The organism is Flectobacillus sp. BAB-3569, assembly GCF_002270355.1.
In the GTDB taxonomy this organism is placed as follows: Bacteria; Bacteroidota; Bacteroidia; order Cytophagales; family Spirosomataceae; genus Flectobacillus; species Flectobacillus roseus.
Genome location: NZ_NJFZ01000012.1, coordinates 173,015 through 230,685 on the forward strand (window position 1 = coordinate 173,015; position 57,671 = coordinate 230,685).

A 57,671-nucleotide genomic window follows, 5' to 3' on the forward strand; every position below is an offset into this window, starting at 1 on the left:
ACGCATGTTTGCTGGAGATAACTCCAGCAACGGCAAAAATCCTAAGATTTTAGAATCGGTGATTGGGCCGAATGAAATTCATTTGACCGAAAGTAAAGACCATCATGGCAACTGGTTGGAAAGTATTATTTCACGAAAAGATCCTATTGCTCCAGCCGAAATCGGTCACCGCTCATGTAGTGCTTGTTTATTGCATCATGCGGCTATGAAGCTCAAACGTCGTTTGTATTGGGATCCTAAAAATGAGAAATTCCTGAATGACCCAGAGGCAAATACTTTGTTGTCGAGACCTCAAAGGGCAGCCTATGCAGTTCGATAATGTAAAGACTCAATGCTTGCGTCTCACACACCAAGCTGATTGTTTTCAATATAACTTATTCTTGAGGTAATCTACCGCATTTGTTGCTGACGCATGGTTGCTGGAGATAACTCCAGCAACGGCGTAAACGGCATAAATGATAATCATTTATATAAAATTTTCAAAAATGAAGAAAAGATACTTGTTAGCTGCCGTGTTGATGGCGGGATTTTCTCAAACTTTTGCTCAAAGGAATGAGCAAATCAAATTAATTACCCTCGACCCCGGACATTTCCATGCGGCTTTGGTTCAAAAAAATATGTTTCCTAACGTAAGCGCCGAAGTGAAAGTCTATGCGCCTCAGGGGAAAGACATAGATATGCACTTGGCTCGTATCAACGGCTACAATACTCGTGCGCAGAACCCTACAGCTTGGAAGGAAATTCTGTATACTTCACCTGATTTTTTTGAGAAAATGGTTTCAGAAAAGGCAGGAAACGTAGTAGTAATGGCTGGAAATAACAAAAAGAAAACCGAATATATCAAAAAAGCTATTGATGCAGGATTTAATGTTCTCGCGGATAAGCCAATGGTCATTGAGCCTAAAAACTTTGATATGCTGAAGACTGCCTTCGAATCAGCAAAGAAAAAGGGTGTCTTGCTCTACGACATTATGACCGAACGCTCCGAGATTACTACGATGCTTCAAAGGGAATTTTCAATGGATGCTTCGGTTTTTGGTACACTACAAAAAGGAACACCTGAAAATCCTGCTGTAACTAAGGAAAGTGTTCACCATTTTTGGAAATATGTTTCTGGAAGTGTGCTCACTCGTCCAGCTTGGTTTATGGATGTAGCACAGCAAGGTGAAGGTATCGTAGATGTCAATACGCACTTGGTAGATTTGATTCAATGGGAATGTTTTCCAGAACAAGTTATAGATTATAAAAAAGACATCAAGCTCACTTCTGCAAAAAGATGGTCAACAGACATGACATTGACACAGTTTAAGGAAATTACTCAGTTGGAGCAGTTTCCTCAATACTTACAAAAGGATGTAAATGGTGATGTTTTGAAGGTATATTCTAATGGAGAAATTAATTATACCATTAAAGGAGTGCATGCAAAGGCCTCTGTGATTTGGGCCTATAAAGCTCCTGAGGGCGGTGGCGATACGCATTACTCTATTATGCGTGGAACCAAAGCCAATCTTGTTATTCGTCAAGGAGCAGAGCAAAAATACCAACCTGTTTTATCTATCGAACCACTCAAAAACTCAACAGACTTTGAGCAAAAGCTTGTTTTGGCAGTTGCTAAAATTGCACAGAAATTTCCCGGTATAGAAGTCCAAAAAAACGCAAAGGGTTGGGATGTAATTGTTCCTGATAAGTACAAAGACGGGCATGAAGCTCACTTTGGTTTGGTGGCGCAACGCTACATGCAATACCTGAAAGATGGAAAGTTGCCTATTTGGGAGGTTCCTAATATGTTGGCAAAATATTACACAACAACAGAGGCTTTGAAGCTTGCTCAAAAAACAAAATAGTTTTAGTGAAAACTCCCCTAAATAATTCAGTCAATGCAAAATAATAGAAGAGAATTTATAAGAAATACCTTCGGTACCGCTGCTGGAATTGTACTAGCTAATCAGGCTGCAACTGCCTTAAATACTTCAAGCGCAGAATCAATGAATGCCGAACCTAGGATTAAGTTTGCCGTAATTGGTATGAACCATGGGCATATCTACGGTCAAGTCGAGGCTGTTATTCGTGGAGGAGGTCAATTGGTTGCGTTTTATGCCAAAGAAGCTGATTTGTTGGCTGCATTTGCCAAACGTTATCCCAATGTCAAGCAAGCAAGTTCCGAGGCGGAGATATTGAATGATAAGTCTATTCATTTGGTATTAAGCTCTGCTATTGCCAATGAGCGTGCGCCTTTGGGTATACGTGTGATGAAGTCAGGTAAAGATTTTATGTCTGACAAACCTGGTATTACTACCCTTGAGCAATTAGCTGAAGTTCGTAAAGTCCAAAAAGAAACCAAACGAATTTATTCAATTTTGTTTAGTGAACGCTTGGAGAATAAGGCTACTGTTAAAGCTGGTGAATTAGTAAAAGCAGGCGCGATTGGCCGAGTGATTCAAACCATTGGTATGGGGCCACACCGTATTAGCTTGTCTTCTCGTCCTGCTTGGTTCTTCAACAAGGAGCAATTTGGAGGAATTCTTTGTGATATTGCTTCTCACCAATTTGACCAATTTTTGTTTTTTACTGGGTCTACCAAAGCTGAAATTGTAACTTCACAAGTTGGCAATGTGAACCATCCACAATATCCAAACTTTGAGGATTTTGGTGATGTTATGATGCGTGGTGATAAAGGTACTGGGTATATTCGGGTAGACTGGTTTTCTCCAGATGGCTTAAAAACATGGGGCGACGGTCGCTTGACTATTTTAGGTACTGAAGGGTATATCGAAATTCGTAAAAATATAGATATTGCAGGTAAAGAAGGTGCTAATCATTTGTTTCTTGTAAATCAAAAAGAAACAGTACATATCGACTGTAATGATGTGGAATTACCATATGGTCGTCTTTTGGTAGATGACGTGGTGAATCGCACTGAAACTGCCATGTCTCAAGAGCATTGTTTTTTAGCCACCGAATTAGCGATTAAAGCTCAAAAATATGCCAAGCAATTGAGTATTTAGTTAGAATAAGGTCGGTTTAAAGGCACAAAGTGGTTAAGGGTTTATGTATGAAAAACCTCAATCATTTTGTGCCTTTTTTAGTTTTTGAGACTACGCCATTGACTTTGAAGCATTGGTAACTCATGGAAAACTGATTCGACCTTAGTATTCTATTCACTTATTCCTAGTTTTTTAAACCAAATTGTGAATTGTATTTTTCGGATATTTAATAAAATTGTTTAAATATCTTTTCATACGCTTATCTTTGCATTAATACATCTCAAATCATTCTTCTGCTTCAGAAATTACACCTTTATTAAAGATAATATCAGCCTCTTCCATACAACTTGTTGAAATACTAATATAAATTTTCAAAGAATATTTAAAATCAATTAGGGATTTTGTCCTGTTGTTTGACTATACAGTAATATACCCTGAATCAAATCTATGAAATATCAAAAGTTAACGGATGAGCAGTTGGTGGTGCTAATCATGGAGGATAATAAATATGCCTTTGAGGAGGTTTATCATCGTTATTGGTACAAACTTTTTGGTGTGGCCTATCACGAAATAGGCACAAGGGAAGAGGCCGAAGAGCTAGTCCACGATTTATTCGAAAGTCTTTGGAATCGCCGTCATCAACTCAACATTAGGATGTTGAGTGCCTACCTTGTTGTGTCTATCAAACATCTGAGTACAAATTTTATAAAGTCCCAAATTACCAATAGAAAATATCAGGAGTATCTCATTTTTAGTGAGTTGCGACAATCCCATGCCACAGAGGAGGTTGTACATTTTACCGAGCTATCAGAGGCCGTAGAAGAGGCCATGAAAAAACTTCCAGAAAAAACTTGTGAGGTTTTTAGAATGAGTCGGTTCGAGAACCAATCTGTTAAGGACATCGCAGTGAAACTAAACCTCTCTGAAAAAGCGGTAGAATATCATATTACCAAATCTCTTAAACTCCTAAGAGAAAATTTGAAAGCCTACCATCAATCATAAACTATGTTGAAATGTAAACACCTAGCGTGATTATCTAATTAGCCTTTTACGAACATGAATCAATTTGAATTTGACCAATTACTCGAAAAATATCTGAACGGGGAATGTACCCCCGAGGAGATTGCTTTTGTTGAGCAATGGTCTGAAAATATGCTTTCCATGGCAACCTCACCGCTGAGTGTGAGCGAGCAACAACTAATGGAAACACAACTTTGGGAAAAAATCCAACAAACTGTAGGCATTAAACCTTTTCGATGGAAGCCTTGGGCTTTGGCCGCGAGTATTGTGCTCCTGATAGGTCTAGGAATAAAATGGTACACTTGGCAGGATAGCCCCGAACATCTTATCCGTGAGTCAATTGCCTCAAGCAATTGGGGCGTTATAGACTTAACCAATCATTCTACCAAAGTCCAAAAATTAACCTTGGAGGATGGGAGTGAAGTTCAATTAAACCCTAATTCCACGATATCCTACCCTGAACATTTTGGACAAAAAACCAGAACTGTATACCTCAAAGGGGAAGCGTTTTTTTCTATCAAAAGAAATCCAGCCAAGCCATTTGTGGTACATACAGGTGAGTTGGTTACTGAAGTTCTTGGGACGAGTTTTACCATTAAATCCTACGAGAATGCCAAAGCAATAGAGGTTTTGGTTCGCACAGGTAAAGTGTCTGTCTATGAGCGAACTAAGGCAGAAAATACTAGAAAAAATGGGGTGATTCTAACTCCAAATCAAAAAGTGATTTTTGAAAAAGAATCCAAAAAAATTATTCCAAGTCTAGTCGAAGAGCCCGTTGTGATAGTGCCTCCCGTACAACCAACCCAACTCATTTTTGAAGATGCTCAGCTTTCACAGGTGCTGCAACGCCTAAAGGAAAGTTACATGATTGATTTTGAGATAGAAAGTGATGCTTTTGAACATTGTGTTTTTACAGGAGATATCAACGACCTTTCACTTCATACGCAATTAAATCTCGTTTGTAAGGCTGTGAATGCCAGCTATGAACAACGAGGAACCGTTATTTTTCTTTACGGCTCAGGTTGTAAATAAAAAAACCTACAGTGCGCGAACACCGTAGGTGCATTTCCTGCTCGAACTGCAATTCGAGTACCCACTGCAATGGGTATCAGGGGATGTTTTTATCCAGTTACAGTTAAAAACAATTAAAATTATGAAAAAAACGTACTATTTAAAAAGATTCTCTCCGAAGCAATGCGAATCACTTTGACCCAGCTATTGCTGTCGTTTGTGTTTTGTGGGATAACCCTAGCAAACGATGCTTTTTCTCAAGAGGTACTCAACAAGAGTATTTCTCTGAAACCAGAAACAATCACAGTTAAAAGAGCTTTAACGCAAATCGAAAGACTTGCTGACGTAAAATTTATTTACAGTCCAAATTTGATTCAATCAGAGAGAAAAGTAAACCTTTCTTTCGACAATAACCGTTTGTCAACGATTCTTAATGAATTTTTGACTCCTTTAAATATTTCTTATGAAGTCGTTGGTAACAGAATCGTACTTAGTAAAAAGGAAATAGAAATTGTTCCTCAAGCGACTAATACGAAAGAACTCCCAAACGTAATAAACGCCGATATAAACGTAACAGGACAAGTAACTGACGAAAAAGGTCAGCCTTTGACTGGGGTATCGGTGTTGGTAAAAGGTAGTACAAGAGGAACTACATCAGATGGATCTGGTAATTTTAAAATTGCAGTGCCAGATAACGATGCGGTATTAGTTTTTTCATTTGTTGGGTATAAAAAGCAAGAAGTGAGTGTGGCTGGTCGAAGCAAAATCATGCTTTCTCTACAACCTGAAAACCAAAACTTAGAAGAGGTTGTGGTTGTAGGTTATGGTACACAGTCTCGTAAAAACTTGGTTTCTGCGGTAACTACCATTAAGCCTGAAGACCTAAACAAAGGGGCTATTTCAGATGTTGGACAGTTGCTCCAAGGTAAAGTGCCAGGCTTAAATATTACTCGTAGTGGCGATCCAAACCGTTCTGCGGCTATTATTTTACGTGGTGCCTCCACACTTCGTGACGGAGCGCAATCACCACTTTTTGTAATTGATGGTGTGCCTGGTGCAGATATTTCACTCATTGCTCCAGATGATATCGCTACTATGGATGTATTGAAAGATGCCGCTGCAACGGCTATTTATGGTAACCGTGCTTCAAATGGTGTGATTATGGTTACTACTAAGCGTGCCAATAAAGGACAAATGCAGGTGTCTTATGGAGCATATATGGCAGTTGATAAAGTTTCGAATAAATATGAAATGATGGATGCCAATCAGTTGAAATCTTTTCTTTCTGCCAATGGACAGGCTTTAACTGCCGACGACGACAAGGGAGCTAATACCAACTGGCAAGATGCAGTACAACGTCGCGAAGCATTTTCCCAAAACCATAATTTATCTTTTGGTGGTGGAACAGAAAATACAGTCTATAATGCCAGTATCAACTATTTCAACCAACAAGGTATCATAAAATCTTCTGGATTGAGCCGTGTGGTTGCTCGTTTGTCGATTGAGCAAAAAGCAATGAATGATAAATTGAAATTCGGCTTGTCTGTAACCAACTCTATGAGTGACGCTGATTGGGTTCCGTATAGAAATACCGTGCTTGCACAAATGTTGACGTATTTACCGACTTCGCCAATTAAAAATCCTAATGGTACTTGGTTCGATAACTTCAACAAAAGTAGTTATTATAATCCTGTTTCATTAATTGAAAATGGTACTGAAAAATTGAAATACAAAAGTCTCATTGGTACATTCTTCACACAGGTGAAATTACCTTTCGGACTAACGTATGATTTGAAACTTTCTTATCAAAGTTTTCAAACCAACTATGGGGCATATTACAACAGTTATTATACACAATACTACAACAATATCAGAAGCACGCCAGAACCCCCAGGTAACCCATCTTTCATAAATTTGGTTGGTACAAATGGTTTTGCTACCCGCAACTCATACGAGAATCGTCAGAATCTACTAGAAACTTACTTGACTTGGGATAGACAATTCGGTGATCATTCCATCAACGCTGTTCTAGGTTATTCTTGGCAAGAAAGTATCAACGGAGATGGTTTTCAGGCAACAAGTACCAACTTCCCAGTAGATGCAGTCAGTTATAACAATCTTGGTATGGGTAACCCATACGCTATCCCTTCTTTCCGTGTAAACTACGGAGGCGATAACTATCAACAGGTGCGTTTGATTTCTGATTTTGCTCGTTTGAACTATAATTTCAAAAACAAATATTTGTTACAGGCTTCTGTTCGTCGTGATGGTTCGTCTGTTTTTGGAACCAATAAACGTTGGGGGTATTTCCCATCAGTTGGTTTGGCTTGGCGTGTAGACAATGAGTCGTTTATGGAAAATCAGAAGATTTTTGATGAACTCAAATTGCGTGTAAGTTATGGGGTAACAGGTAACTCTTTGGGTTTCAGTCCTTATACTACCAAATTGATTTATGGAAATGTTGGTACATTTTACTACAACGGAACACAACAATCTGCCATTGGTGCTTTACAAAATGAAAATCCTGATTTAGGTTGGGAAAAAACAGCTACAGCCAATATAGGAGTTGATTTTGCTGTGGTAAAAGGAAAAGTGAGCGGTAGTTTGGAGGTTTATGACAAAACTACTTCTGACCTAATCTGGACTTATCCAGTGAGTACAGTGTTGTATCCTAATGGTTCATTGACTGCCAATGTAGGTAAAATGAGCAACAAAGGTGCAGAGTTAACGGTAAATGTAGCTGCTGTTAGAACAAAACATTTTTCATGGAATACAACTTTGAACTTGGCACATAACCGCAACAAAATTGAAAGCCTGTCAAACTCTACCCTCAAAACAGATTCTGTAAAGATTGTACAGCCAGATGGCGGAGGTCAAACAGGTGAAACAGTACAAGTTATCGTGGCTGGTATGCCTATCGGTCAGTTTTATACGTACGAATACGCTGGAAAAAATGCCAATGGTATTTCACAATACTACAAAGCAAACGGCGAGTTGACAACCCGTCCTGAGATTGGTAAAGACTACCGTATGCTCGGAAACGCTCAACCAAAATTGTTGTTAGGATGGACAAACTCGTTTACCTACAAAAATTTTGATTTGAATGTATTCTTCCGTTCGGTGATTGGGAATAAAATCATGAACGTAACCCGTGCAGATTTGTTTAGACCAAGCACTGCTCGCTTTACCAATATTCCTGTAGAAGTAGCAGGTGAATCGGCTGCTGATTTCAACTCATACCGCTATTCATCAAGATTTATTGAAGATGGTTCTTATTTGAGATTGGATAATGCCACTTTAGCCTATACTTTCAAAAATTTAGGAAAAAATTTCAAAAGAGTGAGAGTGTATGGCTCTGTAAATAACCTGTTTGTCATTACTGGTTATAAAGGAATTGACCCTGAAATCAACCAAGGTGGTCTTGCGCCAGGTGTAGATGCCAATAATTTTTATCCTAAAACTAGAACCTTCTTAATTGGTGTAAATGCGTCTTTTTAAAAGAAAATCCCCTGTTTTACTTTTAAAATTTACACAGTAAAAGTTTTAGGTTCAATTCAAATTTTGAAAACGATGAAAAGATTTTTAAATATATTTATTCTATTTTTTGGTGCAATCGGGCTGTATTCCTGCCATGATTTGGATGTACCAGTAACTACTCAGCTAACCCCTGACGTATTTCCTCAAACTACCGCTCAGTTTGTTCAGGCTGCAGGGCCAACCTACAATAGTTTTCGTCAAAGCTTTGCTGTAGAGTATTGGTTTTTACAGTCTTTGAGTACCGATGAGGCCATTTTACCAGCTCGTGGTGGTAACTGGTATGATGGTGGCAGATATGAACAACACCATAAACATACGTGGAATCGTGACAATGCGCACGTTCAAGGGGCTTGGAACTGGTTAACCTCAACCATTTCAATCAGTAACCAAAATATATTCTTGATTTCTAAGGCTGCCGAATCTGACGCCAAAAAGACGTCAATCGCCGAATTGAGAACGATGCGTGCGATGTGCTATTTTATGATGATGGATTTGTGGGGCAATGTACCTGTTACCACACAGTTTGGCGATACCACAACAGCCAAAACTACGGCGCGTGCAGATGTGTTTAAGTTCATTGAAAAAGAGCTGAATGAAAGTATCCCAACGTTGAGCGAAACTGTTGGACAAGAAACCTATGGTCGCCCAACTAAGTTTACGGCGTATGCGATTTTGGCAAAAATGTATTTGAATGCTGAGGTTTACACTGGTACAGCTCGCTGGAACGACGCCATTGCGGCTTGTGATAAAATCATCAGCTCTGGAAAGTTTGCACTAGAGTCAGACTACAGAAAAATGTTTTTTATCAATAACGGTCCGCAAATTAAAGAATTTATTTATGCCATTCCTTATGATGCTTCTGCTCCGAATGGTTACATGTTCTATGCGCGTTATGCCTTGCCAAGATCCTTGAGAGCGAAATATAGTCTGCCTTTTACGCCTAGTGCTGCTTGTAGTACTTTACCTGAGTTTTATGCGTATTTCAACGATTCAAAAGACGTAAGAAATCAGCAATGGATTACAGGAAAACAATTTGACTATAAAGGTAATCCAGTAATGGTGAGCACGACAAAACAAGGTTTTGACGAAGACTACAAAGGTGCTGATGCTTCTGCTACGCTAAATTATCAGGTGGAAATTACACCAAATGTAGTAATTAAAAATGCGGCAAGTTTCGACCTTGGCAATGACGAAAAAGCTTGGAATATGGGTTATAGAAATAACAAATTTTACTGTGACTCAACTTCCGCTACTCGTAATCAAAATAATGATGTTCCAATTTTCAGATATGCTGATGTACTATTGATGAAGGCAGAGGCAATTTTAAGAGGAGGAACTGCCACCAATGGACAGACTGCTTTAAGTTTGGTGAATGAGGTTCGCGCAAAACGTACTACTTCTCCTGCTTGGACATCTGTGAGTTTACAAACTTTATACGAAGAGCGTGCTCGTGAGTTTACTTGGGAGACATGGCACCGCAATGACATGATTCGTTTTGGAAAATATGAGGATAAATGGGGTGTGAAAACAGATAGTGATATTCGTAAACGTCTCTTCCCGATTCCAACAAATGCCTTGCAAGTCAACAGATTACTTACCCAAAATCCGGGGTATTAAGTAATCGAGCACAATTAGATTTAAGTTATGTGTTTAGGGACAAGGCAACAGGCACAAGGCAAAGAGTGTTAAAAAGTTTTTTATTCACGATAGATATGTTTTTGCCGAATGCCCAAAGCTGAAAGCCAAAGGCTCAAAAATTAAATTTTATTTTGCCCACCTACTTAAGTTAGTGGGCAAAATAGAATTTAATTTTTGTGCCCAAGGCATTCAGGTATCAGCTTTCGGCGGTGGGCTTTGTAAAAAAGCATGGCTGTGGTTAATAAAAACATTTTAACACTCTGTGCCTGTTGCCTTGTCCCTAAACACATAACTTAAATCTTATTCTGCTCGAATACTTAAGTTAGCACGCAAAATAATATTTAATTTTTGAACTTTCGTTTTTCAGCTCAGGGCATTCGAAAAAAGCGTATCTATCGTCACTAAAAAACATATTTAAACTCTTTGCCTAGTGCCTGTTGCCTTGTGCCTAAAACACAAAAATTAAATCTAATTCTGCACGATTACTTAAGTTAGTAGGCAAAATAGAATTTAATTTTTGAGCTTTCGGCTTTCGGCTCTGAGCATTCGGTAAAATATATCTATCGTTACTAAAAAACATTTTAACACTCTTTGCCTTGTGCCTGTTGCCTTGTCCCTAAAATGAAAATCTTAAATCTTATTTTGTACCAAACCTTAAGTTGGAGGACTGAATTTTGAGGTAGGATTGGAAAGGTAATATTTGATTTGGGATTTCTAATGTTTGAAGTAGAAGATAATATAGTAAAAAAAGGAAGTATCCCACCGCAATCCAACATCCACAATCCGAAATGGAAGGATTACAATTTAGCTCTAAAATATCAGTATAAATGCGAAATTAAATTTGATAAATTGGAGATGTAAAGTGTTGATAATGTGATTTTTATATTCATAATTCACCACTCACAATTCAGCACTAATACCTAGCATACACATTGCCAAAGTCAAAAACTTTGGCAATGTGTGTAATTGGGGATATGGATAGTCTGATTGAGTAGTTTTTAAAATAATTTGGTTTTACGTTAAAACAATAACGCACTCATAAGTAGCATATTTATGTTGAAAAAACGACTAGATTCTTTAGATGCCCTACGTGGTTTTGATATGTTTTGGATTATTGGTGGCGAGGCTTTTATCCATACATGGGCAAGCTATTCGAACTGGCCTCCAGCCGTTTGGATGTCCTCCCAGTTGCATCACAGTGATTGGAATGGCTTAACCTTTTACGATTGCATTTTCCCACTTTTTATTTTTATGGCAGGCTTTTCAATGCCTTTGAGTTTTGAAAGCCAGATTCAAAAATTAAGAGAACTTGCTGATCCCAATCCGCAATCTAAAATCCTAGGGCATTTGCTAAAGCGAACAGTCATTTTGATAATCCTCGGGGTTGTTGTGAATGGTTTTTTCAAATTTCAAGGCTATGAGAATACTAGAATTGCCAGTGTTCTTGCCCGAATTGCATTAGCTTGTTTGGGAGCTGGGATTTTGGTATTGTATACTTCTGTTCGTACCCAAATAGTTGCTTTTACAGGAATTTTATTAGGCTATTTCTTTGTCGTTAGATTTTATCCAGTTCCCGAATTTGGAGTATACAATTTTACAAAAGAAGGCAATGTTACTGCCTATTTTGATAGATTGTTTTTACCGGGGAAATTACATAGAAAAGTATATGATCCTGAGGGAATATTATCAACGATTCCTGCTATTTGTAATGCATTGATGGGAGCTTTTACCGCAAGATTTTTATTGAAAAATCCTCTAAATTTAACTACTAACCGACTTTTAGGGGCTTTAGTGCTGATAGGATTGGGTCTGGTGGCCTTAGCCGAGCTTTGGGGCTTGTTTTTTCCTATCAACAAAATCGTGTGGACTTCCTCTTTTGTGCTAATCACAGGTGGTATAAGTGTTTTACTGTTTGCTTTCTTTTATTGGTTTGTAGATATTTTGGGTTTTAAATCAGTAGTAAAACCTTTTATTTGGATTGGTACCAACTCCATTACGATATACTTGGCGGTTCATAATATCATTAATTTTGAGTCGACAGCACATTATTTTTTAGATGGAATCCTACAAAATGCAACAGTGGATGCCCAAAACTTCGGCATTGCAACAGGCGTTTTGTTTTTACAACTAGCGGGCTTGTATTTTTTGTATAGAAATAAATTATTTTTGAAAATATAGGTCATAAGTATTAATACTGAATTGTGAGTGGAGAATTGTGAATGTAATATTCTAATTATTGAAGCTATTTAAACTTTTCAAAAAACAGATTTTATGGAGTAGAAAAGATTGGATAAATAGTATATCGTAGGTGAAATTTTGCTGTAAATTTTTGATTATGAGCACCTTCAAATAACGAATATACTATTAACTAATAACGTCTTCTTAATTACCCAATTTTAATTAACATAACATGAAAAAAGTATCTCTAACGTTGTTGGTAAGCTTGTTTTGTATTTTTCAACTATCGGCGCAAATCGATTTAGGAGAGTCTAAAGCATTAATTAAAAGAATAATCCCGACCAGAGCCAATTCCTTTGAAGTGGGTTATCTTCCGCAAGAAAACGGAAAGGATGTTTTTGAAATCAGTTCGAAAAACGGCAAAATTATCCTTAAAGGAAGTACAGGCGTAAGTATCGCTTCGGCGTTTAATTACTATTTGAATGAATATTGTCATTGCCAAATCACATGGAATGGCTCCAACTTGGCATTACCAAATGTGTTGCCAACGCTCAAAACTCCCATTAAAAAGAACTCAGATTTTCTTTACAGATACTATCTCAACTATTGTACATTCAACTATAGTATGTCATGGTGGGATTGGAAACGTTGGGAAAAAGAAATTGACTGGATGGCGCTTCACGGCATCAATATGCCTTTAGCAATCACTGGCGAAGAATATACTTGGTACGAAGTCTACAAGGAAATGGGCTTTAGCGATGATGATTTGAAAGGGTTTTTCTCTGGTCCTGCATATTTTTCATGGTTTTGGATGGGAAATCTTGACGGCTGGGGTGGTCCATTGCCTTTGAGCTGGATGAAAAGCCATCATGAATTACAAAAGAAGATAATTCAGCGAGAAAGAGCCTTGGGAATGAAACCTGTTTTGCCTGCCTTCACAGGACACGTGCCTGAAGCCTTTAAAAAGCATTTCCCTAAAGCCAAACTCAAAGCTACTAACTGGACCAATGGTTTTGCTGATACCTATATTCTAGATGCTGAAGACCCACTTTTTGCTGAGCTAGGTAAAAAGTTCTTGCAAAAGCAAACGAAAATGTTTGGTACAGACCATTTTTACTCTGCTGATACTTTCAACGAAAACGAACCGCCTTCGGATGAACCGGCATTTTTATCAAAACTGAGTGCAAAAGTTTATGAAGGAATGCAGCAAGCCGATCCCAAAGCCGTATGGGTAATGCAAGCTTGGTTGTTTTATTCTGATAGAAAATTCTGGAAAGAACCACAGGTAAAGGCTCTTTTGGAAGCGGTGCCGAACGACAAGATGTTATTGCTAGATTTGGCAACCGAAATTGAACCTGTTTGGAAACGTACTCAAGCCTATTACGGTAAACCTTGGGTTTGGAATATGTTGCATAATTTTGGGGGCAATGTCAATCTTTTTGGTAGAATTGAAGGAGTTGCCAATGGCCCCATTCAAGCGCTGAATGACCCTAACAAAGGAAATTTACAAGGCTTGGGTTTAACCATGGAGGCAATTGAGCAAAACCCTGTATTATATGCCTTGACAATGCGCCATGCTTGGGATAGTTCGCCTTTGGATTTAGATCAATGGTTAGATGGGTATATCAGAAATCGTTATGGAAAAGTGACGCCAGAAAACCGTGAAGTTTGGCAAATTCTTAAAAAGACTGCCTACAATGGAACAACGATTCGAGATGGCGCTGAGTCTATTTTGACGGGTCGTCCAACCTTTGATTCAACAACTATTTGGACAAGAACCAAATTGAATTATCCTCCCAAAGAGCTATTGCCAGCATGGAAATTGATGATAAAGTCTATTACAACGAATGGTTCAAAAGAGGGTTTTCAGTATGATTTAGTTGATATTTCGAGACAGGTACTAGCAAATTATGCCTTGCCTTTACAGAAAAAATGGGTAACCGCTTACCGAAATAATGATTGGACTAACTTCCAAAAATATGCTCAGGAATATCTGGTTTTGATAGACGATATGGACGAATTATTGGGAACTCGTCAGGATTTTCTTTTGGGTAAATGGATTAAAGAAGCCCGTGCTTGTGGCTTTACCCCAGCTGAAAAAGACTTGTATGAGCAAAATGCCAGAGATTTAATCACGCTTTGGGGTGATGCCAATTCGCCACTACACGAATATTCAAATCGCCAATGGAATGGCTTGATGAAGGATTTTTACAAAGTTCGTTGGAAAAAATTCTTCGATGCCTTGACTACAGCGCATCAAAAAGGAGAGAAATATCAGCATGACGCATTCGAAAAGGAAATCAAACAATGGGAATGGTCATGGGTGACTTCACATAAGGATTTTATGGCTACGCCAAAAGGAAGTCCAAATCAAGTAGCTCAAAAACTGTTTGATAAATATTTCTCAAAAATCGAACAGGCTTACGAATAGATACATTATTCCCTTAAATCTTTTGGAGACGTTGCTTGCTACGTCTCTACTAATTTAATTCAATTGTGAAAAAAATCTTATTTATTTTATTAGTTTCAACCTCTCTGTTTGCTCAGAAAAAACCACTCGATTATGTCAATCCCTTGATTGGGTCGGCTCCTAGTACCACGCCGAGTGCCCAAAAACATAGCGAGGCTGGCTCAGAACTCAAAGGGCAAGTGGTGCCCATGATTGGTGTTCCTCAAGGACTAACCACATGGACACCTCAAACCAGAGCCACCGAACAAAAATGTATTCCTCCTTATTATTTTAACGACGGGAAAATTCAGGGCTTTCGTGCAAGTCACTGGATGAATGGGAGTTGTGTGCAAGATTATGGCACGATGACTCTTATGCCACAAGTAGGCGGAGTAGAGATCAATCCTTATAAAAGGGCAGAAAGTTACTCCAGAAAAACAGAAATCGTACGACCTGACTTGTATCAAGTTGATCTCGAAGGTTCAGGTATCAAAGTAGCCATGACGGCACTTTGTAGAAGTGGATTTTTTAAAATTAAATATCCTAATCAGCAAGCGAACTATCTTATTGTAGAACCCAATTCTGATGAAGGAGTCGGGTTTGTACAGGTTTTTCCAGAAAAAAGAGAAATTGTTGGCTACAATCCCGTTCATCGAATCTACCAAGGTTCTGGCCAGCCAGCAGGTTTTAGTGGTTATTTTGTCATACAATTTGATTCAGATGTTACTGATTTCGGAACATGGTTGAAAAATGTTATTACCCCCAAACAAGTGCTTGCTCAAGGAAAAGCAGTTGGTGAAAATGTAGGGGCTTTTGTCAAATTTGGCACAAAAGAGGTAAACATTCGTATTGGTACTTCTTTTACAAGCATTGAGGGTGCACGTAAAAATTTGAAGTCAGAAATTTCGCATTGGAGTTTTGATTTAGTAAGGCAAAGTGCTGCCAATCAATGGAATATGGCACTTGGTAAAATTCAGGTAAAAGGGTCAGAAAATGATAAAACTTTATTTTACTCAGCACTTTATCATGCTAAATTGACACCAAGAGTTTTCTCAGATTATGACGGGAAATACCCTCAATTTGCAGGTGGCAAAAAGATCGAAACGGCCAAAGGATTTACCTATTATGAAGATTATAACCTCTGGGATACTTATCGTGCTGTTCACCCGCTTCATACGATTTTAGAGCCAAAACGTACCGCAGACATGATGCAATCATTGATTGTTAAGGCCGAACAAGGTGGTTGGTTGCCTATCTTCCCATGCTGGAATCAATATACGGCTGCCATGATTGGTGACCATGCAATATCCACCATAGGAGATGCGTATATCAAAGGAATTAAAGGTTTTGACATCGAAAAAGGCTATCGCTATATGCGTAAAAATGCTTTTGAGCCTAATCATGACGCCAAAAGTTATGAGCAAGGTCAAGGAAGAAGAGCTTTAACAAGCTATCTCAAGTACAACTATATTCCATTAGAGGATTCTGTTTGGCAGGCATTTCATAAGCGCGAGCAGGTTTCACGTACGCTCGAATATGCGTATGATGATTTTGTTTTAGGAAAAGTGGCAGAAAAGTTGGGGAAAAAAGCAGATGCAGAAATACTTGCACAAAGGGCTAAAAACTACAAAAACGTCATCGACCCACAAACTGGCTGGGCAAGAGGAAGATATGCAAATGGTTCTTGGATTACGAAATTTGACCCATTTGCCCAACGTTCAAGTTTTATAACCGAGGGTTCTCCAGCCCAATATACCTTTTATGTGCCACATGATATTCAAGGATTAATAGCGCAAGTAGGAGGAAAGGAGCGATTTATTCAAAAGCTAGATACACTTTTCGAACAAGGTTATTATTGGCATGGCAACGAGCCGAATAATCAGATTGCCTACCTATATCCCTATGCGGGTCAGGCGGAAAAGACTCAAAAATGGTTACGCAAAATTATTAGAGAGGAATACGATACCAGTCCTGGAGGAATGAGTGGTAATGAAGATGGTGGACAAATGTCATCTTGGCTGGTTTTTAGCATGATGGGATTCTACCCAGTTTGCCCAGGAATTCCGAGCTATACCCTTGGTAGTCCGATGTTTGATGAAGTGAAAATTCAGACACCTTCAGGTAAGTATTTTACCATAAAAACCTATAATCAATCGGATAGTCACCCAATGATTGACAAAATGAAATTGAATGGTAAACCTTTTTCAGCCATTGAAATCGCACATCAAGATTTGTTAAAAGGTGGACTTTTAGAAGTTTGGATGAAATAGAATGATAAGTTTTGGCTAGAGTGTGAGCTGTTTTGGTAAAATGTTTACGCTCTAGTCATATTTCTCAATCTTTAATTTTTATTTTGATTTAGCTTTTCTATCTTCACGACATAAAATTTATGATGTTAAGTAACAGAATAGAATAAATTAATAATACGGCTACGATACACATTAAATATATCCTCCTGTTTATGAATCTATTCTAATAACAGATATACTGTTAACTAATAACATCCTTTTACATAAAGTAAATAGTTCGTGAAAAGTAAATATTCTACCTTGTTCGTGCTTGGAACACTGTTTCTGTGTGCCAAAATTTTCTACAAATACGCCAATATCTCGCAACTTCTCTGGCTTGTCAAACCAGTGGCTATTTGGATTTCATTGCTCACCAATGCTGAAATGTATTGGGATGATTCGTCTGGCTATGTGTTTCCCTCTCATGGTATCTGTATTGAAAAGTCCTGTTCTGGCTATAATATGCTGTTGATCTGCTTCAGTATGCTATCCTATTTAATTTTGCAGTTTAGGAAGAATATTTCAAAACTTTTTGCATGGATACTAGCCTGCATTCTGACTTATGTTGTATGTATAATTAGCAATTCTGTCAGGATTATTCTCTCCATTTTATTTTCAACTAAACTGCCCAGTCTTTGGATTCCTTATCGTGAAATGGTTCATCAAGGGATTGGTGTATTTACAAATATCCTATTCTTAATTATTACATTCCTATTTTTTCAATACCTATTCAAAACAACTACAGCTCATGAAAAATCTGCTTAAGCCGTACTGGGTTCTCCTGACAAGTACACTACCAATTTCAGTTCTACTATCTCTTTTGATGATTGAATGGCAAACTATTCATACACTTTTATCACCTCAAACCAAAGTGTATTGGTTGGCTGTTTTTGGTGTAATAGTCACTATTCTGCTTTCACAAAGTATTTATGCAGGGTATCAATGGTTTGCAAGAAAATACGTTTCCTCGGCTTATGCCCTGTTAACTTTATTTGTACATCTTTTAGGCATAATTTTTTATACAACTTACTCCGACGAGATTCTTCCGAACAACGTTCCTGCTTGGATGTTTGATGGCAATAAGTTTATCTACGTATATACATTTTTAATGCCTAGTATCCTCTATGCCTTAATTGTATTAATTATAGTAAATACACCAGATGTAACAAAGGCAAGTTTCCTCAAAAACCTAGGATTTTCAATGGCTATACCAATAGGTTTTTATTTCTTCTTCTTTATGATTGGCTCGGTGTATCATCCAAGTCATTTAGCTGATTATATGGAATTATTCCTATGGATTCTTTGTGTGACAGTGATGATGAGCTTTTATTACTTTGCACTGAGAGCACTTTACATCCTTATTTTTAATAAAGGTCTGGTCAAAAGGATTTCTCCACTGGTTTGGAAACTGATATTTGCGCTAATATTTCCATTGTTAGGATTGAGCCTCTATGCTACCTTGATGACTTTTGGAGGCTTGTTGGGCGATTTTACTAATTATTGGTTCTTTATTTTAGCAATTATAAATGGAATAATTGTTTGTCTTCCAAGGTTTAAAAACCCTTATACGAGTCTTATAATTTGGATATTACGTACTTTCTCGTTCAGCTACACAACTTACTTTTTTGTAGTATTTTTACCCTACACGCCGCTTTCATTTTTATTGCTTTTTACAGTGGTGTTTGGCTTGCTCATGCTAACGCCCCTAGCTTTATTTTTTGTCCATGGTGCTGAATTGTTGGCAGACTATCAGAGCTTAAAATTATATTACAAGCCTTATATGTTGATAGTTAGCGGATTAGTTTCTTTCTCCATCATTCCCACTATCATTACAATCAATTTTCTACTCGTCCGAAATGATTTACATAGTACACTTGATTATGTGTATACGCCTAACTATGAAAAACAACCCGATATCTCATTTTCCAATATCAGAAAACTTGCGACTCATCTTAACAAGACTAGAAGGGTAAGAGCATCCAATTTTCAGTGGGTTCCCTACATTGACTCTTATTATTCTTGGTTAGTGATGGATAATTTGACCTTGTCAAGCCGCAAATTAAATAACCTTGAAGCAATCTTTTTGGGCTATCCTTCCTACGATACTGATGAGGTGGAATTAGCGTCTAGAGTTTCACTTCAAGAGCTAAAATCTGAGAGTGTGTATGATAATAAAAGTAAAGTTTGGAAATCATGGATTCATTTATCTTTAAAGAATGGGAAAACTGCCGCTTCTGAATATCATCAGGCATTTTCATTGCCCACTGGAGCGTATATTACTAATTACTATTTGGATATGAATGGCAGAAGAGAAATGGGAATTTTGGCAGAGAAAAAAACTGCCAAATGGGTATATCAAAGTATATTGAATGAAAGAAAGTCAAGAGACCCAGGGATTTTGCACTATTCTAATTTTAATCAAGTTGAGTTGCGAGTATATCCTTTTGCCACAAATGAGTTAAGAACTACAGGGTTTCAACTCATTCATAAAGAACCAATTCAGATAAAAATAGGAAAATATAGTGCTAATTTAGGAATACAAGGAAAAGTAACTCCTATTGAGAATAACAACTTTTTTACCTATATACCAAGGACTGAAAAAGCAAAATTACCTTCTTTTTCTCGTCAGCCTTATTTCCATTTTATTCTAAATGTTTCGGATGTTAAGGCTTTTTCACGATATAATCTTCAATTGGCTAATCTGGGTAAAAAATATCCTTCACTTTTCAAGAATGCCAAAATCAGTCTTACCAATGCTTATGTCAAAACGATCGATTATAAAACAAATTGGAAAGATGAATTGGGTAAGAAAAATACAGAAGGTGGATTTTTCCTGCAAAGAGCCATTCAACAGATCGCTTACCAAGAGAGTAAAAATCAGTCAAATTCCTATCCTATATTGCTAGTGTTGTCAGATTCTAAAACCTCTAAACTATTCACTCAAGAGTTTCTAAATAAATGGAGTTTTGCCTTTCCTGAAGGAGCAGAATATTTTACAATGAATGAAAAAAATAGTTTGACAAGATCTTCTTTTTTAAGGCCTCGTACAGAGAGTCATGCAAATTTAGATTCGATTATTGTATCTAAAAAAGTCAAAGTTTGGCTTTTGGAGGGCAGGAAATATTTTTTACCTAATGACACAACTTCTAGTTTGATTTTTAAAACTAATCTTTTGCAGGAGCCTTATCAGTTTAAGCAGGAGGATTGGCAATCTGGTGTATGGTTGACGGGACAGCAGCAACAGTTATTACTTCATCCTGAGCTATATGAAGAATCATGGAGAAGTTGCTTGAAAAATAGTTTTTCGAGTAATATACTAACGGAGATGTCAGCATTTCTTGCACTTGAAAATGAGGCGCAAAAAGCCGTTTTGAAAAGGAAACAACAGGAAGTTCTGGATGCAAATGCGAATCTGGATGTATCTCCAGACTTCGACAGAATGTCAGAGCCTGAACTTTGGCTTATGATTGTAATAGTAGGGTTATTGGGAATTTATCGAGAACGGAAAAAAATTGCCTCTCGATTTTTCTCTTGATTTTTTGCCTAAATAAGCGTGTAAAATAGGATTGAATAGACTATATACACATTTTAATCCTTTGTAAAAGTTCCTTAGTTGCGACAGAAAGCTATCAATATTGAATTCTGTCGTAACTAAGTAGCTGATAAATATTGGTTTCTAAAAAAACATTAAACATAAACCTTGGTCTAAACGTATAATTTACACCAGTGTGATTCTAAAAACGTTCTGTCTAATGCCAATAATACGCCTAAACATCTGGACAGCATTAGAAAGAATCTACTTTTGATTGAACTCCTGTTTTGTCCAGTAGTTCGCTGAGTGATAATTGGATAGCTCTAATATCTTTCCAGTCTTTTAGGATAACGCCAAGCGTAGATTCAATGATATTTTTGTCCAAAGCTGAAAAATGTAGCGTCGCCAAGGCAGTTGCCCAGTCTAAGGTTTCTGCAATGCCTGGTGTTTTTTCTAACTTTTGCGCTCTTAAAACCTGCATAAAACGACAGATTTGTTCTGCGAGTTTAGCATCAATATTAGGCAAACGATGGCGGACAATCATTAATTCTTTTTCAAAATCAGGATAATCAATCCAGAGATACAAGCAACGTCGTCTTAAGGCCTCCGAAAGCTCTCGGACACGGTTGCCTGTTACAATTACTTGGGGAATTGAAGAGGCGTGAATAGTTCCAATTTCGGGAATGGTAATCTGCCAATCAGATAATACTTCGAGTAGAAAACTCTCAAATTCTTCATCAGCTCGGTCGATTTCGTCAATTAAGAGCACGCATTTTTGTGGCGACTGAATGGCTTTGAGCAAGGGACGTTTCAACAAGAACTTTTCATCAAATAGCCCTTTTTCTTTTTCCTCCACACTAATACCAGATTCTTCAGACGCCTTTAAATGTAACAACTGACGTTGGTAATTCCACTCATACAAAGCCTGTGAGGCGTCCAAACCTTCATAACATTGCAAACGAATCAGCTCAGTTTCCAAGATCTGCGTCATGACTTTGGCAATTTCAGTTTTTCCTACTCCTGCCGGACCTTCAATGAGTAAAGGTTTTTGAAGTTTGAGCGATAAAAACAATGCCATTTCAATCGAATGGTCAGTGATATATCCTTGTTCGAACAATAAACCTCTTATGGATTCAAGCGTGACGTCTAACATAGTTTTTTGTTGAGGCATAGATAGACAAAGGCACAAAATGAATTGCTGAAATTAGGGAAATGGCAATAATCATTAATAAACGACCCTAACCTCAATTCCTGCCACTTTGTGCCTTTGCTCCTCTGTGCCTGTTTAACTAACTTCCACTAAAGCTCTTCTAGCATAAACTTTGGCCAAATGTTTACGATAATCCTCTGAGGCATAGTGGTCTGACATAATACTTACCCCTTCAGCGGCTTTGGAAGCAGCTTCCTCTACTGAGGCGCCTGAACTTGAAGCACTTTCGACAGCTTCGTCTCTAAACGCATAATCAGACACACCTGCAAAAGCAACTCTGGTAGTTCCTGAAGGCTCTTTTACTGCGGCACAACCAACAATAGCAAAGCGAGAAGCTGGTTGTACAAATTTCTGATAGGTAGACTTTGTTCCTGCTGGAGGAATAGGAATTCTGATTTGGGTAATAATATCAGACTCTTCGAGTACGGTTGAGAAAAATCCTGTAAAGAAATCCTGAGCAGCAACAGTTTTGGTGCCATCTGCACCCTGAATAACAATTTGGGCGTTGGCGGCTAGTAACAAAGCTGGCCAATCTGCTGATGGGTCTGCGTGTGCAATACTTCCCCCAATGGTTCCTTTATTGCGCACTTGAACATCACCAATGGCACTAGCACCATCTGCCAAAAAAGAAAGCGAGTTTTGAACCTCAGCAGACGTAGCTATTTCATGATGTGTATTGGCAGCACCAATGATTAAAGTTCCCTCTTCGATGGTAATACCCTTTAACGACTCGATTCGAGTTACGTCTACTAAGGTTTCTGGTGCATTGAGACGTAGTTTTAAGGCTGGCACTAGGCTATGTCCTCCTCCGAGTACTTTAGCATAGCTCCCATTTTGTAATATTTCGATAGCTTCTTCCACTGAAGACGCTCGTTTATAATCAAATGAATGAGGTATCATTTTGGTAAAATTTTGATGGTTATTTTTCTAGAAAAAAATCTATTTCCAGTAAATAATGATGTTTTAGCTATTCATCGCACGCCATACTCTTTCTGGTGTTGTTGGCATCAAAATGTCTTTGACATGTCCAAAGCCACCACTCCAAAGAGCGTCCAAGACAGCATTGACAACCGCAGGGGTTGATCCAATGCAACCAGCCTCTCCAGCGCCTTTTACTCCAAGTGGGTTATGTGGGCAAGGAGTTTCGGTACGGTCAAGCTCAAACATTGGCAAATCGTCGGCTCTTGGCATACAGTAATCCATGTATGAACCGTTGATGAGCTGTCCATTTTCATCAAAAATTGCCCCTTCCAACAGGGCCTGACCAATCCCTTGCGCCAAACCACCATGAATTTGTCCATCTACAATCATTGGATTAATGACATTACCAACGTCGTCAACAGCAATAAAGCGTTTCAGACTAACCTTTCCAGTTTCTTTATCGACTTCTACCACTGCAATATGACAGCCGTAAGGATAGGTAAAATTGGCTGGATCATAAAAACTAGAGAAGTCCAAACCTGGCTCTAAACCCGCAGGATAATTATGAGGGACATATGCTGTCAAGGCAATATCGCCAAACGCTACGGATTTATCTGTTCCATTTACGGTGTATTTTCCATCCGCAAACGTAAGGTCTTCTTCATTGGCCTCAAGCTTGTGTGCGGCAATTTTGGCACCTTTTTCAATGATTTTTTCCAAGCTTTTTACAATAGCACTTCCACCAACAGCCAATGAACGAGAACCATAGGTTCCCATACCAAAAGCGACTGTTTCGGTATCTCCATGGTGAATTTCGACGTCTTCCAAAGGAATACCGAGTTTATCAGCAACCACTTGAGCAAAAGTAGTCTCATGTCCTTGTCCGTGTGAATGCGCACCCGTGTACACGCTGACTTTACCCGTAGGTTGAACACGAACTTGTCCGACTTCATACAAGCCTGCACGAGCTCCCAAAGCTCCTACTACCGCCGATGGAGCAATACCACAGGCCTCAATGTAAGTAGAAAAACCAACTCCTAAAAGCTTGTTAGATTGAGCAGCTTCAGCTTGCGCTTTTCTGAATTCTTCATAGCCAAGCATAGCAACGCCTCTTCTCAATACTTCATGGTAATTACCTGAGTCATATTGTAAGGCTACTTGTGTTTGATAGCCAGGCTGATTTACACCATCAAAAGGAGGAATAAAGTTTTTCAATCGTAGCTCAACTGGATCCACCCCCATTTCGTGTGCTGCCAAATCCATGAGACGCTCTAATAAATAAGTTGCTTCTGGACGACCCGCACCACGGTAAGCATCTACAGCATTGGTATGCGTAAAGGCACAAGTCATATCCAAATGAATTTTTGGAGTAGTGTACAAACCTTGCAAAAGAGTACCATGCAAATAAGTTGGTACAGCAGGAGCAAAGGTCGAAAGATAGGCACCAAGGTTGGCAAATGTTTTGATACGAAGGGCTGTAACGTTTCCATCCTTATCAAAGCCCATCTCGGCATGAGTTACGTGGTCACGACCGTGAGCATCTGTAATAAATGCCTCCGAGCGCTCAGAAGTCCATTTTACTGGTCTTTCTATTTGTTTTGAACACCATGTAACCAAAGCCTCTTCGGTATAGTGGAAAATTTTTGACCCAAATCCGCCACCCACGTCAGGACCAACCACACGAACTTTATGTTCTGGAATACCGAGTACAAAAGCACACATTAATAGACGAATCAAATGAGGGTTTTGTGTACTGGTATAAAGCGTATATCTATCAGAAGAAGATTCATAATGCCCAATCGCTGAACGTGGTTCGATAGGATTTGGTACCATTCTTTGATTGACAAATTCCAATGAAGTCACATGATGCGAGTTGGCGATAGCCTCATCAACTTCTGCTTTGGGATTGCCTATTTCCCAGTCGAAAGCAATATTGTTTGGTGCAGATTCATGAACCAAAGGCGCACCTTCTTTTACAGCCTCCACAGGATTGACTACAGCGTCAAAAACCTCATAATCTATCTCCACTAACTCTGCGGCATCTGCGGCAATTTCTTTGGATTCTGCAATAACCACTGCCACCGCGTCACCCACGTGTTTTACCGTGCTGCCTGTGCCGACCAATAAGGGGTGAGGAGGCTCTTTCATAATGTCCCCATTTTTGAAATTTACCTGCCAACCTGCTGGTACACCATTGATGCCAGACTGAGCAATGTCATCGCCAGTGAATACTGCTACAACGCCTTCAGTAGCTAGTGCCTGACTGATGTCGATACTTTTGACTTGGGCATGTGCATACGGACTTCGGATGATATAGGCGTAGGTTTGTCTCGGCAAAATCATATCATCGGTATATTTGCCCTTGCCTGTAATAAAACGCTTGTCTTCGACACGTTTTACGGCTTTACCAATATATTTATTACTCATGATTTCTGAATGAATGTTAAGAATGATTAATCGGTGATACTATTAGGCACTTATTTCAGTACCCATCTTTTCGGCAGCATATTGCACTGCTTTAACGATATTGTGATAGCCAGTGCATCGGCAAAAATTACCCTCCAAGCCGTGGCGAATTTCAGCCTCGCTTGGATTCGGATTTTTAGCCAATAAATCTGCCGCAGTCATAATCATTCCCGGAGTACAAAAACCACATTGTAAGCCATGACATTCTTTAAAACCTTCCTGTAGAGGATGTAGTTCTGCCCCTTGAGCCAAACCTTCAATCGTGGTAATCGAACTTCCGTCGGCTTGAACAGCTAACATGGTGCAAGATTTTACGGCAACTCCATCTACATGTATCGTACAAGCACCACAGCTACTGGTATCGCAACCAATGTGCGTGCCTGTCAATCGAAGGGTATCTCGCAAGAAATGCACAAGAAGGGTGCGAGGCTCCACTTCTCGGACATAGTTCTTGCCGTTTACATTTACTGAAATCTTAATTTCCATTTTCGATAGTTTTTATTTAAAGGTTTGTATTTGTTTGATTATGAAATGCTTTGACCAACTTAGGAGGCAATTTCTTCCTCAAAATTGGTGAAGAATTGTTTAGTCAAGGTATTGGCAACACCACTCAATACCCGCTGACCTGTTCGAGCTAATAGACCAGATAACTTGGCCTCACCCTCAAAACTGATTTCTGTTTGTTGCGCGTCGAGTGCCAATAAATTGATTTTGATAGAGGCATCAGCATTACCAATTTTGCTGTTTTGACTAACATTGAGGGTGAAAGTAGATGGCTCAACAATATCCGACAGCGTGAGTCCGCCTGAGAATTTGCCGCTTACAGGTCCCAATTTGATCTCGGAAATAGCTTCAAATTCGTTTTCGCCAGTTTTTTCTAGTCTCGATACTCCTGGGACAATTTTGGCGAGTATGTCGGTATCCATCAACATTTGCCAGACTTTCTCAATGGGAGCAGCCAAAGTATGTGAACCTGTTAATTGCATATTTTCGTTAAGTTAAATTGATAAAGAGTGATAAAAATCATCAATAATTCAATTGTATTTTTCTAATTTAATTTTAAGGAATTACCAAATGTTAACTTGTTTTGATAATTTTAAATTGAATTATTTCTCTATTTTATAAAACATTTTTTATCTTTCAAAGTAAAACTTGTATTTAATCAAGTTGTTTTGAAATAGTACAATTTTTAGAGTTATTTGTCTTGAAAAAATATAATTACCTTTTGGATTTGAAAAAAGATTGGACTTGTCTTAACAAACTTTTGACCAAATTGGTAGTAGTGGTGGATATCAAATTGGTTGGAAGCATTTAAGGTAAAGAAATTAGCCTTTGGTCGAAAAAAAGCATAGCTGGGAGAAAAAATAGGAATGTATATGTTGAGATTTTGTAAAATTGTCATTCGTGACGAATAACTTGAAAAAAGAACTACCGAATATTATTATCGAAAGGATAAATTTATGAAAGAAATTAAGGCTATTGTAGAGGCCTATCTCAAAATGGACTTTGAGACTCATTCAGCAGCTCTGGCAACGGTTGTGAGAGTAGAGGGCTCATCCTACCGACGTGCGGGTGCGCGAATGCTAGTGAGTGATTCAGGAGAGTGGATTGGTGGTATTAGTGGAGGCTGCCTCGAGGGTGATGCACTCAAAAGGGCTCGTTTAGCGATGGCACAAGGTAAATCTACCATTGTTACTTACGATACAACCGACGATGATCCTTATCAAATAGGAGTGGGATTGGGTTGTAATGGCATAATTGACGTATTACTGACCCCTATCGACCCAAATGACAGTAATAACCCTGTCGCTATTTTGTCAGATATTCTTGACAAACGCGTTCCAACGGTTGTAGTAACCGTTACTGCTACAGATATACCTGAGCAATTGCCTTTGGGAGCTGTGTATAAATTTGATAACGATAGTATTGCCGTTGATTTTCCTGTTAACGAAATACATGACGAAGTCACAAAAGCTGTAGAAGGCGCATTATTTTCTGAAAAATCAAGTTCCTATCATTTTACCTTAGACAGTGGAGCCGAGATAGGGTTATTTGTTGAGGTAATTTTACCCGCTACTCATATTTTGATTTACGGGGGTAATTACGATATCTACCCTATGGTGCAACTCAGCAAAGAAGTAGGCTGGAAAGTTTCGGTAGTGTGTAATCCTTTAAAGGTTCACAAACGCCTGTTTGATTGGGCAGATCATGTTATTGCCAAAGAGGATGCCGAAACTGTGGAAATAGATGCATATACCGTCGCGGTTCTCATGGCGCATGATTATGAGACAGATTTTAAAAACATGAGAAATTTATTAGCAACGCCCATTAAATACATTGGGATGCTTGGTCCTAAAAAGCGTACAGATAAAATGTTTACAAAAATGGAGGAAGAGAGAAGTCCAATTTCACCAGAAGATTTAGCAAGAATCGCTACGCCCGTAGGCTTGGATATAGGGGCAAGTACTCCTGAAGAAATAGCTATTTCTATCATCGCCGAAATCCGTGCGATGTTTGCAGGTCGTTCAGGACAACGACTTAGACTAAGGGATAAGCCAATTTATGAGAGCTAGCTTTTATTATTGAGTGATTGAGCGGTTGAGTGAATGAGTAATTTTCTTTAATTGGAGCCTAGTTGTAGCGACGCAATACTTTGCGTCTGAAAAGCGTCATTCTAAAATACATTTTGAAACATGAGTCATCCCTAATTTTTAGGATTGGGATTATTCTCCAAATTTTTATCAAAAAAGCGGTCGAAAACATATTTTTCGACCGCTTTTTTGATGCTACTATGCTAGATATGAATGGCTTAAGACGCAATCATTGCGTCTCTACTGATGGAAATTTTTACATAATCACTCAACCACTTATTCACTAAATCGCTAAATTCGGGATGACTCATGTTTGATGAACATTTGCGGAAATATATCCTATTTACACTAACGTTTCCTCCAAAATAAATCTTTCAATTACTTCAGCAACACCGTCTTCGTTGTTCGAAGCAACCACTACATCGGCATGATGACGTAGGGCATCTTCTACGTTGTCGACCCATACTCCTAATCCTGCATATTGTATCATAGTTAGATCATTGCTGGCATTGCCAACAGCAATAATTTCGTCAGATGAAATACCTAATTTTTGAGCTAATCTATCCAAACTTGCAGCCTTGTCAATACCCAATTGCATGATTTCCAAGAAGAAAGGTTTGGACGTAGTTATGCTTTTGTGATTGACTTGCGCTTTAAGTTTTGCCATAACCTCAACCAAACGCTCAGGCTCATCGAGCATAATACATTTGACCGAATCACGGTCTACTGCTTTCTTAAAGTCATCAACCTTAATCAATGGCATCCCTGTAATTTGAGTTTCAATATCGATATATGGCGATTCTGAAGAGGCGATAATATTGCCATCCAAATAGGTAATAATATGTACGCCGTTTTCTTGACTAAAGTCATACAAAGCATGAATATCTTCTTTGCTAATACTTTGTTCAAAAAGTACCTCTTCTGTGGTCATATCCAATATCACAGCCCCATTGTAAGCCAAGATATAAGAGTTATTTTGATGCAAGCCAAGTTCTTTGGCATAACTCAACATGGCTGGAGTAGGTCTGCCAGAAGCCAATACCACTTTTACGCCTGCTTCTTGTGCCTGCGCGATGGCAGATTTATTCTTTTTTGAGATACGGTGGTCATCGGTCAACAAAGTGTCGTCCATGTCCAATACCAACATTTTATATTTCATAGGGGATAAATATTTTGTGAAATCACGATTACGGTGTTCTGGTAATCGCTTTGAGTAGCGGTAAAATGAATGTTGATTTTACCGCTACTCCACAAAAATAAGGGCTTGTATTGCATCCTATTCTTATCCCTTTGAATATTCAAGAAAGTTCTTTTGAAAAGATAAAAAAATCTTTAAATCATTTTAGTTTTAGTTCGTAAACACCATATTGATTTTGAGAAGCCAATATAGAATTACCATTGAAATTCAAGGTATTAATCACAGAGTTAGAACAACATTCGGATTTTACCACTGCTGTTTCATAAACGATGTTTCCTATTTTGGTATCGTTTATAAAGAGTTCAAAATCCTTAATGCCATTACCTGCTTTGGTAAACATGATATCCCAATAAATAACTGCTGTAGGAGTTCCAACTACAGTACCCTTGTACTTGGTTTCATCACCAGCACTGCCGATATAAAAACTGGTAGAGTCTGTAATGTTTTTTCCTGAAGCGTTAAAAATAGAAAACCTAGGAATAGGAGGAGGAGAAACACAAGCATAGCCTTCACATTTGAAGAGATGATTGCAAGAACTAAACGCGGCGATACCCGCCAGCAATACTAGGGTGTAAGCAAAAAATTTCATGATGTGAAGATGTTTAGTAAACGAATAGATTTATGAGCTACTCGTATAGACGTTGCGGTGCGTAGGAGGGTTGCATGACCATCATACTATTTGTGGAATTTCTTCGTTAAATCCGCATATAACCTTTGATAATATGTTCAAAAAAATCTGCTTTACAATTTCTCTTTCGGCGTTAGGATTGCATGCTAATGCCCAAAACAACTCAATCTCACAAATTTTCTATCCTAATATTACCATCAAAACCGAAGCGATGCCCTCTGCCAATATGGGCGATGGCAAAGACTTTGGACTTACTCGTACTTCAACGCTTGGCTTTGTGCCACTTTCCACTGATTTCAATGTAGGAATTGGTTTCGGGAAAAAGTTTGATATTCAAGCAAAGCACACTTTTTTAGTAGCCAATTTGAGTCAGATTAATCCTACCATTTCAGGGAAGGAAACTCCCTCTGGTGGTTATAAAACCCTTTCGGCTGGAGTTTTTCAGTTAAAAGCAAGTTTGCGAGACAAGTTCTGGCTCTATGGCGGAGGCTTAGGTATTACTGAATCAAACGAGACCTTTTTTTCGCCACAACCTTTTTTGTGGGGTGGGGCGGCTCGTGTTAGAATATTGGGATTAAATACCCAAATCATGTACGGAACGGCGGTGGCTTTCAATCAAAAATTTAGAATTATCCCAATTTTTGGTTTTAACAAACGTATCAACGAAGATTGGCGTATTTCTGGGATTTTGCCATTTCAGGTAACAGGTACTCGCAAAATCACAGAATGGTTTAATCTGGGAGGAAATATTGCTTTAGGAGGCTACAGCGCAGGTTTTCAGGAATTTGGTTCAGGAGAAAAGTTGGCGAGAAAAGAAAATTATCAGCATCTAAAATTCACAGTTTCCGCTAATGCTCACGTTCTGAAAGTATTCAATTTATCCTTGGAAGGAGGAATTGTTACCTTTAGACAAGACAAAATTTTTAATTCTGCCGTAGAAAATCTTCAAACTTATCACCCTGGCACAGCCCCATATATCGGTGCGAGCGTGCGATATATTTCAAATAAAAACAGTATGGGCGCCAAGTTGATGTCAAAATTAGGAATTTAATTTTTCTATAGAGACTAGTTCGAGACTTTGTCTCGGACTAGCATTTTCTCCAGTTTATAAACTGTTTTAAAAAAAAGTCCAAGACAAAGTCTTGAACTAGTATTTTGGGTTTGGGTTCTTTGGTTTGGAGACGTAAAATATTACGTCTCTACGGGGTTTTGAATGCGGATAACTCCGCACTCAAAACTCCTCACTCCCTAGTATCCTTTCGCCAAATCTGCGATATTTTCTAATGGCTCATTGTTTTCAAAACGTTGAAGATTGTTTAAGAATACTCGCACCTTATCAGCGTTTTCCTCTGCCCATCCTCCTGACGAATGTTGCGTCAAAAGCACATTGGGCATATTCCACAAGACATGATTTTCTGGAAGCGGTTCTTCTACCGTAACATCTAAAACAGCCCCAGCGATAGCACCACTTTGTAGCTTTTCGATTAAAACAGGTTCGTCCACTGCCGAGCCACGACCTACATTGACAAACAAGGCTTCTTTTTTCATTTGATTAAGAAAAGCCTCATCAATCAAGCCAATAGTTTCGGTAGTTTCTGGCAAACATGCGACTAAAATATCTAGCTCAGGTAAATAGTCTCCTATGTCAGACCACGACCAAACTTCTCCTTCGATGGCCGTTTTTGAAAAGATTTTAATGTCGCAGTCAAAACCCTTTAGGATTTTTGCTACCGTTTGACCAATCGCGCCATTTCCTAAAATCCCCACTTTTTTTCTAAATAATAAATGCAAAGAAGGACGAATACTGCCACCTACCCAGTGATTTTGAGTTTGTAGCACAGACAAACGGTCGATGCCACGATAGACTGCCATGATACCTGCCACTGCGGTTTCTGCTACAGACTGACCAAAAAATCCTTTGAGATGCGTGATTGGGAAACGGCTGTGGGATAATTGCTGATAGGGGTCTAAGCCAGCAGAATGCAGCTGTAGCCATTGTAGTTTTGTACTTTCCTCTGCCCAATTTAAGGGTACATTGCCCATACATACGCTTGCCTCTAAGAAGGTTTCCTTACGATTTTCGGGTAATAAGGTATCTCCAAAACTGAGCTGGTAGCCTTTTTCTGGAGATAATGCGTTGACTAATAGCTGCTTTTCAGCATCGTTGAGTAATGTGTGGATATAAATTTTCATTTCGAGATAAGTTGCTGGAAATTAAAAGTTAACGGTATATAAGTTAAGTATTAGTGCTGAATTGTGAGTTGTGAATTATGAATGTAAAATTTTAATTATCAGCATCTTACATCTTCTGTTGATTAAATATTATTTTGCACGATTACTTAATAAATCGTACAGAATTAGATTTAAGTGATGGGTTAAGGGACAAGGCAACAGGCAAAAGGCACAGAGTGTTAAAATGTTTTTTATTATCCATCGCCATGCTTTTTTTCAAAACCCACCGCCGAAAGCCGTTACCTGAAAGCCCAAAGCATAATCTTAAATTTTATTTTGCCCACTAACTTAATAAATTGACCTTAATACTCTGAAATCTATTTCTTCTAAAAGTATGTAGTAGGTAGAATTCTACTTAACAGCCTTTGTCAGTGTTACTGGTTATTGGTTCTTTGAAATTGGCGTTTTCTTTTTTACTCGGTGAATTAATTCACCGAGTAAGTGCTATCATATTTCTTTCAAACTCTTAGTTTTAAAACTAAACTTAGATAAATCCTCTTTGTGTATCTTTTTTATTTTTAGGAATGTAGATGCAACCCTAAATTAGTATTCCACTAAACGGTATATTTCGGATATCTGATATCGGATGTTGGATTTCGGAAGTGTAATCTTTTATATTTTGGAAAACAAAGGTATTTTTCTAACATTTCCGAAATCAGCAATCCCAAATCCCCAATATTTTTAACCTATTCAAAACTCCCAACTCAAAACTCATCACTCCAAAGAATATGCCATTCCTGTCATAGTGCCTAATCTTTTGTCAGGCATTAAAAATGGGCTATTTTGGCATACTGACAGATTGTCAGCAAAATTAACTGAATTTTCGGTTGGCATTAAGATTGTTAAATACTTTACGTCGTCAGATGAAAAAAAGATGCGAAAGGCACAGTCCGAAAGGTGGAATAAACCAATCTTGACATTTGACTTAAAAAGAAAACAAGATATTTAACAATAATTAATTCACTCTAGCAATGGGAAAAATTATCGGTATTGACTTAGGCACAACCAACTCTTGTGTTGCAGTTATGGAAGGTAACGAGCCAGTCGTAATCGCTAACTCAGAAGGTCGTCGTACTACACCTTCAATCGTAGCATTTTTGGATAACGGAAACGGAGAGCGTAAAGTAGGAGATCCAGCAAAGCGTCAAGCAATTACAAACCCTACAAACACGATTTCTTCAATCAAACGTTTTATGGGTAAGCGCTATTCTGAAGTAGGTAGCGAGCTTAAAACAATTGCTTACACAGTAGAACAAGGTTCAAACGATACTCCACGCGTTCGTATCGGTGATCGTTTATATACACCACAAGAAATCTCAGCACAGATTTTGACTAAAATGAAGCAAACTGCTGAAGATTATTTAGGTCAAACTGTTACTGAAGCTGTTATTACAGTTCCTGCATACTTCAACGATGCTGAGCGTCAGGCTACAAAAGAAGCTGGTGCAATCGCTGGTTTGGAAGTAAAACGTATCATCAACGAACCAACTGCTGCTGCTTTGGCTTACGGTTTGGACAAAGGTGGTAAAGATATGAAAATCGCAGTATTTGACCTTGGTGGTGGTACTTTCGATATTTCAATCTTGGAATTAGGTGATGGCGTATTCGAAGTAAAATCAACTGACGGTGATACTCACTTAGGTGGTGACGACTTCGACCAAGTAATCATCAACTGGTTGGCAGACGAATTTAAAAATGACGAAGGGGTTGATTTGCGTCAAGATGCTATGGCATTGCAACGTTTGAAAGAAGCAGCAGAGAAAGCTAAAATCGAGTTGTCTTCTGGTGCATCAACTGAAATCAACTTGCCATATATCTTCCCAGTAAATGGTATGCCTAAACACTTAGTACGTTCATTGTCACGTGCTAAATTTGAGCAATTGGCTGATACTTTGATTCAAAGAATGTTGGAGCCTTGCCGTCGTGCTATGAAAAACTCTGGCTATAGCAACTCTGATATCGACGAAGTTATCTTGGTAGGTGGTTCGACTCGTATCCCACGTGTAGTTGAAGAAGTAGAGAAATTCTGGGGTAAAAAAGCATCTAAAGGCGTTAACCCTGACGAAGCAGTAGCAATCGGTGCAGCAGTTCAAGGTGGTGTATTGACAGGTGAAGTAAAAGATGTATTGTTGCTAGACGTTATTCCTTTGTCATTAGGTATCGAGACTATGGGTGGCGTGTTCACTAAATTGATTGAAGCAAACACAACAATCCCAACTCGTAAGTCTGAGGTATTCTCAACGGCATCTGATAGCCAACCATCTGTAGAATTGAACATTTTACAAGGTGAGCGTCCAATGGCAGCTAACAACCGTTCATTAGGTCGTTTCCACTTAGACGGTATTCCACCAGCACCACGTGGTGTTCCTCAAATCGAAGTAATTTTCGATATAGATGCCAACGGTATCTTGCATGTATCAGCGAAAGATAAAGGTACAGGTAAAGAAAACAACATCCGTATCGAAGCATCTAGCGGTTTGACAGATGCAGAAATCGAAAGAATGCGTCAAGAAGCGAAAGCTAACGAGGCAGCAGATAAAGCAGAAAAAGAAAAAATCGAGAAAGTGAACCAAGCAGACTCATTGATTTTCCAAACAGAAAAACAATTGAAAGAATACGGTGAAAAACTTTCAGAAGGAAACAAAACTGCTATTGAAGGTGCATTAGCTGAATTACGTACAGCACACGCGTCACGTGATATTGCTTCTATCGATGCTTCATTAGAAAAATTGAACAACGCTTGGATGGCAGCATCTCAAGAAATGTACGCTCAAGGTGGTGACGCAGCTCAACCAACTGGCGATGCAGGTCAATCAGCTAACGCAGGTGGTGGTTCTTCACAAGCAGAAGACGTTCCATTTGAAGAAGTGAAATAAGAAGTCGGTAACCGACCCTTAGCCTCTGGCTAAATATATTAAAGTGCTATAGAATCTCCCTTCGGGAATCTTTCAGTTTTTTGAAAGGAGATTTTGTAGCACTTTTTTGTGATGTTTGCTAAGTGATTTTTAATATTATCTCATTTTAAACACCCCTATTAATATGCTCAATCCCGCTAAACATCAAAACTATGAAATCTTAAATTTGCTTGGTTATGGATTAGCTAAGTTTGACAATAACTTTATCAAAGAATTCAGTTTTGAGACTAAAAGCTCATTTTTTGAGTATTTTGTACAGCTGAATATTGTAGAAACTGGAAGTGTAGTTAAGAATCGAATGGATTTATTTGACCCTTTTTTTGATAATGGACGAAAAGGTTGGTGGCAAAAAGGTGATGCATACATTCATCGTAAACAATTAATTGATAGTTTGTTGGGCTTTGAAGATGTGAAAGGTTTCTCAAACATTGTGAAACTATTTTTACAAGAAAAATATCAAATAAATGATTTTGTTGCCAAAGTAAAACCTATTACACAAAGCCGATTTAGAAAACTTCAAGAAACTGGACTTGAAGCAGAGTTGTACTTTATGAATAACTATAAAAATATCGCAGGTTTTGAAGATGGTGAGTTATTGGATGCACGATTGTATGGAGATGGATACGACTTTGAACTAGATGTGAACCCACAGAATTTTTTGATAGAGGTGAAAGGAGTAAGAGAAAAAAAAGGAAATATTCGTCTCACACAAAAAGAGTATCAAAAAGCAAAAGAGTATACCAAGGACTATATCTTAACAATTATCCTTAATCTTAACGATACACCCAAAATAGTAACAGTAGATAATCCTGTGAATTGTTTAGCATTTGAAGAGGTTATTCGTAAAACGGAAGAAATAAAAGAGTATCACTTAGTTTCTAAAATATGCTAAGCACTACAGAAAAAATAGCAATTCTTGAAGAACTATTAGTTAAACAAGAAAATAGCTACTCGGATTCTATTCGTGAAGAATTGTATGTTGAACTTATTGAAAATCAAAAAGCATATTATTTTCTCAAGGATTTTTCCACCCAACAAGAAATTCAAGATATACTAAATACCTTGATTCATAGAGTAATCATGTACGAACATGAGGAGGATATCAAGGATATAGTTGATGGGTTTGTATTTAGGTAAATTAAAGATAAAAGATCTCTAATACTTTGCTCCACCGTTGTACAACCATTTTCTAAAAAATCCGTCTCAATTTCAAAATACCAAACTATTTGAAAATAGTTTCAAGGATAAGTTAATAATAGCATAGCTCCGTAGGAGCGACAGTTTGGTAGTATTTTCGATATGAATTATAATCATTTAAGCGCCGTAGGTGCGACAGAAAACAAACCATATTCTGTCGCACCTACGGCGCTTTTTAATATTCTCCTGTTAGATCATTGCTACCAAACTGTCGCACCTACGGTGCTGATATATTTCCGTGTGTCTTGCCTGCTAGCACTTGCTTCCTATCCAGCACTAACATTTTCTACGAATTTTATCCTCAATTGCAGCAATAGAATTGTAAGCTTCACCCAAAATAGGCGGATACGGAAAGTGCTAAATAAAAAGCAAACTAATCTTCTGGAAGAATTAGTGTTTTGCTGTCATGTTTCTTTTTGTTTAGGGAAAACCAATAGTTTAATTGAATTGATAATGAATTGGTTGTTACTCTAATTGGAGATGCCATACCTGTAAGAGGGGAAATATTGCTATCTCTTAAATCAGAAATACCTAAGTTGTATTTCACTTTCAGAGAGATTGGCAATTTTATGTAGGATTGTAAATTCAAATCTGCCGCGGCTAAAATTCCCCAATTAAAAGAACTATAGTTTGTTACAGTTCCATTGTTACATTGATAAGTACAAGTATCAGTTCCTATAATCTTCGTTGTTATATAAGGGGTAAGTATTTTGCCTAAAAATACACCTACGCCGAAAGACAGACTGCTAAATTTTATTCTTTTCAAATTGAGTTTTGAATTGAAAGATAAATCGGACTGAATATAGGGGAGAATAAAATCATCTTGGTATTGTATACCCGCCACAAATGGGTTATAGTATTTATCTATTTTACCAATCCTTACAAAGTCAGTTTGTAGTTTGATTTTATAATTTTTATGAATATTTCTGACAATAGCCACCCCAAAAATTGGTCTTATTAATGTCTTATTCGAAAATAATCTATTAATTGTTCCGTAATGAGAAGTTATTACTCCCATTTCTGGACTTATTTCCCAACTCGGTTCAATGATATTTTGTGAGATACCAGATAAATTAATTAAGGATACGAGAATTATTCCCAACAATAGTCGGATTGTGTAGCGTACTTTGATTTTCATATAAGTTTAGTTTTATCCTTGATGTAGTTACAAGAATATATTTCAAATAAAGATAAATGTAGAATTTTGCATTTAAAAAGAAATAAATATAATATTTCCCCTTGCTATCGCTAAATTCCAAGCTAGTACTCATATTTTCTAGGGATTCTATCCTAATTTTAGAAAGTTGAATCATTTGAAAATAGGTGTTAAGAATTTGTATTGATAAAGTGCCTTAGGAACGACTGTCGTACCTCGGAGCGTTTTAGTTATCCTGCAAAAAAGATTGTATTATTGCCTAGTTCGAGACTTGGTCTCGGACTAGCTTTTGTTTCAGTTTAGGAACAGTATAAAAAATGAGTCCAAGACTAAGTCTTGAACTAGTAATCTAGCACCGCTAGTGCTGGCTTCCAAGCCAGTACTCACATTTTCTAAGGATTCTATCCTAATTTCTAATAGTTGAATCATTTGAAAATAATGTATAAGGATAAAATTATAAGGATAAAGCTCCGTTCTAAACTAAAAAACATTAAATTTCGCTATTGCTATTACAACAAGCTTTCAACCAATCCTCCTTTTACCTTTGATATACTGAAAGGATTAAATGAATACTATGTGAATAAAGGATACTTTTCTTTAGGCTGCAAAACGAAGATTTCAATATGATCTAAACTACATTTATAATAAAATATGAGTACGCTAAACAAAGGTGAATATTCTGGGAATATCTTAAATTTAGTTGAATTTGAGGGCATCATAACGAGCAAAACTGCCTATCATGACAAGGTCGATCAGTCTTACCATTATCATGCAAATCCGCATTTGAGTTTTATCATTAATGGAGCGCATTTGGAACGGAAAAACAATCAAACAGCTGTTAAAACTTCAAAGGATGTTTTGTTTTATCACTCTGGAGAATTTCACCAAACAATTCCATTTACACCAGATACTAAAAACCTGAATCTTGAAATTGATTCCGATTTTTTGCAAAAACATGATATTTCGGAAGAGTTATTAGAAAAAGCAGTGCTAAAAAACGTAAGAAGCAAGCTGTTTATGCTCAAACTAAATTCAGAACTCAATTTCAACGATGGCTTAACTCAAACTGCACTACATTCACTTATATTAGATTTTGTTGCCGAAGCAGATGTCAAAGATTATCAACAGATTTTATGGTGTACAAAACTTGAAGAGTTTTTAAATGACAACTGGAATCTTAATCACAGTCTTGAAGAGTTATCGATTTTACTGGGTGTACATCCTGTGACGATATCAAAGCATTTTCCAAAGTACATCGGCTGCACCATTAGTGAATACGTAAGAATAATAAGAATCACGCGAAGTTTAGATTTATTAAAATCATCGAATCAATCTTTGACTGAGATTGCACTTTTTTGCGGATTCTCAGATCAGAGTCATTTTTTGCGAACCTTCAAACATTTGACTGGACTCAATCCAAAATCATTCAGAAATTTTTAATCAGGCTAATTTTGTTCTATTTTACGAGTTGGGAGGTTTGTTATTTTGCACCAAATCAAACTTCTCAAACATGAAAAAACTATTTTTTATCCTATCTTTTTTACTCTGTCAATGTTCATTTGCCCAAAAAACGTTGCCAATTCTTAAGTCTAATGCCAAGACCATTAAGATTAGAGAAGGAAAATCCGAAATTCACGAGCAGCATCCTATCGCCAAGGCCAATCCTGATGTGTATGTCCCGAAACCATTTACAAAAACACAAGAAATAACTTATATCTCAGATATTGATTCAATCACTTTCAAGGTTGAGATGAATAAAATAGTTGATTTTTTGATAGTTCAAAATGGAAAGGATACCATCAAAACACAAATTAACACCAATAAAAATCAAGTTATTAGCTATCCAAAATACGCTTATACCAAGAACAAGTCAGCAAAGCATGATACCATCCCCTTTAGCATAGGGGAGGACAGTCGAATTTATTTGAAAGGAAGTATCAATAATTCTGACACGCTTACCTTTTTGTTTGATACAGGCGCTTCTGGTGTAGTATTATCTTCGCCATTGATCAATAAAAAAGTGAATGTAAAAATTGATGGTTCGGTTCTAAATGTTGGAACAGATGGAATGGAAAGAGTGCCTACAAGCGCTCAAAATACTTTAAAAATACAGGGATTAACCTGGAATCAAGTACCACTTCTAGCAATAGATTTCGGAGATTCCCCCTTCGATGCTGTGTTGGGTTGGGTGGCTTTTCAGAATAAAGTTATAAAAATCAACTATGAAACAAAAAAAATGATTGTGTATGACTCATTACCACCTATTTCTGGTGATTTTAGAAAGGTTGATTTTAGATTAATTGATGGTATACCTTATATAAAATGCAAGATGATTGTGAATAATACTGAATACGAAGAATGGTTTGATTTCGATTCGGGTTCGGATGGTTCACTCAGTATTTCGAAGGAATATTTTATCAACAATAATTTAGCTGATAAGCTAAAAAAGCTGGGAGAATCTGGTTCGATTGGAACTACGGGTATCAATATTGTAACAGATGTTGTATTGTTAAGAAGACTAAAAATAGCGGATTTTGAGCTATATAATATCCAGTTGAGTGTCCCTCAAAAAGATCCTGATACACCAGATAGACTGGGAAATATTGGTAATCTAATCTTGAAACGCTTCACAACAATCATCGATTTTAGGAATAATTGTATGTATCTCAATCCGAATAACTTGATGTATTCACGGATGGATTAAAATTTGCTTGCGCTGCTAGTGCTGGCTTTCTAGCCAGTACTAGCCATTTTTCAAAATTTACCCCTAAATTTAATCGCCAGTAAAGCCGATTAAACGCTGAATTTTCCTGTTGTTTTTTGTCATCAAATTGTCATCATTCTTTTTCTAAAGTGTTTTGGTTTACTCTTGAAAAAACTTGTAATTTGGCAATCTAGGAGATTTTCTCATGATAAACACTTTAACATATCTCACATGAAAAACAACATTTTCAAACTCGCCACTCTTGTATTATTCACTTTTGTTGTTGCGGTAAATGCCTCGTTGGCACAAGCACCAAAACGTATCGATTTTGCAAAGGAAGGTTCTAATTCTTTGGTATGGGAACAAAAAGTTGAAGCTAACAGCAGTAAAAGTTTTGTGTTCAAAGCAACGAAAGGACAAGTATTGACATTGAGTTTTATTGACGATACCAAAAAAGGTATGATGGAATTAGGTAAAGAGTCGATTGAGCCAAATGCTGACCCTTATCAGGCTACTATTTCGGTGACGAAAGATTATACTTTTATGGTTAAAAATAATAGTCCTAAAAAAACAAGCTTTAGAATTGCCATTAGTTTGGAGGACCCGAAAGCGAAAAAGAAATAAACAGCATAACTATTCAGTAGCAAAATCCCCAGTGATGACTTAAAAAACATTGCTGGGGATTTTTTGTTATACAGATACTTCTGTATTATTTTTGATTAAATATTGGAAAAGTACTATTATTATGTTGGTAAGTATTTTTGCTTTTCAATCGATTTCTGATGTATTTCGGCACTATGTTTCCGTTTATTAAAATTTATTACAGTATTATTGGATGATTATGATACAATAATAATCCAAAAGTTATATTTTCTTGAAATTATTGAGTAGATTTATACTAGTATCCGATTTGGAATTAGTTACCTTATGATAAATGATTGAATGACTACAAAGACTTTATATGATGAAAAAGAACTACTTATTCATGCCTCTAATGGTAGTGAAGAGGCATTTTCTTTGATTTTTCATACGTATAAAAATAAGCTTTATGGTTATTTGTTTCGAATTACTGAATCTAGCGATGTGGCGGAGGATATTATACAAGAGATTTTTTTGAAACTCTGGAAAGATAAAGCTGATTTAGTAAACATTATTTCTTTTGATTCCTATCTGTTTAGAATGGCAAAAAATTATGCCATTAATTCCTTCAAATCCAGAGCTCGTCAAGCTTTGTTGTATGTCGAGTACCTCGAAACCCAAACTGAGGAGGACTACAGCACGGATCATAAAATTCAGTTTGAAGAAACACAATTTTTGCTTCAACAAATTGTTGAAACATTGCCTCCACAACAAAAATTGGTGTATCAATTAAGCCGAGAGCAATATCTCAAACATGATGAAATTGCGGAAATGCTTAATATTTCTCCACTTACCGTAAAAAATCACATTATTCAAGCCTTAAATACGATTAAGAAAAGCCTTAAATATCAGTCTGTTATCTTGATGGCTTTAGCTTTTTGGTACGAATTGAAAAAATAATTTATTTTTTTTCAATTTGACTAGTCCTATCCTTTTTGACAATTGTCTTCTTTTTGCTAACCTCTTCCGTGAGCCCTTCGGTTACGAATTTTGACCATTGGGATATTAAATAAAACCATAATCCAAAGGGAGTAAACTCCATAGAAGTGATATGCCTTCGACACGAATTGACTTTTTGATAGATAAATATTTTCAAAGCTCCTGTTCCGAAGAGGAATTGCAGGAGCTCATGAAGTGGGTAGATACCAGTTCTGAATTAGAATTAGGACAAAAACTCGCAGGTGTTTGGAAAAATTACAAATCTGAGGGCGTAATGCCCGAAGAAATGTCAGAAAGAATCTTGAATAATATTTTTAATCATCAGGACGATGAAACGCCTGTGGAGGAGGAGTATCAGGAGGTGAGTTTTTGGCGAACCACTTATGGCATGGCTGCCTCGGTGGCATTGCTCATAGGTTTGAGTTTTTTTGGTTGGTTACAGTACAACGTAAATTTAAAGAGAACCGAAAACCGAATTGTAGAAGTAAAATCGTTTGAACAACACGATGTGCTCCCAGGGGGAGATAAGGCTGTTTTGACACTAGATGATGGCTCGAAAGTAGTTTTAGATAATTCTGCTAATGGAAGTTTGGGTAAGCAAGGAGAAACAGATATTCGTAAAACCCAAAGTGGTAAAGTCGTTTATGAAGGTGGACAAGTAGCCGCGACTAAGCCAATGTATAATACCTTGACAACACCCAAAGGTGGTCAATATCAGGTGGTATTGTCAGATGGTACGAAAGTATGGCTTAATGCTGCTTCTAGCTTGAGATTTCCTACAGCGTTTACTGGTAATGAACGAAGAGTAGAAATGACAGGGGAGGTATACTTCGAAGTGGCGAAAAATCCAAAAATGCCTTTTAAAGTAGTAACCCAAGGACAAGAGGTTGAAGTTTTGGGAACACACTTTAATGTGATGGCATTTCAGAACGAAAAAGTGATTAAAACAACTTTGCTAGAAGGTTCGGTAAAAGTAAGTAATAATGAAAAGACGACTATTTTACAACCTGGTCAGCAATCAAAAGTTGGTATCAATAGCAATATTTTCAGAACGGTCAATGATGTGAATATTGAAGAGGAATTGGCATGGAAGAACGGCTATTTCCAATTTAATGATGCCAGTCTAGAGCAGGTAATGCGTCAAATTGAGCGCTGGTACGATGTTGATATTGAATATGTTGGTAAAATATCCAACGAGCATTTTACGGGAAAGCTTCCTCGCAATACCAATCTCTCGAATGTGCTAAAGATTCTGTCTATGAGTGAAGTTGATTTTAAAATAGAGGGCAAAAAGATTATTATTACTCCATAAGTGAAGTTTACTACTGAGTACAAATAGGGTGGAATTGCGTTCGTGGAAATTGATTTCCTATTAACTATGAAAAAAAATGAGCATCAATAGATTAGTAAATTACAAATACAATTTTAAGTCGACTGAGATACTGTATTTGTAAACTTAAGTAATCATGCAAAATAAGATTTGATCAACTGAGTATGTAAGGTTATGAAATTTTAAATTTTCATTCACAATTCATAACTCATAATTCAGCACTAATACTTATATCCTTTTAACTAGAACAGTGCCCGTGACGCTTATTTCACGACAAGACATTGAACAAAGAAAAAGCGAAAACGCTGGCACGTCTTCGCTTACATTCGGAGTTTGATAAAAATCAGTTTTCCAAGTATCTTATTTTTTAAACCCCAAACAAAAGTATGAATCGCAATCCTATTTTCCAAATTAGGCTGGATTTGCCATGCCTTTCGGCTTCCTGTCGTGGGCACTTTTCCACAAAACTTTACAGGGTCATGAAACTAACCTTTATTTTATCGCTTACGATATGTTTACAGGTAAGTGCAGTTAGTTTTTCGCAGAGATTTAATATTAATCTTCGAAATGCTAGTGTTACACAGGTTTTTAAAGAAATTGAACGTCAAAGCGGTTATACTTTTTGGTATAAATCCGATTTGTTGCAAAAGTCTGATAAAGTAACCGTTTCGTTGAAAAACGCCAAACTTGAAGAAGTTCTTGAATCATGTTTTGCTAATGAGAAAATCGCATACTCTATTGTTGACAAAACTATTGTATTGAAACCTGCCAAAGTGGCGCCTGTATTGGCACCTGTCGAGGTGGTGGCAACTCCTGTAAAAGGTAAAGTAACCTCATCGACTGACGGTAAGCCTTTGGTTGGCGTGAGTGTGGCTGTGAAGGGTACTACTCGTGGTACTACTACCGATGCTAATGGGGAATTTTCGCTAAATGCATCAAAGAATGAAACGCTTGTGTTTTCATACATTGGCTTTAATGGCAAAGAGGTAGCCGTTGGTAATCAAACATTTATTACGCTTGCTTTACAAGAATCTGCTACTTCATTAACTGAGGTTGCAGTGGTTGGATATGGTAGCCAATCACGCAAAAACTTATCAAGTGCTGTAAGTTCTGTAAAAACAGAAGAATTGAATAAAGGCGCAATGACTGACGTAGGTCAGTTGCTTCAAGGTAAAGTGCCAGGATTGAACATCACAGCAAGTGGTGACCCTAACAAGCCTGCCGCAGTGGTTATGCGTGGTGCGTCTACATTAAATAGCTCGCAAGGTCCATTTTATGTAATTGATGGAGTGCCAGGTGCTGATATTTCAACGATCGCACCAGATGACATTGCTACAATTGACGTATTGAAAGATGCTGCTGCTACTGCAATTTATGGTAACCGTGCTGCCAATGGGGTAATCATGGTAACTACTAAAAAAGGAAAAGCAGGACAAATGCAAGTTTCATATAGCTCATTCATCAGTGCTGAAAAAGTATCTAGCAGATTAAACATGATGAATGCAGACCAATTGACAGATTTTTTGAAAAAACAGGTGTTGGTCTAACGGATAAAGATGATTTGGGTGCAAGTACGGACTGGCAATCAGCTATTCAGAAAAGTACAGCTATTTCGACGAACCATAACTTATCGGTATCAGGTGGTGGCGAGCATAGCAACTATAGTGTAAGTTTAAACTATGTTAAAAAGGACGGTATCCTTTTAAATAGCTCATTGGAAAGAGTAATTGGACGTTTGTCGGTAGAACAATACGCTTTAAAAGATAAATTGAAATTAGGCTTCTCGGTAACTAATTCAACGAGTGATGCGGAGGATATTCCTTATAGAAATACGGTTTTGTTGCAATCAACCTTGTATTTGCCTGTATCTCCAATCTTAAGAAGTGACGGTACTTATTTCGAGAATCTTCAAAATAATAATTATTACAACCCTGTGGCTATGATTAATAATAGCCAAATGAATACAAAGTACAGTAATTTGATTGGAAGTTTCAAAGCTGAATTAAAATTACCTTTTGGATTGACGTATAATTTGAACCTTTCTTATCTTAACTCAAATAGCCTATCAGGAAGTTTTTACAATAGTTATTATACAACTAATTACAACAATATGTATGATAACCCAGATCCAGGTTTGGGATTCCATACTAATCAACTTTTTGGAAAAAATGGACAGGCGAACCGTAGTTCATATCAAAATACTTCTAAAATCTTAGAAACGTATTTGACTTGGAATAAAGAATTCGGTGAGCACTCTATTGACGCTGTAGTTGGTTACTCTTGGCAAAACAACAAAATTGGTGAAGGTTTTCAAGTAACGACCAGTAATATGCCAGTAGATAATATCGGCTATAACAACTTGGCTTTGAGTAATCCTTACGGTATTTCAGGTTACCAGATTAGCTTCGGTCCTGATGGAGTTTACCAAGAAACAAGATTAATCTCTGACTTTGCTCGTTTGAACTACAACTACAAAAGTAAATACTTGTTACAAGCTTCGGTACGTAGAGATGGTAGTTCGGTATTTGGTGCAAACAATCAATGGGGGGTATTCCCATCGGTTGGGGTAGCTTGGAGATTAAGTCAGGAGAATTTCTTAGAAGGACAGAACATCTTTGACGACTTGAAGTTAAGAGCAAGTTATGGTGTAACTGGTAACGCCTCAGGCTTTAATGCTTATACTTCTCAGTTTATCTCAGGAAGCTTAGGAACATATTATTATAACGGAGCCTTGACAGGTGCTTTTGGTCCAACGAAGGCTGCAAACCCTGATTTGCAATGGGAAAAAACTTCAACTACCAACATCGGTTTAGATTTTACTTTAGCAAAAAGTCAACTATCTGGTTCGATTGAATTTTATAACAAAAACACTACAGGTATGATTTATTCATACAGTGTTGACCCAATCAAAGTACCAACAGGTAGTATTGTTGCTAACGGTGGAAGTATCAATAACAAAGGGGTCGAGTTGACTTTAAATGCTAAATTGATTCAACAAGGTGCGTTCTCATGGAATAGTACATTGAACTTGGCACATAACAGCAACGTAATTACAAGTTTGACAAATCCGCTTTTTGCAGGTGGTGACTCAGTATTATTGTCACGTCCAGAAGGTGGAGGCCAATCGGGTCGTTCTTTACAGATTTTGAAAGCAGGTCGCCCATTAGGTCAGTTCTTTGCTTTGGAATATGCAGGAAAAAATGCCAGTGGAGTATCTCAATTTGTAGGTGCTGATGGTAAGTTGACAACAACACCAGTAGATGGAAAGGATTACAAATATTTGGGAAGTGCTCAGCCAAAATTGCTATTGGGTTGGAACAACACCTTCAAGTATGGTAATTTTGATTTGAATGTATTTATCCGTGGTGTCTTTGGAAACAAGATTTTCAATGCAACTCGTGCCGATTTATTCAGACCAAATACAGCACAATATGCTAATATCTTGGTGGATGCAGGCAATGAATCTGCTGCTGATTACAATGCTTATTTCTACTCTTCACGCTTTATTGAGGATGGAAGTTTTATCCGATTTGATAATGCTACTTTGGGTTATAATTTCAAGAAAATTGGAGTTCTTAGAAATCTTCGCGTGTATGGTTCTGTAAACAACTTGTTTGTTATCACAGGTTACAAGGGTATTGATCCAGAGGTAAACCAAGGTGGAATCGCGCCAGGGGTAGATTACAACAACTTCTATCCAAAAACTCGTACCTTCTTGTTAGGTGTTAATGTATCATTCTAATCCTCTTTTAGTTGAAATCATGAAAAAGACATTTTTACATATACTCGCAATCATTTTGATGTCGGGAGCTATGTTCTCCTGCCACGATTTGTATGTTCCTGTTACGACAGAACTTACTCCTGATGTATTCCCCTCAAATGCAGCTCAATATATTTCTGCGTCTGGCCCAGCCTATGTGGCGTTGAGAGGAAATTATGCTGTTGAATATTTTCAACAACAGTCTTTTAGTACAGATGAAACAATCATGCCTGCACGTGGTGGTAACTGGTTTGACGGTGGTCAAAACCAAACTATGCACTATCACACATGGACGCAAGACAACGGTTATTTGAATGGTAACTGGTACTGGATGTCGACGATTATTGGTGTTTCTAACCAAACTATCAATATTTTGAGAACAACAATGCCGTCTGGTGCAGCAAAAAATACAGGTATTGCCGAAATCAAAATGGTAAGGGCTTTTGCTTATTACATGATGATGGATAATTATGGAAATGTGCCTTTGGATACATTGTATGGTGATTTTACACCAAAAACAAATACGCCAAGAGCACAAGTTTTTGATTTTGTTGAAAAAGAAATCCAATCATGTATTCCATTTTTAAGTGAGGTAAATGATGTAACTCAGTATGGTCGTCCGAACAAATGGACTGCTTATGCACTTTTGGCGAAGATGTATTTGAATGCTGAAGTATATACAGGTACAAAACGTTACGATGATTGTATTGCAGCTTGTGATAAGGTGATTGCTTCTGGAAAGTATTCAATTGAACCGAGAGCTTCTTATTTGCAGATGTTTTATCCAAACAACGGACCACAAATGAAGGAGTTTATCTTTGCGATTCCATACAATCCGACGATGTCTAATAGCTTCCCATTCCGTTCGGTAAATATTCACGCTCGTTACCAAGTACCAAGAAGTATGGCAAAACGCTTCAGTATGCCATATACTCCAGCAGGTTCGGCAAGTACATTGCCTGAGTACTATGCTTATTTCAATGACTCGAAAGACGTTCGTAATGGTCAATGGTTAACAGGATTGCAGTATATGGCAGATGGTGTGACTCCAATTACTGTGACGACTACAAATTTAGGATATGACCAATTCTATAAAGGAAGCAACCCAACAGAGGTGAAAACATTCCAAGTGAATCTAACACCTGATATCGTTTTGCGTCAAAGTGTTGCATCATTTGATGCTGGTAATGATGAAGTTGCATGGAACATGGGATATCGTAATATCAAGTTTTATCCTGATGCTACTTCTTTGAACCGTGACCAAAATAACGACGTTCCTGTATTCCGTTATTCTGACATTTTGATGATGAAAGCAGAGGCAATTTTGCGTGGTGGTGCTCCTACAGGTGGTGCAACGGCAGTTTCTTTGGTTAATCAAGTTCGTTCAGAACGTACTACTTCTCCTGCCTTGACGACAATCGACTTGGAAGGAATATATGCAGAACGTGTAAGAGAATTTGCTTTTGAATCGTGGCATCGCAATGATATGATTCGTTTTGGAAAATTTGAAAACAAGTGGGGTTTCAAAACTAACGCAGACACTTACCGTAGAATTTTCCCAATTCCACGTAATGCCTTGCAATTGAATCCAAACTTGAAGCAAAACCCAGGCTATTAATAAGTGATGAGTTGCGAGTGTAGAGTTTTGAAAAATAACCTCAAATTTGCAACCACATCACGATTGCCAAATGAATTAAAATTTATTGAATAAGTAAATCACTCTCATAAATTTTGAAATAGCGTATAATAAAATACGTTAGTGCTTTGTTATACCTCTGACAAGTCGAGATTAGCTTGTCAGAGGTATTCAAAATCTTACTATCTATCCCACCTTTCAAAGTCTTCAAAAGTGACGGGACTTTGTCTATTCAACTTAATTATAATACCTCAATGAAAACATTTTACCAAACTCTCAAAATTTGTGGCATATTGCTGGGTCTATTTGTAGGCGCAGATGCAATGGCACAGTTAAATTTAAAAGAATCGCAGGCTCTCATCGGACGCGTAATTCCTCAAAGAGCACAATCATTTGTGGTTGAGTCCCTTTCTGCCTCTGCACCAAAAGACCTTTTCGAAATAGAAAGTAAAAACAATAAGATTATATTGCGAGGAAATAACGGTGTATCTGTAGCCTCAGCTTTGTATTACTACCTTACTGAGTACTGTCATTGCCAAATTACATGGAATGGTGAAAACCTTGATATGCCAACTAAATTGCCACAACTTACCCAAAAAATCACTAAGACTACGCCATATCAATACCGTTATTATCTCAACTATTGCACATTCAACTATAGTATGTCATGGTGGAATTGGGAAAGATGGCAAAAAGAAATTGACTGGATGGCGATGCACGGCATTAATATGCCATTGGCTATAACAGGTGAAGAATATACATGGAGAGAAGTGTACAATGAAATGGGTTTTTCTGATAATGACCTGAAAGACTTTTTTAGTGGACCTGCCTATTTCTCATGGTTTTGGATGGGAAACTTAGACGGTTGGGGTGGTCCATTGCCAGTAAGCTGGATGAAATCCCACAAAGATTTGCAGGTGAAAATCTTACAAAGAGAAAGAGCTTTGGGCATGACGCCTGTATTGCCTGCTTTTACAGGTCACGTACCAGCAGCATTTAAAAAGAAATATCCTAACGCCAAACTAAAAGCTACAAACTGGACTAATGGCTTTGGAGATACCTATATTCTTGATTCGGAAGACCCGCTTTTTGCAGAATTAGGGAAAAAGTTTATTGATAAACAAACCAAACTTTTTGGTACAAATCACTTGTATTCGGCTGATACCTTTAACGAAAATGAGCCTCCCACCGATGAGCCTGCCTATTTATCAAAATTGAGTGCAAGGATTTATGAAGGTATCCGTCAGGCCGATCCAAAAGGTATTTGGGTGATGCAAGGATGGTTGTTTTACAGTGATAGAAAATTCTGGAAAGCGCCTCAAATCGAAGCTTTATTGAATGCTGTACCAAACGACAAAATGCTACTTCTAGACTTGGCGACTGAAATAGAGCCTGTGTGGAAGCGTACCGATGCTTTTTATGGAAAGCCTTGGATTTGGAATATGCTCAATAATTTTGGAGGAAATGTCAATCTTTTCGGACGCATGGAAGGTGTAGCTTCTGGGCCAGCATTGGCACTAAACGATCCCAATTCAAAGAATTTGCAGGGTATAGGTTTGACTATGGAAGCCATTGAACAAAATCCAGTGATTTATGAATTAATGATGCAGCATACTTGGCAAACAACTCCAGTAAATTTGGACGAGTGGTTGGTGAAATATGCCAAAAATAGGTATAAAACAGATGATAAATCTTTGGTAGAAGCATGGCAAATTCTAAGAAAAACAGTTTACAATGGCAAGGATATTCGTGATGGTGCCGAGTCTATTGTTACTGGTCGTCCTACGTTTGATTCCACTACGATTTGGACTCGTACAAGATTGAATTATCCGCCAAAGGAGCTTTTACCTGCTTGGGATTTATTTATTGAAGCTTCCAAAATAGGAGTAAACGCAGATGGATTTCAGTATGATGTGGTAGATGTTACTCGTCAGGTATTAGCGAATTATGCCTTGATTTTACAGAAAAAATGGAAAGATTCTTACAAAAGTAAAAATGCAGCGCAGTTCAAAGTCGACTCAGAAGCTTTTCTTACTTTGATTTCTGACATGGATGCTTTATTAGCAACCCGAAAAGATTTTATGCTTGGTCCTTGGATTAGCTCAGCTAGAACTTGGGGTACTACACCACAAGAAAAAGCACTTTACGAGCAAAATGCGAGAGACTTGGTTACGCTTTGGGGCGATGCCAACAGTCCATTGCACGAGTACTCTAATCGCCAGTGGAGCGGTTTGCTCAATGATTTTTATAAGCCACGTTGGTCACAGTTTTTTCAAGAGTTAACTAAGGCAATGTCTGAAAATAAGGAGCCAGATTTGAAAGCTTTCGACGAGCAAATTCGTACTTGGGAATGGAAATGGGTAACTACACAAAAATCATTTCCATCAACCCCACAAGGAAGTAGCATCACTTTGGCTCAAAAACTACATTTGAAGTATCAAAGAGCCTTGGTTGAAGCATATAAATAGTGTCAATTCAAGCCCTTGTTGATGGCAACTACAACAAGAGCTTGAACCGCGGCTTCTTTGGAGTTTTTACAAAAGAAAATAGAAAACGTTTTTCGACAAACTATAATATGAGCAATCAGTCAAAAAATCTAAGACTCATTTCGCTGGATGCGCTTCGTGGGTTTGATATGTTTTGGATTATGAGTGGTGAGCATATCATTCATGCTTTGGCAGAAACTACGCATATCCCTGCATTTGAGTGGATGTCCGAACAACTGCATCATACAGCTTGGGACGGTATCACATTTTACGATATGATATTCCCATTGTTTTTGTTTATTGCAGGTGCCTCGATGCCTTTCTCTATGCAAAAGAAAGTGAATGAAGCATCCGTTGCAGAGGCTTATGAGTTGCCTTTCAACATTAAAAAGCCTCTGTATTGGAGTATGTTAAAGCGAACTATTACGCTAATATTTTTAGGTCTAGTGGTAAATGGTTTGTTTAAATGGAATGGTTACGAGCAGACAAGAATGGCGAGTGTATTGGGTAGAATTGGACTAGCATGGTTTTTTGCAGGTCTTATTTATCTAAATGCCAATACCCAAAAACAAGTGTATTGGTTTGTATTTATTCTAATACTTTATTGGGCTTTAATGAAACTGGTACCAGTGCCAGGATTTGGGGCAGGGGTACTTACGAAAGAAGGCTCATTAGAATCTTATATAGATAGATTGCTTTTGCCAGGAAGATTACATAGCAAGGTTTTTGACCCAGAAGGTTTACTCTCAACGCTTCCTGCCATTGGAACAGCACTTTTAGGCGTTTTTACCACTACTTTTTTAAGAAGTAAATACTATAATTCCTCGTATGGGAAAATTGCGGTATTGGCAATTGCGGGACTTGTTTTGGTCCTAATTGGCTTAGTGTGGGATTTGTCATTTCCGATTAATAAACGATTATGGTCAAGCTCGTTTGTTTGCTTAGTAGGTGGATTTTCAATCTGGTTTTTTATCGTATTTTATTTGATTATCGACGTCTGGGGTTTTCAAAAATGGGCAGCACCGTTTATTTGGATTGGCTCAAACTCCATCTTGATTTATATGGCTTCAGAAGGTATCGTAAATTTTGGACATACTGCCAATTTCTTTTTTGGAGGAATTATTCAACACTGTCCAGAGCGTTGGCACAACGTTTTGACAGCTTGTGTCATTACATTGACACAAATTATATTACTGAGAGTTTTATATAAGAATAAGGTTTTTTTGAAAGTATAGAAGTGGAAGGAAACTGGTTAATAATGTCAAGGAGACATTATTAGAAATTGGGAGTATTATAGCAAACCCAATGCCAATAGAGGCATTGGGTTTCTTTATGGAAAGCAATTTTGTTAAATATCGGAAAGGAGAGTTTAACGGAAAAAGAGAGATTTTTTGCCCTCGTCGGAGTTTTCTCCAACGAGCCAAGCGAAAGCAACTAGCGAAGTACTGTGGACAAGATTTTGGTAGTTTTGCCCTCTTTTTTGCCCTCGTTGGAGTTTTCTCCAACGAGCCAAGCCTAAGCAATTAGCGAAGTACTGTGGACAAGATTTTGGTAGTTTTTTGCCGACGCTAAATTTGTTAAAGACAAACCAACAAAGGCTTAACGACTACTGCAACCTACCCGTAGTTTTAACCTTCCCTAAATAATATTGTAAATATTTGAGTACAAAATAGCGTTTCTCATCAGTGAGTGATTCACCAATTTCGATTCTTTGATTGGCATAAATGACTATTTTGTAAAATGGCTGCATTTGGTCTTTACTCTTGTAATAAGTAAACTCTTCTTCAATGCCTGAAACCGTTTTCCAATCGAAAGAATAGGTTGAATGCCAACCAAATATTTTTATTCCTTTTTCGATATTTCCTCCTCGATTGGTGAGATTGATATTGAGTTCTCCAAAAATTGATTGTAGGAATAACCAAATCATAAAGCCACCCAAAATTGCCCCAAATCCCCAAATGATGTAGAGAATTTTAGCGTCTATCGATTCTAAGTCGATGACTTCAGTGGCAAAAAAGTAAAAAAACAAGAATACTGAAATAGGAAGAACGCTGGCTATTAACCCATAGCCAATGGAGTTTTTGATTTGTAAAGAAATCCCATCAACATTCTTGGTGATGGTCATGTCTTCTGGAACCTGAGACAAATCTAATTCATAAGAAAATGTTGTTTGTGAAGGTGGACGATTAAATAAGGCTGAAAGCTTAAATACCTGCTGACAAGCATCACATTTGCCGATATCCGTTTGGATATTGAGGTTGTAATTGGATACAGGTGTGTTACAATTGGGACAGTTCATACAAAAGGTGTTTTGGTTTCTGGTTTGAAGGTAGAAAAATAAGCTCAATAAAAATGGAAATCATAGTTGGTCGAAATAATATAAGGTTAAGCGGTTAGAATATCACTTGTATGAAGGATTAGTATTGCAAATTAGCCCTCGTTAGAGTTTTCTCCAGTGAGTTATGTGAAAGCAACTTGCCTTTAGTTTAAGCATTTAATTTTCTTTAAACTATGTAAACTATTTTCTATTTTTAGTAAAAAATCCTCATTTAACTAACGCTAATCTCATCATGGCTTTACCCAATATTTTTACCTCGGAAGTTTCTCAAGAAATTATTCAAAGAATTAATCTACTTCAGAAGGATTCACAACCTTTATGGGGCCAAATGAGCGTAGCGCAAATGCTCGCTCATTGCTGTGTGACATACGAATTGGTTTATGAAGACAAGCATCCGAAGCCCAATTTCTTGCTTAAATTCTTTTTGAAATCATTTGTGAAAAATTTTGTGGTAAATGAAGTACCATATAAGCAAAGTTTAAAAACAGCTCCAGCTTTTATCATTACGGAGCAAAAGGATTTTGAGTATGAAAAAAATCGATTGATTAATTATATCTCTCAAACTCAACAATTAGGAGAAGGCTATTTTGACCAAAAAGAATCTCATTCATTTGGCAAATTGAGTAAGACAGAATGGAATAATATGTTTTACAAACATCTCGACCACCATTTGAATCAGTTTGGCGCTTGATTTTAGCGTCTTAATTGTAGCTTGGATTGGTAATAGCTCTGTTACTTTCAGATTTTTAAAGTAGTTTTGTAATAAATAACTGGTATTCCTTTGGACGCCACGTTATTTAGCGAGTTTTACCAAATCAAAACAACAAGCAATTAACATGCTCATCAAAAATGAATCAGAATTAGTTGGTATTAAGAAAATTAGTGAAGTGGTTGCCATAACACTCAAAAAGATGTGTGAATATGCCAAAGTAGGTATGTCAACCAAAGAATTGGATGATTTTGGGGCAGAGATTCTAAAATCGTTTGGCGCAAAATCGGCACCTTATGCAACCTACAAATTTCCTGGCTGGGCTTGTATTAGCACCGACAAGGAATTTTGTCATGGAATTCCCTCTGATAAAAAGATATTACGTGAAGGCGAATTGATCAACATCGACGTATCGGCTGAACTTGGAGGATATTACTCTGATAACGGTTGTTCATTTGTAGTGGGAGAGGATATTCATAATCATCAGCCACTCATTAATGCTTCCAAAGAAATTTTGAAAATTGCCATAGACCATATCAAAGAAGGGGTAAGAATTGCAGATATCGGCGAAATGATAGAAAAAGAGTCGAAGAAAAGAGGTTATAAAGTAATCAAAAATCTGGCAGGACACGGCGTTGGAAGAAGATTGCACGAGCCTCCTCATGAGATTCTGAATTATAAAAACCGTCTTAATTTTGAGAAATTTAAGAGAAATTCGGTAGTGGCCATCGAGACATTTATTTCTACTCACTCTACCATTGCTGAAACTCTCTCGGATGGCTGGACTATGGTAGGGAATAAAGGTGGCTATATGACTCAGCACGAACATACGATTGTTGTAACCGATGGCGCTCCGCTGATCCTTACTACAGGAAATGGTGTTTGGGACTGATTTTTCTGGAAAAAGCTTTTATGTTGTTGACTAATCCTCTCTTGTTTGAGAGGATTTTTTTGTTCAAACTAAGTATTTAAAAATGTAACTAAAAAAATAGTTTCATGGATAGGGGTACAAATTAATTAAAATGTCTTAGTTTTGAAATCAGATAAAACTGATGTTAAAATGAATATTTTTTGAACTTGGTTTAACGTATAAAAGAGCAAAATTGAAACAAATTTGTATATTCGTTTAGAAAATACAGCAATTATTATCCAAAATTAAGCATGAAAAATATAATTTTAACGCTCTTTTACATCGGTATCACTATTGGAAATGCTTGGGCTGATGAGTCAAGAAATCAAACGGTTGTGCGCTCGAGAAACGAACATTTTACCTTTAAACTAAAGAAAAATAATTGGAATATGACTGATTCAAAAGGGAATCTGTTGTATTCAATTCCAGAAAAGGGTTTCGTTGCTATGTCTGTATTTATCACCAATGATGGCAAAAATGTGGTTGTAATGGATGATTTAATTTCAGGATCAAAATTGAACAAAAAAACGGTACTACGATTTTTTCATGAAGGTAAACAAACCGCTAGCTATAGCCTCAGCGATTTGGTCAAGGATACTTGCAATATCGTGCACGCAGGTCAGTATGTAAAGTGGTCACTCGAAGATTTTGATTTGTTGAAAAATGATTCAACCTTTTCACTAGCGACTTTCGAATTTAACGAAATAGATTTTAATACTAAAACGGGTCAGATTACAAAAAATATAAAACCTTTCACCGTTGATCGTAATACCTATATTTTAAGAGGGAGGTTTTACAAATCTTCATCGTCTGACAAAACAGAAATGCTGGTGAGAAAATATATTTTGGGTGATAAACTTCCGTTTGATACCATCCATTTCAGTACTGATATGTATACCAAAGGAAATTGGGATCAGGTGGTGGTCATAAAAGATGGAATAGATGTGACACCCATTCGCTTTCGAGGGGAAGTGTTCGGCGATGGATGCCTCATAAATTAATTATGAGTGCTGAGTGAAGAATTGTGAATGTAATTTTTTAATTACTTAGTTAGCGAGCAAAATAAGCTTGATTAAAAGAGAATTATATTGTTTCCCTTTGTAAAAGCTCCGTAGGAGTGACAGTTTGGTAGCAATAATTCTTGAGAAAAACCTTTTTTGAGCGCCGTAGGTGCGACAGAAAGCTAAAATCTGGAACCCTGTCGCTCCTTAGGAGCTGATGAAAAGATTGGGTTCTATAAAAAAATCCAAATAGACAGGGCTTATCAATGTTGTATAATTAATAATTTGATGAGATAAAGTATTAGTAATCAAAAAAATTACACTTAAAACTTATCACTCACAATTCAGTACTCATACTTAGCATTCTTATTCAAAATTAAATAAATTTTATTTTTCTGAGTGCCCATAGCTGAGTGCCGAATGCCCAATAATGCAATCTTATTTTGCACTAATACCAAAGTATCAATACACAATAAAATATAATTTACCATGAATATACGTTTTATACTTCAAGAAGAAGATTATCTTCAACATGAGCTTTTTGTAGCTTCGGAAAACAAATTGTTTAAGTTTTCGCCCTCTAAAATCTTAGGTGTTTATTTGGCGGTTTCTGCGATTTCTGGGTATTATTTGTACACCCAAAATCACTTGACTGTAGCGTTGATTTCTATTGTGGTGGGTGGTGCTGTGATTATGGCATTACCACGATTGGTACGTGGGTATTACAAAAATGAGATTACCAAGTATGTTCAAAATACTTTTGGTGGTAGTTATGGCAAAGAAATCGAGTGTGAGTTTTTTATGGACAATATGCTCATGGGAGATGGAGAGCGTGCTGCTACAATTGCCTATAATCAAATCGAAAATGTGACGGAAACAAGCGATTATTTTTATGCCAAAATCCAGTCAAGCTCGCATATTATCATTCCTAAGGTTGGTATCGGGAATGCCCGTCCTGTAAAGCAGCGCTTATTGAATATCTGTGAAGAGTCGAAAATCCCTTATTACGAACAATTAGATTGGACTTGGTAAAATTAGTAAACCCATAAATTCTCCAGAATCCCAATCACTAATGCTCCTGAAGCTCCGTGGTTGGGATTTTTGCTTTATATCCCTAAACTTCCTACAAAACCATGATACAAACTGATTTTGCTTACCGTGTCAAACATATCCTCGAAAAAGACGACCGCATTCTTGGTGTGGCAGTTGGTGGTTCGTGGATTGCGCAACAAATAGATGAATTTTCTGACCTTGATTTGGTGCTTGTAACAAAGGACAAAATAGCACCTAATAAGGCAAATATGATAGCTATCGCAGAATCATTGGGCGATTTTCTGTCGGGATTTACAGGAGAACATGTGGGCGAACCTCGATTGCTTATCTGTCTCTACGACAATCCCTTATTGCATGTAGATTTAAAATTTGTCACCCTAGACGAGTTTAAGGTGCGAGTCGAAACGCCTTTTATTTTATTGGATAAGAATGGAGTGCTCCAACAAGCCATTCAAGATTCAGAAGCCCAATTTCCCTATCCTGATTATCAGTGGATTGAAGACCGTTTTTGGACTTGGGTACATTATGCTTTGCTCAAAATTGGGCGTGGAGAGTACCTTGAAGCATTGGATTTTTTAGGCTTTTTGCGAATGGTAGTTTTAGGGCCATTATTGCATATCAAAAATGGTAATTTGCCAAGAGGCGTTCGAAAAGTTGAAATGGAATTAGAGGCGCTTGATTACCAAGCTTTGATTAGTACAGTTCCAACTTATCAAAAAGCAGACCTACTAAAAAGTTTGAGAAATGCAGTCGTTTTGTACCAAAAACTAAGAAGAGAACTATTTGATCAAACTATTCAACTCAATCCTAAAGTAGAAATTGCAGTATTAACATACTTTGATTCATTTGAAGTTTAAAGCTGAATATAGGCAAAAGGGAATCTTTCTTTTGAAAATAAAGTTATCATTATTCCTAGATTTAGAAAAAGATTCTTCTCAAATATTAAACATCCTCTTTAGCTTTTATGAACGATATTATTGTCAAAAACCTATTCGAATATTGGACTGTTGTTGGT

42 protein-coding genes and 1 pseudogene (1 of these 43 cut by a window edge) are annotated in these 57,671 nt (G+C 37.4%); 33 read left to right on the forward strand and 10 right to left on the reverse strand.

Annotated elements, in window-relative coordinates:
* Positions 1–40 precede the first annotated feature (40 nt).
* From BWI92_RS12980 to BWI92_RS13035, 12 genes and pseudogenes are all read left to right on the forward strand, one after another.
* A pseudogene (locus tag BWI92_RS12980) lies at positions 41–319 on the forward strand (gfo/Idh/MocA family oxidoreductase); the annotation flags it as partial.
* Positions 320–485: 166 nt separating this feature from the next.
* Positions 486–1,844 carry a putative oxidoreductase C-terminal domain-containing protein gene (locus BWI92_RS12985; protein WP_095163685.1) on the forward strand — a complete coding sequence of 453 codons (1,359 nt, stop codon included), beginning with the start codon at positions 486–488 and terminating at the stop codon, positions 1,842–1,844.
* Positions 1,845–1,877: 33 nt separating this feature from the next.
* Entirely contained in the window at positions 1,878–3,005 is a 1,128-nt protein-coding gene (locus BWI92_RS12990; RefSeq protein WP_095163686.1) for a Gfo/Idh/MocA family protein, read from the forward strand.
* A gap of 426 nt (positions 3,006–3,431) precedes the next feature.
* The gene (locus BWI92_RS12995; protein WP_095163687.1) at positions 3,432–3,986 is read left to right on the forward strand and encodes an RNA polymerase sigma-70 factor; all 555 of its coding nucleotides are present in this window, start codon (positions 3,432–3,434) and stop codon (positions 3,984–3,986) included.
* Positions 3,987–4,040: 54 nt separating this feature from the next.
* Complete coding sequence (locus BWI92_RS13000) at positions 4,041–5,036, forward strand: FecR family protein (protein WP_095163688.1); 996 nt, start codon at positions 4,041–4,043, stop codon at positions 5,034–5,036.
* A gap of 162 nt (positions 5,037–5,198) precedes the next feature.
* Entirely contained in the window at positions 5,199–8,513 is a 3,315-nt protein-coding gene (locus BWI92_RS13005; protein WP_095163689.1) for a TonB-dependent receptor, read from the forward strand.
* A gap of 72 nt (positions 8,514–8,585) precedes the next feature.
* The gene (locus tag BWI92_RS13010; protein ID WP_095163690.1) at positions 8,586–10,169 is read left to right on the forward strand and encodes a RagB/SusD family nutrient uptake outer membrane protein; all 1,584 of its coding nucleotides are present in this window, start codon (positions 8,586–8,588) and stop codon (positions 10,167–10,169) included.
* Between the two features lie 1,074 nt (positions 10,170–11,243).
* Entirely contained in the window at positions 11,244–12,368 is a 1,125-nt protein-coding gene (locus tag BWI92_RS13015) for an acyltransferase family protein (RefSeq protein ID WP_095163691.1), read from the forward strand.
* A 232-nt stretch (positions 12,369–12,600) separates the two neighbouring features.
* On the forward strand, positions 12,601–14,799 hold the full coding sequence (locus BWI92_RS13020; RefSeq protein WP_095163692.1) for an alpha-N-acetylglucosaminidase: 2,199 nt from the start codon (positions 12,601–12,603) through the stop codon (positions 14,797–14,799).
* 65 nt (positions 14,800–14,864) lie between these two features.
* On the forward strand, positions 14,865–17,087 hold the full coding sequence (locus BWI92_RS13025; RefSeq protein WP_229363023.1) for a GH92 family glycosyl hydrolase: 2,223 nt from the start codon (positions 14,865–14,867) through the stop codon (positions 17,085–17,087).
* Positions 17,088–17,372: 285 nt separating this feature from the next.
* A complete protein-coding gene (gene xrtK / locus BWI92_RS28855; RefSeq protein WP_409024751.1) occupies positions 17,373–17,870 on the forward strand; it encodes an exosortase K in 498 nt (165 codons plus the stop codon).
* Positions 17,854–20,640: an MSEP-CTERM sorting domain-containing protein gene (locus BWI92_RS13035; RefSeq protein ID WP_095163694.1), complete on the forward strand. Its 2,787-nt coding sequence runs from the start codon at positions 17,854–17,856 to the stop codon at positions 20,638–20,640. Before xrtK ends, BWI92_RS13035 begins: the two co-directional genes overlap by 17 nt.
* A 250-nt stretch (positions 20,641–20,890) precedes the next feature.
* On the opposite strand, the gene BWI92_RS13040 is transcribed toward BWI92_RS13035, so the two are convergent.
* From BWI92_RS13040 to BWI92_RS13060, 5 genes are all read right to left on the reverse strand, one after another.
* Entirely contained in the window at positions 20,891–21,790 is a 900-nt protein-coding gene (locus BWI92_RS13040; protein WP_095163695.1) for a MoxR family ATPase, read from the reverse strand.
* A gap of 132 nt (positions 21,791–21,922) precedes the next feature.
* A complete protein-coding gene (locus tag BWI92_RS13045; protein ID WP_095163696.1) occupies positions 21,923–22,747 on the reverse strand; it encodes a xanthine dehydrogenase family protein subunit M in 825 nt (274 codons plus the stop codon).
* Between the two features lie 63 nt (positions 22,748–22,810).
* Positions 22,811–25,195: a xanthine dehydrogenase family protein molybdopterin-binding subunit gene (locus tag BWI92_RS13050; protein WP_176464416.1), complete on the reverse strand. Its 2,385-nt coding sequence runs from the start codon at positions 25,193–25,195 to the stop codon at positions 22,811–22,813.
* A gap of 42 nt (positions 25,196–25,237) precedes the next feature.
* A complete protein-coding gene (locus BWI92_RS13055) occupies positions 25,238–25,720 on the reverse strand; it encodes a (2Fe-2S)-binding protein (RefSeq protein WP_095163698.1) in 483 nt (160 codons plus the stop codon).
* Between the two features lie 59 nt (positions 25,721–25,779).
* Positions 25,780–26,220: a CoxG family protein gene (locus BWI92_RS13060; RefSeq protein ID WP_095163699.1), complete on the reverse strand. Its 441-nt coding sequence runs from the start codon at positions 26,218–26,220 to the stop codon at positions 25,780–25,782.
* Between the two features lie 474 nt (positions 26,221–26,694).
* On the opposite strand from BWI92_RS13060, the gene BWI92_RS13070 reads away from it, so the two are divergent.
* Positions 26,695–27,807: an XdhC family protein gene (locus BWI92_RS13070; protein WP_095163701.1), complete on the forward strand. Its 1,113-nt coding sequence runs from the start codon at positions 26,695–26,697 to the stop codon at positions 27,805–27,807.
* A gap of 361 nt (positions 27,808–28,168) precedes the next feature.
* Here BWI92_RS13070 and BWI92_RS13075 read toward each other — a convergent pair whose 3' ends face one another.
* A complete protein-coding gene (locus BWI92_RS13075; protein WP_095163702.1) occupies positions 28,169–28,984 on the reverse strand; it encodes a Cof-type HAD-IIB family hydrolase in 816 nt (271 codons plus the stop codon).
* A gap of 178 nt (positions 28,985–29,162) precedes the next feature.
* A complete protein-coding gene (locus tag BWI92_RS13080) occupies positions 29,163–29,612 on the reverse strand; it encodes a hypothetical protein (RefSeq protein ID WP_095163703.1) in 450 nt (149 codons plus the stop codon).
* Positions 29,613–29,745: 133 nt separating this feature from the next.
* Between BWI92_RS13080 and BWI92_RS13085 the strand changes: the two genes are divergently transcribed.
* Positions 29,746–30,702: a hypothetical protein gene (locus tag BWI92_RS13085; RefSeq protein ID WP_095163704.1), complete on the forward strand. Its 957-nt coding sequence runs from the start codon at positions 29,746–29,748 to the stop codon at positions 30,700–30,702.
* A gap of 197 nt (positions 30,703–30,899) precedes the next feature.
* On the opposite strand, the gene BWI92_RS13090 is transcribed toward BWI92_RS13085, so the two are convergent.
* Positions 30,900–31,844, reverse strand: coding sequence for a D-2-hydroxyacid dehydrogenase (locus BWI92_RS13090; protein ID WP_095163705.1), 945 nt, complete (start codon positions 31,842–31,844; stop codon positions 30,900–30,902).
* A 1,010-nt stretch (positions 31,845–32,854) separates the two neighbouring features.
* Between BWI92_RS13090 and dnaK the strand changes: the two genes are divergently transcribed.
* The 3 genes from dnaK to BWI92_RS13110 all read left to right on the forward strand — a co-directional run bounded on the left by dnaK (position 32,855) and on the right by BWI92_RS13110 (position 35,935).
* Positions 32,855–34,759, forward strand: coding sequence for a molecular chaperone DnaK (dnaK, locus tag BWI92_RS13100; RefSeq protein ID WP_095163707.1), 1,905 nt, complete (start codon positions 32,855–32,857; stop codon positions 34,757–34,759).
* 163 nt (positions 34,760–34,922) lie between these two features.
* The gene (locus BWI92_RS13105; protein WP_095163708.1) at positions 34,923–35,690 is read left to right on the forward strand and encodes a DUF3883 domain-containing protein; all 768 of its coding nucleotides are present in this window, start codon (positions 34,923–34,925) and stop codon (positions 35,688–35,690) included.
* On the forward strand, positions 35,684–35,935 hold the full coding sequence (locus tag BWI92_RS13110) for a hypothetical protein (protein ID WP_095163709.1): 252 nt from the start codon (positions 35,684–35,686) through the stop codon (positions 35,933–35,935). The genes BWI92_RS13105 and BWI92_RS13110 overlap by 7 nt, the downstream gene beginning before the upstream one ends.
* A 433-nt stretch (positions 35,936–36,368) precedes the next feature.
* Here the strand turns inward: BWI92_RS13110 and BWI92_RS13115 are convergent, their stop codons facing one another.
* Entirely contained in the window at positions 36,369–37,133 is a 765-nt protein-coding gene (locus BWI92_RS13115) for a hypothetical protein (RefSeq protein WP_095163710.1), read from the reverse strand.
* Positions 37,134–37,802: 669 nt separating this feature from the next.
* On the opposite strand from BWI92_RS13115, the gene BWI92_RS13120 reads away from it, so the two are divergent.
* The 10 genes from BWI92_RS13120 to BWI92_RS13160 all read left to right on the forward strand — a co-directional run bounded on the left by BWI92_RS13120 (position 37,803) and on the right by BWI92_RS13160 (position 51,880).
* Positions 37,803–38,591, forward strand: a complete 789-nt coding sequence (locus BWI92_RS13120; protein ID WP_095163711.1) for a helix-turn-helix transcriptional regulator — start codon at positions 37,803–37,805, stop codon at positions 38,589–38,591.
* Between the two features lie 70 nt (positions 38,592–38,661).
* Positions 38,662–39,855, forward strand: a complete 1,194-nt coding sequence (locus BWI92_RS13125; RefSeq protein ID WP_095163712.1) for a retropepsin-like aspartic protease — start codon at positions 38,662–38,664, stop codon at positions 39,853–39,855.
* A 231-nt stretch (positions 39,856–40,086) separates the two neighbouring features.
* Positions 40,087–40,479: a hypothetical protein gene (locus BWI92_RS13130; protein ID WP_095163713.1), complete on the forward strand. Its 393-nt coding sequence runs from the start codon at positions 40,087–40,089 to the stop codon at positions 40,477–40,479.
* Between the two features lie 318 nt (positions 40,480–40,797).
* Positions 40,798–41,394: an RNA polymerase sigma factor gene (locus BWI92_RS13135; RefSeq protein ID WP_095163714.1), complete on the forward strand. Its 597-nt coding sequence runs from the start codon at positions 40,798–40,800 to the stop codon at positions 41,392–41,394.
* A 151-nt stretch (positions 41,395–41,545) separates the two neighbouring features.
* Positions 41,546–42,745 (forward strand): FecR family protein, encoded by a 1,200-nt coding sequence (locus tag BWI92_RS13140; RefSeq protein ID WP_095163715.1) that lies wholly within the window; start codon positions 41,546–41,548, stop codon positions 42,743–42,745.
* A gap of 497 nt (positions 42,746–43,242) precedes the next feature.
* Positions 43,243–44,310, forward strand: a complete 1,068-nt coding sequence (locus BWI92_RS28225; RefSeq protein ID WP_229363025.1) for a SusC/RagA family TonB-linked outer membrane protein — start codon at positions 43,243–43,245, stop codon at positions 44,308–44,310.
* 14 nt (positions 44,311–44,324) lie between these two features.
* A complete protein-coding gene (locus BWI92_RS13145) occupies positions 44,325–46,505 on the forward strand; it encodes a SusC/RagA family TonB-linked outer membrane protein (protein ID WP_229363027.1) in 2,181 nt (726 codons plus the stop codon).
* A 19-nt stretch (positions 46,506–46,524) separates the two neighbouring features.
* The gene (locus BWI92_RS13150; protein WP_095163761.1) at positions 46,525–48,141 is read left to right on the forward strand and encodes a RagB/SusD family nutrient uptake outer membrane protein; all 1,617 of its coding nucleotides are present in this window, start codon (positions 46,525–46,527) and stop codon (positions 48,139–48,141) included.
* A gap of 272 nt (positions 48,142–48,413) precedes the next feature.
* Positions 48,414–50,627: an alpha-N-acetylglucosaminidase gene (locus BWI92_RS13155; RefSeq protein ID WP_095163762.1), complete on the forward strand. Its 2,214-nt coding sequence runs from the start codon at positions 48,414–48,416 to the stop codon at positions 50,625–50,627.
* The gene (locus tag BWI92_RS13160; protein ID WP_229363029.1) at positions 50,627–51,880 is read left to right on the forward strand and encodes an acyltransferase family protein; all 1,254 of its coding nucleotides are present in this window, start codon (positions 50,627–50,629) and stop codon (positions 51,878–51,880) included. The genes BWI92_RS13155 and BWI92_RS13160 overlap by 1 nt, the downstream gene beginning before the upstream one ends.
* Before the next feature lie 371 nt (positions 51,881–52,251).
* Here BWI92_RS13160 and BWI92_RS13170 read toward each other — a convergent pair whose 3' ends face one another.
* Entirely contained in the window at positions 52,252–52,944 is a 693-nt protein-coding gene (locus BWI92_RS13170; protein ID WP_095163717.1) for a hypothetical protein, read from the reverse strand.
* A 271-nt stretch (positions 52,945–53,215) separates the two neighbouring features.
* Here BWI92_RS13170 and BWI92_RS13175 point away from each other — a divergent pair, with 271 nt between their 5' ends.
* From BWI92_RS13175 to BWI92_RS13200, 6 genes are all read left to right on the forward strand, one after another.
* Positions 53,216–53,674 (forward strand): DUF1569 domain-containing protein, encoded by a 459-nt coding sequence (locus BWI92_RS13175; protein WP_095163718.1) that lies wholly within the window; start codon positions 53,216–53,218, stop codon positions 53,672–53,674.
* A 145-nt stretch (positions 53,675–53,819) separates the two neighbouring features.
* Positions 53,820–54,584, forward strand: a complete 765-nt coding sequence (gene map / locus BWI92_RS13180; protein WP_095163719.1) for a type I methionyl aminopeptidase — start codon at positions 53,820–53,822, stop codon at positions 54,582–54,584.
* Between the two features lie 269 nt (positions 54,585–54,853).
* Positions 54,854–55,603, forward strand: a complete 750-nt coding sequence (locus BWI92_RS13185; RefSeq protein ID WP_095163720.1) for a hypothetical protein — start codon at positions 54,854–54,856, stop codon at positions 55,601–55,603.
* A gap of 489 nt (positions 55,604–56,092) precedes the next feature.
* Entirely contained in the window at positions 56,093–56,635 is a 543-nt protein-coding gene (locus BWI92_RS13190) for a YcxB family protein (RefSeq protein ID WP_095163721.1), read from the forward strand.
* Positions 56,636–56,736: 101 nt separating this feature from the next.
* Entirely contained in the window at positions 56,737–57,513 is a 777-nt protein-coding gene (locus BWI92_RS13195) for an aminoglycoside 6-adenylyltransferase (protein WP_095163722.1), read from the forward strand.
* A 107-nt stretch (positions 57,514–57,620) separates the two neighbouring features.
* Positions 57,621–57,671 carry the 5' portion of a GNAT family N-acetyltransferase gene (locus BWI92_RS13200; protein ID WP_095163723.1) on the forward strand. 666 nt of this gene lie beyond the right edge of the window, so only the first 51 of its 717 coding nucleotides appear in the window; its start codon is at positions 57,621–57,623; the stop codon falls past the right edge of the window.

Bases quoted from the DNA above. Each gene is read 5' to 3' on its own strand.
- BWI92_RS12985 (WP_095163685.1), top strand. From the start codon at position 486: ATGAAGAAAAGATACTTGTTAGCTGCCGTGTTGATGGCGGGATTTTCT.
- BWI92_RS12990 (WP_095163686.1), top strand. From the start codon at position 1,878: ATGCAAAATAATAGAAGAGAATTTATAAGAAATACCTTCGGTACCGCT.
- BWI92_RS12995 (WP_095163687.1), top strand. From the start codon at position 3,432: ATGAAATATCAAAAGTTAACGGATGAGCAGTTGGTGGTGCTAATCATG.
- BWI92_RS13000 (WP_095163688.1), top strand. From the start codon at position 4,041: ATGAATCAATTTGAATTTGACCAATTACTCGAAAAATATCTGAACGGG.
- BWI92_RS13005 (WP_095163689.1), top strand. From the start codon at position 5,199: ATGCGAATCACTTTGACCCAGCTATTGCTGTCGTTTGTGTTTTGTGGG.
- BWI92_RS13010 (WP_095163690.1), top strand. From the start codon at position 8,586: ATGAAAAGATTTTTAAATATATTTATTCTATTTTTTGGTGCAATCGGG.
- BWI92_RS13015 (WP_095163691.1), top strand. From the start codon at position 11,244: ATGTTGAAAAAACGACTAGATTCTTTAGATGCCCTACGTGGTTTTGAT.
- BWI92_RS13020 (WP_095163692.1), top strand. From the start codon at position 12,601: ATGAAAAAAGTATCTCTAACGTTGTTGGTAAGCTTGTTTTGTATTTTT.
- BWI92_RS13035 (WP_095163694.1), top strand. From the start codon at position 17,854: ATGAAAAATCTGCTTAAGCCGTACTGGGTTCTCCTGACAAGTACACTA.
- BWI92_RS13040 (WP_095163695.1), bottom strand. From the start codon at position 21,790: ATGTTAGACGTCACGCTTGAATCCATAAGAGGTTTATTGTTCGAACAA.
- BWI92_RS13045 (WP_095163696.1), bottom strand. From the start codon at position 22,747: ATGATACCTCATTCATTTGATTATAAACGAGCGTCTTCAGTGGAAGAA.
- BWI92_RS13050 (WP_176464416.1), bottom strand. From the start codon at position 25,195: ATGAGTAATAAATATATTGGTAAAGCCGTAAAACGTGTCGAAGACAAG.
- BWI92_RS13055 (WP_095163698.1), bottom strand. From the start codon at position 25,720: ATGGAAATTAAGATTTCAGTAAATGTAAACGGCAAGAACTATGTCCGA.
- BWI92_RS13060 (WP_095163699.1), bottom strand. From the start codon at position 26,220: ATGCAATTAACAGGTTCACATACTTTGGCTGCTCCCATTGAGAAAGTC.
- BWI92_RS13070 (WP_095163701.1), top strand. From the start codon at position 26,695: ATGAAAGAAATTAAGGCTATTGTAGAGGCCTATCTCAAAATGGACTTT.
- BWI92_RS13075 (WP_095163702.1), bottom strand. From the start codon at position 28,984: ATGAAATATAAAATGTTGGTATTGGACATGGACGACACTTTGTTGACC.
- BWI92_RS13080 (WP_095163703.1), bottom strand. From the start codon at position 29,612: ATGAAATTTTTTGCTTACACCCTAGTATTGCTGGCGGGTATCGCCGCG.
- BWI92_RS13085 (WP_095163704.1), top strand. From the start codon at position 29,746: ATGTTCAAAAAAATCTGCTTTACAATTTCTCTTTCGGCGTTAGGATTG.
- BWI92_RS13090 (WP_095163705.1), bottom strand. From the start codon at position 31,844: ATGAAAATTTATATCCACACATTACTCAACGATGCTGAAAAGCAGCTA.
- dnaK (WP_095163707.1), top strand. From the start codon at position 32,855: ATGGGAAAAATTATCGGTATTGACTTAGGCACAACCAACTCTTGTGTT.
- BWI92_RS13105 (WP_095163708.1), top strand. From the start codon at position 34,923: ATGCTCAATCCCGCTAAACATCAAAACTATGAAATCTTAAATTTGCTT.
- BWI92_RS13110 (WP_095163709.1), top strand. From the start codon at position 35,684: ATGCTAAGCACTACAGAAAAAATAGCAATTCTTGAAGAACTATTAGTT.
- BWI92_RS13115 (WP_095163710.1), bottom strand. From the start codon at position 37,133: ATGAAAATCAAAGTACGCTACACAATCCGACTATTGTTGGGAATAATT.
- BWI92_RS13120 (WP_095163711.1), top strand. From the start codon at position 37,803: ATGAGTACGCTAAACAAAGGTGAATATTCTGGGAATATCTTAAATTTA.
- BWI92_RS13125 (WP_095163712.1), top strand. From the start codon at position 38,662: ATGAAAAAACTATTTTTTATCCTATCTTTTTTACTCTGTCAATGTTCA.
- BWI92_RS13130 (WP_095163713.1), top strand. From the start codon at position 40,087: ATGAAAAACAACATTTTCAAACTCGCCACTCTTGTATTATTCACTTTT.
- BWI92_RS13135 (WP_095163714.1), top strand. From the start codon at position 40,798: ATGACTACAAAGACTTTATATGATGAAAAAGAACTACTTATTCATGCC.
- BWI92_RS13140 (WP_095163715.1), top strand. From the start codon at position 41,546: ATGCCTTCGACACGAATTGACTTTTTGATAGATAAATATTTTCAAAGC.
- BWI92_RS28225 (WP_229363025.1), top strand. From the start codon at position 43,243: ATGAAACTAACCTTTATTTTATCGCTTACGATATGTTTACAGGTAAGT.
- BWI92_RS13150 (WP_095163761.1), top strand. From the start codon at position 46,525: ATGAAAAAGACATTTTTACATATACTCGCAATCATTTTGATGTCGGGA.
- BWI92_RS13155 (WP_095163762.1), top strand. From the start codon at position 48,414: ATGAAAACATTTTACCAAACTCTCAAAATTTGTGGCATATTGCTGGGT.
- BWI92_RS13170 (WP_095163717.1), bottom strand. From the start codon at position 52,944: ATGAACTGTCCCAATTGTAACACACCTGTATCCAATTACAACCTCAAT.
- BWI92_RS13175 (WP_095163718.1), top strand. From the start codon at position 53,216: ATGGCTTTACCCAATATTTTTACCTCGGAAGTTTCTCAAGAAATTATT.
- map (WP_095163719.1), top strand. From the start codon at position 53,820: ATGCTCATCAAAAATGAATCAGAATTAGTTGGTATTAAGAAAATTAGT.
- BWI92_RS13185 (WP_095163720.1), top strand. From the start codon at position 54,854: ATGAAAAATATAATTTTAACGCTCTTTTACATCGGTATCACTATTGGA.
- BWI92_RS13190 (WP_095163721.1), top strand. From the start codon at position 56,093: ATGAATATACGTTTTATACTTCAAGAAGAAGATTATCTTCAACATGAG.
- BWI92_RS13195 (WP_095163722.1), top strand. From the start codon at position 56,737: ATGATACAAACTGATTTTGCTTACCGTGTCAAACATATCCTCGAAAAA.